This is a genomic window from Vibrio sp. 10N.261.46.E11 (assembly GCF_041472735.1).
Taxonomy (GTDB): Bacteria; Pseudomonadota; Gammaproteobacteria; order Enterobacterales; family Vibrionaceae; genus Vibrio.
The window spans coordinates 1-57,671 of the sequence record NZ_JBFRQW010000042.1 but is presented as its reverse complement, the minus strand read 5'-3'; the positions used below and the strand labels follow the sequence as shown (position 1 = coordinate 57,671).

Below are 57,671 nucleotides of genomic sequence, written 5' to 3'. Positions count from 1 at the left end.
CATGCACATGTGATATGGGTTGAGACCTAAGATCCAATCTAGGCTGTTTTGTGAAAGCTGGATTAAGCGCTTTTGAAGACCGGCATCTTGAATGTGTGGTTGAACTAAGTACGCCATGGTCGCAATTGAGCCAAGACGCGCGTTTTCACCTTGCCACCAGTAGCCAGTTTCGTTTTGTTGAGCGACGAAGAAGGCATCGTGCTTATCACCATCAACATTTTTAACGTACTGTCTTGGGTAGCCAAATGGGTTGATGACTTTGTCGGTAATATTGATTTCGAACTGACAAGCTTGCTCAACAACCACACGTGCTTGTTCTTGCAACTCAGTGTCAGTTTCATTATCGATGTACTCGCATAGAGCAATTACAGGAAGGCCAGCTTCAGCTGCATGGAAATAGGGGCGAGAGCCATCAGCATTAGCTGACCAAAAGTGCTCAAATGAATCATCAGATTGCTGACGTGCGATCAAGCGGCTCGCCCAAGCTCTTGCTTCTGATAGGTATTGCTCGTCCTCTGTTACTCGGTACAGTTCATTGGCAGCGAGTAGGGCACAATATTCATCGATGATGTTTTCTTCGCCATCGTTTAGGTACTGCAGGTTATGTTCTTTTAGGTGCCAATAACCGCTAACGGCAGCTTCAAGATAAGTTTGGCTCGAGTAACTGCCCGAGGTTTCAAGTTCAGATGCAGCAGCTAATGCGGCGATAGCAACGCCCGCACCTTGTCGGTAGCCCGCTTGCAAGTCCGTTGATTTGTTACCTTCTTGAGTGGCGTATGCGCAGATGTCACGTTGATTGATGTCTTTACTCCACTTGTCGAATACCGTCATGTAAAAGTATCCGTCAGCGTCTTGCATACGCACTAAGAAATCGGCACCGAATAGGGCTTCTTCCACTAAACGAGTCATAGAGAATTTAGGAAAGTCTGGGTTATTGCTAGTCAAGCGCACGCTTTTGAGCATGTTCCAAACAACCATCGGAATTTGTTGTGGGTTGAGATAATTGCCATAAGATAGGTGGCTAAAGTACTTACTTACATCACCCGATGCGTCGTACCAACCACCATGCACATCAACGTATCTGTCGGTGCCGAGAATTTGTGCTTGTCGATCTTTCTTGTCAAAAGTGCCACCACAACGTTGAGACTTGAAGTAATGAAGCACATCAGAAAATGTGTTGTTCATTAGTAGGTTGTTGCCAATCTCAAACACTTCTGAACGCAGGTTATCAAAGCGTAGGTAGTAGCGACCGGATTCGGTAAATGAACTGAAATCGATTGTGAAGAATTGTCCTTGATGCCAGTTTGCTACGCGGCCTTGTTTTACAATATCAAAGTTGCCCACAGTAATATGGTTGTCGGCACACACCAAAAGTGCAGTTGTACTCGATAAACGAGCCTTTTTAGTTTGTAATATCGCCTGCTTGGGAGCCGAAGATTCGTAGCCAATATGGTTGGTCAATAACAGCATCAATGTTCTCCAAAGGTCCTAGTTTCTTTTGGCTAGGTACTTGAATTGGTTTGGATATGAATAGTTAGGGTCCGCAGACCCTAACTCAGTCTTAATGTTTAGCTTTCGTGTAGGTAACAACGCACAAAGTGGTTATCGGCTAATTGGGTCACACCCGGTAGTTGCTCTTTACACTTGTCCATTGCGTGAGTACAACGGCCTGCAAAAGGGCAGCCTGCGGATACTGGAGTCCAAAGTGGAATTTCACCTTTGTTACCTGCCAATTGTTCGTGTATCGATTTCTTAGGATCTGGAACAGCAGAAACCAGTAGTTGAGTGTATGGGTGTTGAGGGTTAGCAATAACGTCATCGGTATCGCCCCATTCCACCATATGGCCTACGTACATCACTGAAAGGTCTTCTGCAATATAACGAGCAGTTGCGATGTCGTGAGTGATGTAAAGCAGAGACATTTGCTTCTCAAACTTCATCTCTTCCATTAGGTTCAAAACACCAGCTCGAATTGACACGTCTAGCATTGAAGTTGGCTCATCCGCTAGAACAACCTCAGCACCAACCGCGATGTTACGGGCTAGGTTGACACGTTGACGCTGACCACCAGAGAGTTGGTGAGGGTACTTCTCTGCCGTTGCTTGTGGTGGTACTAAGCCCACTTGCTCTAGAAGATCGTACACACGTTCCTGTAACTCTTTCTTGTTGCCCGGAGATACTTTTTTGTGGATCAACAATGGTCGAGCAATGTGATGGAAGATGTTATGTGTTGGGTTCAGGGAACCAAACGGGTCTTGCCATACCATCTGCACGCCTTCACGGTACTGCATAAGATCGTTTCTGCTTGAGATCTCTTGAATATCACGACCTTTGTATTCGATCGTACCGCCCGAAGGCGCGTACATTTTTGCGATCATTTTTGCTGTTGTTGATTTGCCTGAACCAGACTCGCCAACTACAGCTAGACCGCGGCTTTTGTACATCTTGAATGACACGTCGTTAATTGCACGCATCATTGGGGTTTGAATTGTGGTACTGCTTATTGGGAAGTCTTTTACGACATTCTTGCCTTCTACCAATAATTGACCGAAATCTTTGCTCATAATTGTCTCCAGAATCCTTATTCGCTTTGCTTGTTTTTAGGCGGTCGATCCGCCTGTTTAGTTATTCACGCCAAAAAGCGTGCAAGCTATAGCTTCCTTTGTACTATTGGGTCACCGTACAGGTGGCAGTTAGACAAATGTCCCGGGTCGATAGAACGCAGCTTGGTTGGTACCTTGGTACACGTTTCATGTACACGGTCACAACGAGCTTGGAAACGACACCCTTCAGGAATCTCTAACAAGTTCAGAGGGTTGCCAGGAATACCCGCTAGTTTTGTCTTTGGCCCTGTTAGTGGAGGGAAAGAACTTCCCAGCCCTTTGGTGTAAGGGTGGTAAGGGTTTTCTAGAATATCTTGAGCATTGGCAACCTCGATAAGTTCACCTGAGTACATGATGCCGATACGGTCAGAGAACTCGACCATCAATGACAAGTCATGGGTGATGAACAGAATCGAGAAGCCAAACTCTTCTTTTAGTGCATAGATCTTTTGTAGGATTTCGCGTTGAACAACCACATCAAGTGCGGTCGTTGGCTCATCCATAATGATCAGCTTTGGATTCAATGCTAGAGCGATAGCAATAACCAAACGTTGACGCATACCACCAGAGAATTGGTGAGGGTAGTCACTCAATCGGCTTGGGTGAATATCGACGATCTCAAGTAGACCTTCAGCGCGTTTTTTTGCTTGCTCACGAGTCATGTTGGTGTGACGCATGATTACGTCACAGAACTGCTCTTCCATTGGTAATACAGGGTTGAGAGCGTTCATCGCACTCTGGAATACCATCGACATCTCGCTCCAACGGAACGCTTGCATACGGTCATCACTGTATTCAAGGATGTTCTCACCATTGAAGATAACCTCACCACCACTGATGTAAGCGGGCGGCTTATGCAGACGCATAAGAGAGAAAGCAACAGTTGATTTACCACAGCCAGATTCACCAGCTAGGCCGAATACTTCACCTGGAGCAATGTCGAAACTTACGTTGTTACACGCACGAACATCGCCAGACTCTGTGATGTAATCCACGCATAAGTTGCGGATAGAAATTAGTGGTTCAGACATGATTATTTATCTCCGCTCCAAAGTGCATTTTGTGGTGGTAGTTCTGGTTCACGTTCTTCTTTGTCTTGAGCTGCTAGTTTCTTCCAACGCTTCATGCCTTTGTGAGAACGCAGTTGCGGGTTAGCAATTTCATCGACAGCGAAGTTAAGTAGAGCAAGACCAGTTACAAGTAGTGTCAATGCGATACAAGGAGCCAATAGTTCCCACCAAGCGCCAATCAGCATTGATGAAGAGGTTTGAACGTTGTAAAGCATGATGCCCCAGCTGATTGTGTTCGGGTCACCAAGACCTAGGAACGAAATCGTTGCTTCCATCATGATTGCGTACATCACCGAACCGATAAAGCTCGCGCCAACAATAGAGATAAGGTTTGGAAGAATCTCTACGAAGATAATACGGAATGAAGATTCACCCAGAACTTCAGCGGCTTTTACAAACTCTTTTTCACGCAGTGCTAAGGTCTGGGAACGAACAACACGCGCGCCCCAAGCCCAGGACATAAAGCCGATAACCAAGGTTATGGTGAGTGGCCCTGCCTCACCGATAAAGGCTGCAACTACGAACAGTAATGGGTATTGAGGAATAACCAGCATGATGTTCATTGCGGCGGTTAGAACGTCATCGACACGTCCACCGAAGTAGCCTGCAGAAACACCGATAACCGTTGCGAGTAGACATACGGTAAGACCCGCACCAAAACCTACAGCAAGAGATACGCGTGCGCCGTATACCACTTGAGACCAAACGTCACGACCCATACGAGTTGTGCCCAGTACATGGTCTGCCTTCTTAGACATTATCAATGTACGACGATCGTCTGCTAGGTTTTGAGCAACCCAGCCATCAGGGTTAGTTTGTGCAGACTTAACCACGAAGCCAGGGTATTCGTGTGGATTACCTGTACGCTTGTCTGGCACATGTTTTGTGATCAATGGAGCCGCAATAGCACCAAGAATAAAAATGCTTAGGATGATGACGCCAGTTAGAGCCATCGGATTACGCCAAATGAGTTTTAGAATATCTTTCATGATTATTTACCACCCTTACGAAGACGAGGGTCAAGAACAACGTAAAGCATGTCTGCAACTAGATTAAAGAACAGCATGAATAGCGTCATGATAAGCAGTTGGCCTTGCAGTACTTGGTAATCACGAGCGTTAATTGCGTTGAAAAGTACGCTACCAAGACCCGGGTAGTTAAAGATGATTTCGATAATTAACTGACCGCCGATCGCCATACCTAGAGACATCGAAAGCGCCGTCACACTTGGCAGCATCGCGTTACGAGCTGCATAGTTGAATACCACTCGGTTTTCACTCAGGCCTTTACCTTTCGCCATCGTGATGTAGTCTTCTGCTAGTAGGTTGATCATGTTGTTACGCATGTTTACTAGGAAGCCACCAATTTGAACAACAGAAGCACAAAACAGCGGTAAGAAGGCGTGGTAAGCGACATCTTTAATGAATGCCCAGCTTGTCCAATCTGGTACTGTACCTGCGGTGTAGGCATAACCTGTTGGGAACCACTTTAAGCCGATTGCGAAAGTAAACAGTGCAATCATCGCAATAACAACTTGAGGAACGGCTTGCAGAATTAGCATCCCAGGTGTTACGAAGGCATCGTATTTGCTGCCGCGTTTCCACGCTGCGAAAATACCTAGGATTGAACCAATCGAGAAAGAAAGAATAACTGCGGTGCCAGCTAAGAAAAGCGACCAACCGAATGCTCCACCCAACAGTGTGTTTACAGAAAGTGGGTAGAATTGAATTGATGTACCAAGTTCCCAGCTAAGAATGTTCTTCATGTACGCTGCGTATTGAACCAGTAAGCCACCATCAACGAAGCCTAATAGCTCTTTCATTGCAGCAATACGCTCTGGAGTAACTTGTACTGAAGCGTTCGCAAACATCATGGTAACTGGGTCACCAGGCATTGCTCTTGGAATAATAAAGTTTAACGTCGCAGCAACTAATAGCGCGACAAAATAAAATGACAAACGTCTTAAAAAATAACCCATAACTCACACCTTACTCACCCAGATTGTTTCCCTGTTTCTGGATTCAGGTCGCTCCTAGCGAAATTTGGAACGAAAAATCCCCTGACGACTAGCGCCATACTTTCAATTGAGAGTGTGGGGATTTTTATAAGCGGCGTAAGAAGTTACGCCGCAAAGATTGAACGATTACTTATTTAACTGGTTTTAGGTCCAGTACATGAAGTAGACGCTCTGGAATACCAGCCCAAATGTTTGGACGGCCTTTTGGATTTTCTTCGTTCCACCAACCAGTGAAGCGAGTTGTGTTGTATTGGTACATGTAAGCACCAGACATCACAGGGATTGTCACTTGGTCTGCAGCGATGATTTGCTGAATACCGTGTGCAATATCTAGCTGTTCGTTCTTATCAGCTGTTTTGTAGAAGCTGTTTAGAAGACCATCTAGTTTCTCGTTTTTGTAGAAGTGCATAGCGAAACGAGGCATACCCTCACCAGATTGTAGTGATGAGTTATAAGCACTGTTCCAGTACGTGTATGGATCCGCACCGTGGAAGTAGTTTGTGTATGCTACGTCGTATGTACCTTCAAGCATTGCTTGGTTGTACACAGAGAAATCTGGCGTACGGGCTTTCGCTTTAATACCGATTTCGTTTAGCTGTTCTACCGCTAGTTGAACTGTGTTGTTGAAATCAGTCCAGCCGTTTGGCGATTGGATCATTAGTTCGAAAGACTTACCTGATGGAGTGTCAACAAAACCATCTTTGTTTACATCTTTGAAGCCAGCGTCAGCAAGAAGCTTTTTCGCACCTTCAGCGTTGTAAGTGTTGAAGCCTTTGTACTTGTTGTGAGTCTTTTCATCAGACCAAGCTTCGAATGCGTAACCAAGACCCGATGCGAAATCGTTCACAGTACCGCCGCCGTAGAATGCGATGTCGATGATAGTTTGACGGTCAAGAGCCATAGAGAAAGCACGACGGAAATCAACGTTGTTTAATGCTTCATGCTTCGCAGCATCAGGGTGCTTGAAGTTAACGATGAATGCCTGTGTACCTGATGGCGGATACCAGTAGTGGTGTTTCGGGCTTGCCGCTGCGTATGTACGGTCAATATCTGGAACGAAAGAAGACGTCCAGTCCATTTCACTGTTTACAACTTTACCTAAGAACTGGTCGTTGTTCGCAATTTGTGGAACACGTAGACAGTCAACATCTAGGTTGTCTGCATCCCAGTAGTTCGGGTTTGCACACTGGATGTATAGTTGCGCTGTAAACGTATCGATTTCTGTAAATGGACCAGAACCTACCGGGTTCTCATTGGTAAACGTTGATGGATCTTTAACGTCTTTCCAGATGTGCTTAGGTACTACAGGTACTTTAGCAATCTCATAAGGTACGTTTGAGTTTGCTTCGGTTAGGCTGAATTTAACTTGGTAGTCGTTCAGTTTCTCTACAGAAGCCACCCAAGAGTTGATACCAGATTGGTCAAGCTCTGTTTTCTCTTTTACAAGATTGAAAGAAAAAACAACATCATCAGCAGAGAAAGTTTCTCCATCAGACCATTTCACACCCTTACGAATATCAAAAACTACGCTCATCAGATCATCTGACATAGTGAAGTTTTCAGCTAGACGGAACACTGGAGTGTTACCGTGCATTTCGTTAAATACAACTAAAGGCTCGTATAGGAAGTCCCAGGTTGTATGTAAATGAGTTGCGCCTAGGTACGGGTTAAAGTTACGTACGAAGGTTGTGAACTCTTTAGGGTGAATCGTCAACTCACTGCGTTCTGCAGCTGTTGCTACTGATGCAAAACCTGCTGTAGCAGTTGCAATAATTGCTGTTGCTATTGCTGTTTTTTTTATATTGGCAAGCATAGCTGTTCCTTACTATTTGCTTTCATTTCACTAATGGATTGAATGTTATCTGTCGCTAAATGCTTTAGTAGATACACACTCTAGTTAAAGGCCTACCTCTTCTTCGTTGCTCCAGATTCATCGTTGATTCTGGGAAGTGGTAAGAGTGGCCTGTAGGCCTTTGGCAGGAGTAAGAAAACACCTTATCGATGAATTAATCAAACTCGTTTCCCGTTAAAAACGTTAAAAACATACAACCCTACGTTATTAACGTCAAAATAAGGTGGTTTGATGGTTTTTTGCACGCAATTGTTAGGGTGATGTGACTCGCAATTGAATTTGTGTTGGTAATTGAATGTTAGTGCTTACTTACTTTTTGTTCTTTTAATTATATAGCCTTGTTCTGTTTTAATGTAATTGTAGATCTTGGTCACTTGCTCGTTTTACGTTAAATTTCCCTAGAAAATTAAATCTGCCGTTCTGTTGTGACTCGCTTCTCAAACTGCAACAAATAGTCAGCTAATGGTTAAGAATGGTGAAGAAAAGGGCAAGTAACCGTAAACTTTAACAGTGCTGTTTGCGCTCAAGTAACGTGATATTTTGCTTGTTTAATGATGTGAAAAAAGTGGTTTCAAGGAGGCGTTATTGTGTCTGTTACTGAAATGCCATGCACAAAAAAGCCCACACGAGGTGGGCTTCATTATTCGAAGTATCGTGATGTTAGTTCAGGATTAACTGGTCAGTAATTTCTGTAGCTTGTCCCTGAGCATCTCAATATGTGTTCTTTCCGGTGTCTGCTCTTTACAGTGTTCGAGTATGAATTCGATAGAGCTCAATACCGTTCTCCAGCGAGGTGTTTTCGGTAGCGTTTCTACGCGTAGGTATTTGTCCAACGTTCGCGTTTGAAGCGTGCTGCGGTCTAAGTAGACGCGCCACAAGCCACTCTTCTCTGCGAAGGCAAACTTGGTTTCCCCTGTAACAGACTCCCAGTAGATGATGGCATTTGTCATGACATCGACCAGAACTTCACGCATCAACTCTTGTTTGTTTTTACCTTCACCGGTTGCTTTATCTGCAAGGCGAGTAAACTCACCGCCAAGCTCCTTCAGTTGTTGAAGTTTATCTTTGTCACCCTCAAAGGCGTAGCTTGAAAGTGCCTCAACTGCTGTTTCAAGGTTATTGACTCGGTTTGAGTTTACCCCACCACCAACATTAAAGATATACATGGTGTCGAGCCCTGAGCCTTCAGGTAGCTTAAGGATATCACTTGGTATGCGCTGACGAGTGTCGTTTATATAGATGTCAATATCACCACAGTAGTGAGCTTGTTCCACCTTAAGGTATTTAGGCGCAATGATCTCATCGGCCATCGAGCGTTTAAGCTGCTCTTGCCCGCGCCTAAATAGTTTTGCTGCAGCTTCGTTGGCAAATCGAATTCTTTGGTCATCACGAATACAGATGATGGCCTCAGGGGCTGATTCTAGCTGCTCTAGCAAGCGCCCTTGAGTTTCTAGCAGGTTTGCTTCAACCATCGCTCTGTGTTTAAGCTCCAGTTGCAATTGATCATTCTCAAGACGCCTTTGCTCAGCTTTACTTGCTGATAAGTGAGCCGTAATTCGCGCCGCCAGCTCTTGTTTGTTGAACGGTTTAGACAAGTAATCGTTGGCACCAGCTTCAAAGCCACGAACACGGTCTTCTGCTTGATTGAGAGCTGTGAGCATGATGATTGGCAACTGTGCATGATCGTATTGCTTACGCAGTGCTTCACACACCTGATAGCCACTCATACCTGGCATCATAATATCGAGAAGAAGTAACTCTGGCTTCTCTTTCTCAATCAGTTCAATGGTTTCTGGGCCGTCACATGCGGTGCGCACTCGATAACCTTCCAATTTCAAGAAACTGTCTAGCACGCGTAAGTTTACTGGTTCATCGTCGGCGATAACCAGTAACGGACCGTCTGGATCTTCACTGATAACACTATTTTCTTGTTGGCTGTTATCAATTAAATCTGGCGCTTGGAAGTGCGAATAGCTTCCTGAATCACTGTAGTTATCCAATTCTTGTTGGGTAGCTAAAGGTAATGTGAAGCTGAAGGTAGTCCCAAGCATAGGCTGGCTACTTACATACAATGAGCCACCCATTAGCTCGATCAGCTGACGACTAATGGACAACCCAAGCCCTGCACCTTGGCGATAGTTACTGGAGTCTTGTCCTGCTTGAATCAGTGGTTCAAAGATGTGTTCTAAGTATTCAGCAGGTATGCCTTGGCCTGTATCAACAACTTGTACACGAATGTTGTCGTCGATAACGCTTGCTGAGATAACAATTTTACCTTCTGATGTGTACTTGATGGCATTGCCGACCAAGTTATACATCACTTGTTCTAATCGTTGAGGATCGGACGAAACCAACCCTAAGTCACTGGGTACTTGGTTAATAATTCGAATTGGCTTATTGCCCAACAGATGATGAGATAACTCAAGCACCAAGCTGGTGGCTGCCGACAGATCAACCGCAGATTTCTTAATATCTAAGCTGCCGTAACGCATCTTGTGGTAATCAAGCAAGTCATCAACCAGCGTAGCTAATCGCTGGCCACTATTGATGATGATATCCAACTGGTACTTCTGATTGGCAGGAATAGGGCCGTTTGCGCCAGATATTAGCGCTTCAGCAATACCTACCATGCCATGTAATGGCGTTCTTAATTCGTGTGATGTTGTTGCTAAGAATTCATCTTTAAGTTTGTTAGCCAGCTGCAACTCTTCATTTTGTTTTTGAATGGTCTTAAGGTTGTCCTCAAGCTCATCATTTTGGCTCTTAATGAGTAGCATCTTTTCACGAATCGAACGCTGCATTCTTTCGAAGCTTACCGCGAGACGGCCTATCTCATCTTTTCGTTCGGTATTAATCATGGTTTCATCAAGGTCACCCGCAGAGACTTTCTCTGCTGCCCATGTGAGCTTGAGTAACGGTGATGTGATGAAGTTAGACAGATAATGGGATGCGACAAATACAAGAATAATCGCCGTCAACATCACGATCACAAAGATCTTTTCTAACTGATGAATACGGGCAAACGCTTCTTTCTCTGGAAGCTCGACAACCAGTGCCCAAGTCGCATATTTGAGCTCTATTGGAGTATATGCAGCGATGATCGCTTGATCCTGAGCGTTGTCGAAGGTGCCAACGGCCGTTTCTCCTGCCAGAGCTTTATCAACAACATCTAAACTCAGATTAATCGACTCTTGCGAATGGGCAAGGCTACGTGGCAGATGATCATCGCCGACAAGCAAGGTTTGAATATTCGAACTCTTGTTGAGATCGGCAATAAGCTTAGTAATACCATTGATGGGCAGTCTAAACATGGCGTAACTGTGTAGGTAGCCCTGTTGAACGATAGGTGCGCCTAACCATGCGGTCTGTTTACCATTTTCGTCTTTAAAATCAGAAACGATAACCGGCGTGTAGTCTTCGTTGGATTTGCGTTTGTCTTTTACGTCCTTTTCCAGGCGTTGAAAGGTTTTGCCAAGGTTTGCATCTTTGTACTTACCTGTCAGCAAGTTGGTGCCGTAGTCATCGCGCTTAAAAACTGAATAAGCGATGTTACCGTTAATGTCGACCAATAAAATGTCGTCAAAATCTGAACGCTTAAGCAGCTCTAAATAAGAGTTGTGGTAGCGTTTGTGAAGTAGACGATAGCGCTCGCTGCCTATGTAGCTGCTGGATTCAGGAAGAATCGATGTTTTGATTTGATCGCCAGAGCCTTGAATATAGCGCTGCTGCGCATTAGCGCGTGCTTCGTCAATGTCTAACCCTAGGCGTTGGAAGGCATTGATCAAACCATAGAATCGCCCGCCACTGGCATTAGCAAGCTCTGAGCGCACAAAACCCATCACTTGGGATTCTTGAGCTTGTAGGTAATCGACAATTTGTTGCTGTTTAGTATCACGGACGGAAACAAGGTGCGAAGTACTTTGTTCCTGAAGATCCTGACTGTGCGATTGGAGGAAAAATATCGCGATGAGTGTTACTGGGGTAATACTAAGGACAAGAAATGCCAGCATTAGGGTATTTTGAAGGCGCTTAAACTTCTGCTTACGATAGAATCTAAACATAAATTGGGTACTACTTTCCTTTGATGTACTGCTTGAAAGGGATGAAAACAAGTACAGAGAATAGAATTAACGGGTTCCAATTTAACGAAATTAACGAGTTTTTTTACTTTGACAAGTAAGTGGTATTTAAAGCGTGTGCAAAAGCTCATTTTTATGGGCTTTTGATAGAAATATAAACAGACAGCGCAGATATTGACCCTGCGCTGTGTTAGGTAGGCTATTTGCTTGCGTGATAGATCGCGAATTTGGTGGTCTTATTTAGAGTCGCGCATTTTCCAAAAGCTTGCTCAATAATTGGAATGTATTTTAAAAAACTGTTCGCAACAATAATCATCTCACCAGAACGCTTCATGTGGTTAGGAGCCTGAGCAAGTAAGGTTTCAGTCGCACTGTAGCTTGTATCCAAACCAGAATGGAATGGTGGGTTACTGATGATGAATTGGTAATCTTTTGATGTGTCAGAGTAGACATCTGAGGCGAAGACATTACCTGTTAAACCATTCGCTTCTAGCGTTGCTTGGCTAGACGCCACGGCAAATGCACTGATGTCGCACATTTCCAGTTCGATATCAGGGTGACGAGATGCCATTACCGCGCCCAATACGCCTGCACCACAACCGAAATCCAGTACTTTACCTTTTAGTTTTGGCAGGGTATCCAACAGAAGTTGGCTACCAACATCGAATTGACCGTGGCTAAACACGCCTGGAAGGCTTTTTACAGTCAGTGATTGCTCACCAATGTTAACCGTGTAGGTTTTAAACCAGTCTTGTAGGTTGAAGGCTGGTGGCTGCTCGAAGCATTGACCCCAGTAGAAAGAACAACGACGCGCTGAATCGTATTTCACGACTTTGCCGTAAGGCGCGAACATCTTCTCGATACTTTTAACACCAGAACGATTTTCGCCAACTACGACAATCTCGGTATCTTTACCTAGCTTGGCAAATAACATCGCCAACAGAAATTCCGCTTCCGCTTTGGCTTTTGGCCAGTACAGCATCACTAAGTCAGCTTCGGTCTCTTCGTTAAACTCCGCACCATAAAAACGCTGGATGGTGTTGCAGCCTTCTAATTGACGGTAGTAGCTGTAATTAGAAGTAAACACGGTGACTGATTCACAATGTTTCGCTAATTCAACAGGGAATAAGTCTTCAGCCTCACCGGCAACTAAAACATGTTTGCCTTCAAAGTAGGCAAGTTGGCGCTCAGCAATTTGGCTTGGGGCAATATAAGCTGACATAGGACACTCTATTGAATCGTTAGCAAAAAATGAGGGCGGATTTTCGCATAATCCGCCCAAAGCTTGAAGTGTTTAATACGGGTTCGGCAACCAAGTTGCTGAACAGTTGATCAACTATTGTCTTGCTGGTTTAAAAAGTCTTTAAACTCTTCATCGTAAATATTGAAAAGAACGATAGTAATAGCAAAGATCAGTGGGCCGTAGATAAGACCAATTAGGCCAAAAAGTTGAATACCACCCAACAGTGAGAAGAAGATCATTAGCGTATTCATGCCTGCACTGCCTTGCATCAGCAGCGGGCGCAGTAGGTTGTCAATTGAGCCAACAATCGCGACACAGTAAACCGTCAGGAAAATTGCCCACGTGGTATCGCCTGTTAGGAATAAGTAGGTTGCGGCTGGGATCCAGATTAGAGCAGTACCGACCACTGGGATGAAAGAGGCAAAGCCCATCATGGTGCCCCAGAACAACCCAGGGAAACCTGCAATCCACATACCTAAACCGCCTGCAATACCTTGTGCAATCGCCGTTAAGAATGACCCCATCACTGCAGACTTAGAAACTTGCTCAATCTCAGTGAGGAGCTTGTCTTCTTGGCTACGAGATAGCGGAAGAATATGACGAACCACACTGATGATTTTGTCGTGATCTCTTAATAAAAAGAACAGAACAAACAGCATCAAGAAGAAATCCATTAAGAAGTTGGTCGCATCACCAAGGATTTTCGCACTGATACCAACCAGTTTAGAACCAAAACTTGTCGCGAATTCTCCGACTTTCTGTGCGATGGCTTGGGGCTCAATGTTGTCGAAAGGCAGGTAGTTATTCACAAACGACAGCGCTTTGACCACAAGTGGGTGTGCAAACAGAGTCTGAATACCGCCGTGTGTCACCCATTGGTAGGTGTTCTGAGAGAACAGGGAGCCTTGCTGCACGATGGCTGCAAATACTGCCAATAAAGGGATAACAATAATGAAAGTCAGGATCACACAAGAAAGTAGAGAGACTACGTTCTCTTTATTCGGTATCTTCTTTTCAAGCCATTCGTGAATTGGAAACATCAGCAACGAGATGATGAATGCCATTACTATGGAATTTACATAAGGCTCGATAAGCAAGTAACAAGCATAAGCCGCCGCAAGCAGGGCAACGATGATCACCCAGTGGCTGGTATTGATTTTGAGTTTTTCTGACACGTTAATGGTCTCTATATTTGCGTTCTGAGTTTATAATGGCTGCAAAACAGAGAGTTAGCAATGAGGAGTTTTGATAATGGGGTGCTGTAATAAAGATAAGAAATGCCAAGACGAAGAACAGCAAATAAAAAAAGAGATCCCTTGGTTCAGAATGTTCCTAGGTACGCTGATGCTGTTGGTTTTCCTTTTCTGGGAACGTTAGACGTTTTTCGTTAGGTTTTCGAATAAATTGACGGGTAATCTAGCGGAAGTGTTCGAGGCTGATTAACTTAGCACATTAAAAAGGGCTGCGTTAATGCAGCCCCAAATTCAATCGGTTAGCGACTAATAAAGTGCTTTCGATTATTTGCTTTCAGCAGCAATGATCGCAAGAGAGCGGTCAGCAGCTTCTAGTGTTGCATCCAGTTCTTTTGAACCATGAGCAAGAGAAGTAAAGCTTGCTTCGAATGCTGAAGGTGCAAGGTAAACACCGTGATCTAACATTAAATGGAAGAAGCGCTTGAAGCGTTCTACATCACACTTAGTTACATCTTCGTAGCACGTTACCGTTTCTTGGTCTGTGAAGAAGAAACCAAACATACCACCAACTTGGTGAACTAGCATAGGGATACCATGCTTGTCAGCAAGTTGCTTGAAGCCATTTGCCAACTGCTTAGTTTTAGACGCTAGACGCTTTTCGTTGCCTTCTTCTCTCAGAAGATTCAAGCATGCGTAGCCAGCAGCCATTGCAACAGGGTTACCAGAAAGCGTACCTGCTTGGTAAACAGGCCCCGTTGGTGCGATGTATTGCATCACGTCTTTACGACCACCAAAAGCACCCACAGGCATGCCGCCGCCGATCACTTTACCAAGACACGTTAAGTCTGGCTTGATGTTGTAGTAAGCCTGAGCACAACCTTCAGCAACGCGGAAACCTGTCATTACTTCATCAAAGATTAGCAACGCACCTTCTTGGTCGCAGATTTCACGTAGACCTTCGTGGAAGCCTTCTACTGGTGGGATACAGTTCATGTTGCCCGCTACAGGCTCAACGATGATACACGCGATCTCACCTTTGTTTGCTGCGAAGATTTCACGCACTGAATCTAGATTATTGAAGGTTGCAGTTAGCGTTAGTTTCGCAAAATCAGCCGGTACGCCAGGTGAGCTTGGTTGACCTAAAGTCAGCGCGCCAGAACCTGCTTTTACCAGCAGGCTGTCTGCGTGGCCGTGGTAGCAGCCTTCAAACTTAAGAATTTTGTCACGACCAGTGAAGCCACGAGCAAGACGAATCGCGCTCATTGTTGCTTCTGTACCTGAACTCACCATGCGTAGCTGTTCCATTGAAGGAACCATCTCTGAGACAAGTTCAGCCATTTTAATTTCAGTCTCGGTTGGAGCTCCAAAGCTAAGGCCGCGTTGAGCTGCTGCAATGACAGCGTCGCGAATAACAACGTGGTTGTGACCAAGGATCATTGGACCCCAAGAGCCAACGTAGTCGATATACGCTTTACCATCAGCATCAAAAATAAGTGGGCCGTCAGCGCGTTCAACGAAGATTGGAGAACCACCTACGCCATTGAATGCACGAACTGGAGAGTTTACGCCACCAGGAATAGTTTGCTGTGCTTTTTCGTATAGCTCTGCTGATTTGGTCATTGATATATCCTCTTTTGACTGTCGGACCAATTGGCACGCATTGTACCTATCCACAATCCAAGTAGGAATGCTTTCACCCAGATAATCACCCGAATCTGGTTGTTTTGTGTGGTTACACGTTTAAATGGTTAGATATTGGCGAGTTTACAGCACTAAAAGGAACGATCCGGTGGTGAATACTTGAACGTTTCAGTCAGGTATTAGATAATCACCAGAATATAAGAAAATACTCAACAACTATGGTCTCGAATTAGATTTGTATCATGTTGTTTTTGACACAGGTAAGAGAGGTTGTCGTGAGCGAAGTAAATATCCCATTGTCTTTTTCTGATGCAGCAGCTACCCGCGTACAAACGCTAATTGCTGAAGAAGAAAACCCAGAGCTAAAACTGCGTGTATACATTACAGGCGGCGGTTGTAGTGGCTTCCAATACGGCTTCACATTTGATGAAAAAGTAAATGATGGCGACACTACCATTGTAAACAGCGGTGTGACGCTGGTTGTTGACCCAATGAGCCTACAGTACTTAATGGGCGGCATGGTTGATTACACTGAGGGCCTAGAAGGCGCGCGTTTCTTTGTGAACAACCCGAACGCGACAACAACATGTGGTTGTGGCGCTTCATTTAGCGTTTAACCTGCATTGAAAGGTAGTTTGAACGGAAAGCTACATTAGAAAAATTTTAAATGCCGAGCGAATGCTCGGTGTTTTTGTTTGTAAAAAATACACCACACAAAACAGACAGTAAGTCGACTTATTCTAGGCATGTACGCCAAGGTTATTTTAGGTGGTTATATTTAAGTTCTACTTTATTCATTCGGTTTATAGTAGACGCCATGTTTTTTAAACTGTCGATAGCGTCCAACTTCGTTGGGTGTGGGTCTGTTAAGGTTACCTCTGTGCATCAGGATGTTGCATATGACGGTGTTAAGCTAATTAGCGCGCCTGAATCACATCGGACAAAAGGATTTGCTATGCTCACTCTATTTTCTAACTCTCCATTTTTTCAGAAACTGAAGCAACCGTGGTTGGTTTCTCTGGTTCTCGTTGTGCTGTTGTCGATTTGGCTTGGTTTAGGAGTGGGGCAAGCGGAAGAGTCGCCAGCAAAAAAAATGACAGAAATTCCGTTGGCTAAGGTTTCCTTTCAAACATTCACTTCATCCCCCACCTTTAAAACCATAGATCTTTATGGTCGCACAGCACCCGATAGGCATGCTCGATTGGGGGCGGAAGTCGCGGGCAAGATTGTTAGGTTGAACGTTGTGAAAGGCGATACCGTTAAAGTTGGGCAGGCCATTGCCCAGATAGATAAAGGTGACTTAGAGATTCAGCTAGAGCGAGCTTCGGCTTTATATCGTTTGAAGCAGAAAGAATTTAAGGCGGCGCAGTCGCTGAAAAAAAGAGGGCTGCAAGGCGAGATAGCCTACACCACAGCTGAGGCTTCGTTAACTGAAGCGAAGGCTATGAAGCGTAATGCGGAACTGGCTCTAAAAAATACAGTCATCACATCGCCTTTCTCCGGTGTGGTTCAAGACTTGATGGTTGAGCTTGGAGATTTCGTAGGCGTCGGCGATCCGGTTGCTGGTGTGATTGATCTTGACCCTCTGGTCATCGAAGCCGATGTCAGTGAACGTCATATCCAGCATTTGTTAGTCAATCAACCTGCCTTGGTTCGTCTGTTAGGGCGAGAAGAAGCGGAAGGTCGTCTGCGCTATGTTTCTCGAATCTCTTCTGCTTCTACTAATACCTTCCCAATAGAGATTGAAATCGATAACTCCAAAGGCTTATTACCAGCAGGTGTCAGTGCTGAAGTAACACTCAACCTAGAAACAAGTGATGCTATCAAGATAACACCTGCGATGCTGGCACTGGATGAGGCCGGAAATCTTGGGGTCAAAACTTTGGTTTCAGTCGATGACTCACCAACCGTGAAATTTATAGGTATTCAGCTAGTAAAGGCAGAACAAGATGGAGTTTGGCTCACAGGATTAGGTCAGCGAGTTGATATCATCACAGTAGGCCAAGGGTTTGTGCGTGATGGTGATTCTGTGATTGCTGTTGAGCAAGGTGCTGAACTCTCTAACGTAACAACTGAGTAGGAGATAACTGATGTATTCAATTATTGATGCAGCTTTGTCTCGTGCTCGAACAATGCTCTCTCTTTTAGCTCTCATATTGGTCGCAGGTGTCGTTACCTATATCACGATCCCCAAAGAATCGAGCCCCGACATTACCATCCCGATTATCTACGTCTCTGTTGGTCACCAGGGTATTTCGCCAACCGACGCCGAACGTTTATTGGTTAGGCCTATAGAGCAAGAGCTGAGGTCGATTGAGGGCGTAAAGGAGATGACGGCAACCGCAGCAGAAGGCCACGCCTCTGTGGTGTTGGAGTTTAATGTTGGAGTCGATCTCACTAAAGCAATGGCGGATGTTCGTGACGCCGTTGATCTCGCCAAACCAAAGTTACCAGAAGACAGTGATGAACCGACCGTAAATGAGGTGACACTCGCTTCTGAGCAGCCAGTACTTTCTGTCGTGTTATTCGGCACTGTTCCTGAACGTACTATCGTACAAATTGCCCGAGAAGTAGGAGATAAACTCGAAAGCTATCGCCAGATATTAGAGGTCGATATTGCGGGCGATCGCGATGATATCGTCGAGATCATTGTCGATCCGCTGTTGATGGAGAGCTACAGCCTAGATCAAGCGGATATCTATAACCTGATCGCTCTGAACAATCGAGTGGTCGCCGCTGGTTTTGTTGATACTGGCTACGGACGTTTCTCAGTCAAAGTTCCTTCGGTATTTAACTCTTTAAAAGACGTACTTGAGTTGCCTATCAAAGTGGATGGTAAACAGGTTGTAACCTTTGGTGATGTGGCCACGGTTCGTCGAGCGTTTCGAGATCCTGAAAGCTTTGCCCGTTTAGATGGTAAATCTGCGGTGGTCTTGGATATCAAGAAGCGTGCGGGTGAAAATATCATCGAAACCGTAGAGTTAGTTAAAGCGGTCATGGCTGGCGCTCAGCAGCAAGCGGAATGGCCAAATAACCTGTTGGTTAAATACACCTGGGATGAATCTAAAGATGTGAAGATCATGCTCAACGATCTTCAAAACAATATCTTATCCGCCATCATTTTAGTGGTGATCGTTATCATCGCCATTCTTGGTGTTCGAACCGCGTTATTGGTCGGAATTTCAATTCCTGGGTCATTCCTCACTGGGTTGTTGGTGCTGTCTGTGTTTGGTTTAACCGTCAACATCGTGGTGCTGTTCTCGTTGATCATGGCCGTTGGTATGTTGGTTGATGGTGCGATTGTGGTTACCGAGTTTGCCGACAGGCGAATGCAAGAAGGTGAAGGACGTAAAGCGGCTTACCGAGATGCCGCTAAGCGGATGGCATGGCCGATAACAGCGTCTACTGCGACAACGTTGGCGGCATTTGCTCCACTGCTGTTCTGGCCTGATGTAACAGGCGAATTCATGAAGTTCCTGCCACTGACACTTATCGCGACTTTGACGGCTTCATTGATTATGGCGCTGTTATTTGTGCCCGTATTAGGCGGCTTGATTGGCAAACCGCAATACGTATCACCCCAAAGCCAAGCGAGAATGGTGGCATTGCACAATGGTGATTTCTCACAGGCTACTGGTTTAACCAAGGCTTATTACCACACGCTTTCGATTGCGATTAAACACCCATTTAAGATTCTCTTCAGTGCGATATTACTCGCGGTTGCGGTTGGTTTTACTTATTCAAAAGCGGGTCTAGGTGCAGAGTTCTTTCCAGAAGTTGATCCGCCATTCTTTAACGTCAAAGTTCGTTCTCATGGTGATCTATCCATCCAAGAGAAAGATGTCATCATGCGTGATATTGAACAGATGATGCTGAATCATGACGAGTTCGATACCGTTTATACGCGTACTGGTGGTGATGATCAGATTGGTTTGATCTCGATTACCCCGGTTGATTGGCAATACCGCCGCAGTGTTAAGGCGATCATTGAAGAATTAAAGGTGCACACTGATCAATACGCAGGGGTCGAGATTGAATATAAGTTTCCAGATGCAGGGCCTCCGGTTGAAAATGACTTAGTGATTGAGCTGTCGGCAAGAACACCAGAGCAGCTGAATCAGGCTGCAAAAATTGTAAGGAACTGGGCGGATGGCAATCAGGCGCTGACCAATATAAGTGATACCGCGAGTAAAGATGGTATCGATTGGAAAGTGGATATTCGCAGAGATGATGCTGCGCGTTTTTCGGCTGATGCGACCTTGGTGGGTAATACGGTTCAATTCGTCACTAACGGGCTAAAGATTGGCGATTATCTCCCAGATGATTCTTCCGAAGAAGTCGACATCTTGGTGCGTTATCCAAGCGATAAAAGAGATATCGGGCGCTTTGACCAACTAAGAGTCAAAACACCAGCGGGCTTGGTGCCGATCACTAACTTTGCTCAGATAGTGCCAGACCACAAGCAGGACACGATAAAGCGCCTTGATGGTAAGCGTGTCGTGAACATCATGGCGGATATGGAAGAGGGTTATAACCTTGCCCTCGAACTGCCAAAGATTGAGCAAGCGTTAAGTGAGTTAGGCTTACCAAGTAGTGTCGAGTTTCGTATTCGTGGTCAAAATGAAGAACAAGAAAACTCGTCAGCCTTCTTACAAAGCGCATTCATGGTTGCACTGGCGGTAATGGCGTTGATTTTGATTACTCAGTTTAATAGCTTCTATCAAGCGTTCCTGATTCTAAGTGCCGTGTTGTTCTCAACCGTTGGTGTGTTTGTAGGTTTGCTTATCTTCCAGCGCCCGTTTGGCATCGTGATGTCTGGTATTGGGGTGATTGCGTTGGCTGGTATAGTGGTGAATAACAACATCGTGCTGATCGATACCTATAACCAATTGATTAAAAGAGGTTTGGACAAGCGAGATGCAATTCTCAGGACGGGTGTTCAGCGTTTAAGACCAGTAATGCTGACTACGGTTACCACCATTTTAGGCTTGATGCCGATGGTACTAGAGATGAACATCGACCTGATTAATCAAAAGATAGAGTTTGGTGCGCCGAGTACACAATGGTGGTCACAGCTTGCGACTGCTATTGCTGGAGGCTTAGCATTCGCCACGGTATTGACCTTGGTACTGACTCCTTGTTTATTAATGTTAGGGCGAGATAAGAAGCCGGAAAAATAGTAGATACAGTGGTTCGATGAACATAAAAAAGAGCGCCTTGGTGGGCGCTCTTTTAGTTGGTTTATATGGCTATCAACCTAATTGGTTGCGAGTAACTGACCGTATCGCTCAAGGTTATTTAGTCGAATCTCTGAGTTCGCAATAAATGTTGCTTTTGCTTTACCCGTTAACGACTTTGATTGAGGCAACTTCACGGTTCGCGCATTTTTATGTACGCCATTGACCAAGAATTCATAGTGTAAGTGCGGTCCAGTAACACGACCTGTACCGCCCAAAGTACCGATGGTTTGGCCTTGTTTTACGCGCTGACCTGTTTTCACCATGCGTCGCTTCATATGCAGGTACTTAGTGATGTAGGTGTTACTGTGGCGAATGAACACATAGTTACCGTTGAATTGGTTGTAACCCGACTTCTGAACGATACCGTCACCGGCTGCCCAGATAGGCGTGCCAACAGGGGCTGCGTAGTCAGTACCACGGTGAGCACGAACCTTACCAGTTACTGGGTGCTTTCTGCGTGGGTTAAAGTTCGATGTCACACGACGGAAATCAATCGGAGAGCGCAGGAAGGCCTTCTTCATTGCTCGACCATTTTCATCGAAGTAGTTGCCGCTCTTGTCATCCAATACCGCGGTAAATGAATCACCTTGGTTTTTGAACACCGCTGCCATGATCTTACCGCGACCAATCACTTCACCTTCAACGACTTTCTCTTGATACAAGATCTTGAAGCTGTCGTTCTTACGAATATCCAACGCAAAGTCGATATCCCAACCGAAAATACCCGCCAGTTCCATGATTTGGTTTGCAGTTAGGCCTGCACTAACACCGGCATTCCAGAAGTTAGACGTGATGTTGGCTTCGGCATAGTTGTATTGGTAGGCCACTTCTTTTTTGTCGAAGCTAGAGGAGAATGAATCGCCAGACTTGGTGATCTTGAAGCTTTCAAACGCACTAAGTTGTCGCTTCAACTGAATAAGGTCGTTGTTTTCATCAAAGCCGAATTGTAATACGTCGCCAGGTCTTAGGTTGGACAGCTGTTTTTTAATATCGTTGTTGGTATTGAGTAGAGTGATCAGCAAACGGTATGAAAGGCCAATACGTTCAAATAAAACAGAGGTGCTTTCGCCAGAGCGAACGGTGTATTTTTCCCATTTGAGTACTGCCGTCGGTGGTGCGTCACTTGAGCTAACAAGTGCTGATGCACTGATCGTCAGTGGGTAGTGTTTCCCCACCACTAAAGCTCCCGTATCGTCACGTAAGCTGTTGACGTCGGGGAGTAAGAAAATAGCGATAAAAATTACGGCACTAAAAAATGCGATAAATGCCCGGTGCAAAATGGGAAGGCGTGCAAAAATAGACAACATGTTCCGGTTCGTTCTGTAAATATCATGAAAATCGACGACGGAATAGTGTAACTGGTTTCAAAATACATCGCTATTCAAGTAAGATGTCTAACTATTATATTTTTGCCAAATCTGTGGGAGTGAACAAGAATGGCGAGTATTGAAGCTGCACTAGCCGAGATCAAACGTGGCGTAGAAGAACTGATTCCAGAAGACGAACTGATTGCTAAATTAAAAGAAGGTCGTCCTTTACGCATTAAATTGGGTGCAGATCCAACTGCTCCAGATATCCACCTGGGCCATACGGTAATCTTTAACAAGCTTCGTGCTTTCCAAGAGCTTGGTCACGAAGTGACATTCCTAATTGGTGATTTCACTGCAATGGTTGGTGACCCATCAGGTAAGAATTCAACACGTCCACCACTAAGCCGTGAAGACGTATTGAAGAATGCTGAAACTTATAAAGAGCAAGTATTCAAAATTCTAGATCCTGCGAAAACGCAAATTCGCTTCAACTCTGAGTGGCTATCTGACCTTGGTGCTGAAGGCATGATTCGTCTTGCTTCTAACCAAACTGTTGCTCGTATGCTTGAGCGTGATGACTTTAAAAAGCGTTACGCTGGTGGTCAACCGATCGCAATCCACGAATTCATGTACCCACTTCTACAAGGTCACGACTCTGTTGCACTAGAGAGCGACGTTGAGCTTGGCGGTACTGACCAGAAGTTTAACCTTCTAATGGGTCGTGAACTGCAAAAAGCTGCAGGTCAAAAACCACAAGCGGTACTGATGATGCCACTACTTGTTGGTTTAGACGGCGTTAAGAAGATGTCTAAGTCTGCGCACAACTACATCGGTATCAGCGAAGCACCAAGCGAGATGTTTGGTAAGATCATGTCTATCTCTGACGATCTAATGTGGAGCTACTACGAGCTACTGTCTTTCCGTCCTCTTGAAGAAGTTGCGGAACTGAAAGCTGGCGTTGAGGCGGGCAAAAACCCTCGTGACGTGAAAGTACTTCTTGCTAAAGAGATCATTGCTCGTTTCCACAGCGAAGCCGATGCTGAAGCGGCTGAACAAGAGTTCGTTAACCGTTTTGCTAAGAACCAAGTTCCTGATGAAATGCCTGAATTTGAATTCGAAGCAGGCCTGCCAATTGCGAACGTTCTAAAGGAAGCAGGTCTTGTAAACTCGACTTCTGATGCGATGCGTATGATCAAGCAAGGCGCAGCTAAGCTTGAAGGCGAGAAGATTGAAGACAGCAAATTCGTACCTGAAGCAGGTACTGCAGTTTACCAAGTTGGTAAGCGTAAGTTTGCTCGTATTACTATCAAGTAATATTAAATCTCAATGATTTATAGAAAAGGCATCTTCGGATGCCTTTTTTATTGACAGAAAGTTGACGAAGAATTTTTTACAGGATTGCTACACTATGCGCGCTGTCGAGCTGACAGTAATTTTGGAGATTTTTATGAACAATACCGACCATCCTCCTAGTTTGAATGGAGAAGAGTAACCTGTCTCGGTATTGATCTATTATCCTTCCGTTCAGGTAGGGTATCTTTGTTCCCCCCCCCTCATTCTTTTCCACACTCTAGATTCTAACAAGTAGAAACATCAGTGCTTTAAGCTCTTGGTGTACACCGCTTTATACTCTCGGGGTACTCTCTATAGGCTACTTGTTTTGATGGTCGTTACCTTTGCCAATCGGGAGATTCGCCATGACGGTAATGAACAACACTTTTTTATCTATTGAAGCTCTGTACTCAGAGCAAGACATCCAAGCTGTATCGAATGCCTTTCAACAGTACGGACGTGAGCAACAAATTAACCTTTTGAACCGCATGCCACTTGAAGATGCGGTGTTAGTGCTTGGGCAATGCTCTCTGAGTACGATTCAGACTTTACTTAGTGAGCTAGAAGAGCAGGGCTTTGAGAAGCGCTCTCGACATCTAGCTCACCAACTAGGGCTGATCTACTCAGAGGTTGAACCTCAACAAGGTTACCTTTCAACTGGAGTGCTTAGCCATGTTAGGCAGCGTATCGGTTGGATTATTGCCTTAGCACTGCTGGGCATTGTCTCTGGGCTTATCATTGCTCAGTATGAAGACATTCTTAGTCAGCTAGTACTTCTGGCGATTTATATGCCGGTAATCGCTGCCGCGGGTGGCAACACAGGAACACAAGCTGCGACTTTGGTCATTAGGGCCTTAGCCACAGGGGAATTGAAGAAACGCCAGTGGGCCAACGTTCTATGGAAAGAGCTTAGAGTTGCTATCTGTTTAGCTCTTGCGATCGCCTTAGTGATGGTTGGCCGAATCTTATTGTTCAGTGACAACCAGTCAACGGGGGGTTACGACATTAATATGATTGCTTACGCGATTGCTGTTGCTCTGTTTATTCAAGTGACCATATCAACTGTACTCGGCGGCGGGTTACCGATAGTCGCTCGATTCTTCAAACTTGATCCTGCTGTGTTAGTGAGCCCTGTACTGGCTTCGATAGTGGATATCTCTGGAATGTGGATCTACTTCACTGTGGTTAATTCATTCTTAGGGATCGCTTAGCTCCTATAAAAATAGGTACCTATAAAAATAGCTAAAAACACCTTAGAGACAAAAATGGCGCTGAAGATTCAAGATCTTCAGCGCCATTTTTATTGCTTAAGTAGAAGCTTAAACAGAGTTGAACATTACTTAGGTTTGCTCTGTGTTTGACTGAATTCAACTACATCTGTGTAGAAAGCTCGTTCAAACTGGGTAATGGGTGCTTCTACTGGTTTTTCTGGATCTGGTGTGTCAGGAAAGTAATCACGGACAAACTGTACAAATAGAGAGTTTGGTTTTCCCGCTTTATCTAAACCAAAGCCTGCCATGTTATAGCTCCCATACAAAGAACCACTTTTGGCAATAATGTTACCTTGGATTGGTGCTTTTCTCATGCTTGGACGGTACTTGAGCGTTCCATTTACACCTGATGTTGGCATCACTTCAATTAGATTTAGTTTTTGGTCGTTTTCCCAGATATAGCGAAGCACCTGCGCCATGGTCTGCGAGCTCATTCGGTTATTTCTAGATAGCCCTGAACCATCAGCTAGCTGCGCTTTACTGAGGTCGATGTTCGCCTTAGTTAGTAGTATCTGCTTTATAGCTTCAGTGCCGTTATTGAAGCTACCCGGTTGAACATAAAATGTCGCTCCCAGTGTTTTGGTAAGATTATCTGCGATAAGGTTATCCGACTTCTTGAGCATGATATCGAGCAGCTCTGGAAGTTTAGCTGAGTGATGGCTAGCCACTAACGTGGTTTTGTCTGCTTTCTCTTTTTTACCAACAATCACATCGCCTTTAACCTGGATCTTCAATTCTTTAAGTAGTGAGTGAACCACTTGAGAGGTGTAAAGTTCTGGATTTTGAATTGCAAACTTGAGAGGGAGTGGCTTTTTACGTTCAACTAAGCAACCAGAGAGCTTATAAGCGTTATCTGGTGTGGTGATGAGCTCTAAGTCGCATTGTGTTGCCTTCTGTCCGGAGCGAGTTACCGTGGCTGCTGAGGTTGTCACGTCTATTGGGTAGTGAGCTGGGATATATACGCGTGTTGTACCGTTATCTTTTGTATAAATAGAGGCTTGTGCGCAGTTACTGTCTAAGGTCATTGCACTAGAGGGAGCGCTGTAACAAACGCCTAAAATGTCCCAAGGCCAACCAACCGCTCGTTGATAGCCAGTAAAAGCTGAGTTATCGAGGTATAAGTTGCCCTTGATGGTTTTAGATTGCGATTTAGCATATTGATCTAAAAGGTTTTTTAGATGCTCTCTTTGTAGTGTAGGGTCACCACTGAATGCGATCACGACATCTTTATTAGAACGCGCAATTCTGGTCGTGTAGTTAAAATTATCTCCTAACTCCAATTTGGCTGCCAAAGCGGTGACTAGCTTTAACGTACTGGCGGGTGGGTAAAAGCCATCGCTATTGGTGTTCAACTCACTCGAATCATCACTCAATGACTTCAATATCAAGCTTGTGCTACTGCCATCGGGCAGTTTATCTAGAGGGATGTATTCGAAAGCATTAATTGAATAGCTACACAGTGACAAACCACATAGGAGTAAGCTGGATAGAAGGCGCATAGAAGGTTTTCTTGGATGGCTGATGTTTTCAGTATACAGATATAAAAAACGCCCGCTATAGAGCGGGCGTTTTGATTCCAAATTAACTAATTAATCAATTAGATAATCAGAATTAGAAGTCGTAACGTAGGCCTAGTGCTAGCTCGTCTTCAGCTTGTGCAGAAGTTGCGACACCGTTTGAAGCTAGGTCTGTAGTACCGATCTTATCACCCGCAGAGATTAGGTTGAAGTTGTACGATACGTAGCCACGGAAGTTAGGCTTGAAGTAGTACGTTGCGTCGATAGCGATATTGTCAGCAGACGTTTCGCTATCAGTTTCTGCGTTGTTGTACGTAGTTGAGAATACAGTTTGGCCTAGAGTATAAGCCGCTGCTAGCTCGTAACCTGTGTAATCAACAGCTTTATTTTTGATTGTGCCTGTAGTTTGCTTTTCACCGTCAGTGAAAACACCAGCGAAGTACAGGTCAGAGATAGCGTAAGAAGCAGAAAGCATGTACTCGTTAGATTTATCTTGGTCTGCGTAACCAGCACCTAACTTAGCGCCAGTCTCGCCGATTGCGTAGATAGCAGATAGAGAGTAACCATCTTTACCGTTGTCAGTGAACTCGCCACCTTTAGTTTCTTCACGATCTGCGAAGCGGTAGCTTGCTTTTAGACCTAGGTCTTGGAATTGACCTTTGTAAGAAAGCATGTTGTCAGCACGGTCTGCTGCATTGATTTTATCTGCTGCAGAGTTACCGTGGTAAGCCATGATATCGGTAAAGTCAGTGATTACGCCTAGAGCGCCGTCGTTTTTACCGAAAGTTACTTCACCGAATGTACCGCCAAGTCCAGCGTAAGCGTAACGGTTAGTTAGGCTGTCGCTGTTTTTGTCAGTGCCTTCGCCGTTTTCAGCCGTTGTGAATTCGCCTTCGTAGAAACCAACACCGTATAGGCCATCTTGGATTTCAACTTGACCTAGAAAGTTAAGACGGATTCGAGAATTGTCTTGAGCGTTACCATCTTTCATAGATAGACGAGCTTCCGCACGGCCACCCATTTCTAGAGAAGTACCGTCTTGGTTGTATAGTTCTGAAGCGTTAGCACCAGTAGCAAGAGCTGCAGCAGATACAGCAAGCGCGATCATAGTCTTGTTCATGTTATTAATTCCTAATTACTGTCCATAAAGGTATTTATCAAGGATTTGAATCCTTTTTGTGTATTGCTCGTATTAATCAAGCTTCATAATCATGCTTAGAACAAAAGCGTGAAACTTGCCAGAACAATCCGTGGGGTACTTTTTAACCCTAAAGTTCCACCATCAGGTAGTAAAATGATATCAATAAAAATTATGCACACTGTTTTATTGGGTTTTGCCATGTTTAAATTATTGATTTAATGTGGTTTTTAGAAAAGTGTGATCTGTGTTTATTTGGTTTATTTTTGTTTTTTTTAGATTTTTTACCGCCAACTTATTGATGGTGAGGTTATTATTCATTTTTGTGATGTCTGTAATTTAGACCTAGATAAAGCTTTTATAACGCAAAGTGGAATAAAGGTGATTTAGCCATAAAGTTTGTTTACACTAAGCCAAATTGTTTTGTTTCTATCACCCAATAAGTATGTTGGGTGGATTTATGTTGGCCAAAGAAAGCTTTGGCATAGAGGTAAAAAATGGAAAAGGTTCCAATGACAGTACGTGGCGCTCAGCAGCTACGTGACGAATTAGATCGCCTACTTAAGCTACGTCCTATTATTTCAGCAGCTATTGGTGAAGCTCGTGAACTCGGTGACTTGAAAGAGAATGCTGAATACCACGCAGCTCGTGAAGAGCAGGGTATCTGTGAAGCTCAAATTCGAGATATTGAATATAAGCTATCACTGGCTCAGATCATCGATGTAACGCAGATGGAAAACACAGGTAAGATTATCTTTGGTACGACAGTGACTTTGATTGACGTAGATACGGATGAAGAATTCCGCTACCAAATCGTTTCTGAAGATGAAGCCGATATCAAAACGGGGCGCATTTCTGTGAAATCCCCAATTGCACGTGGTCTTATCGGTAAGATGGAAGGCGATGAAGTACTGATCTCTACCCCTGGTGGTGATAAAGACTTCGAAATCGACAAAGTAGAATATATCTAATTGAATTTTCTTTGTTTCTGATAAGTAAAAAAGGTCGCTAATGCGACCTTTTTCGTTTCTCACGCTACACTAAAAGCTAAGCGCAGTGGCTTTCTTTTAATGAAGTTAGCTTATATTAAGCTCGCTTACTTGCGTGGAATCTCGATTTTACGTGCTTCAGACTGACGGAACAGTACAAGAACTTTACCGATAGTTTGTACTTTTTCAGCTTTAGTTTCACGTACAATTGCATCGATAATTAGTTGCTTAGTCTCACGGTCTTCTGATGCAACTTTAATCTTGATCAGTTCGTGGTGGTCTAGAGCTAATTCGATTTCCGCTAGAACAGCTTCAGTAAGTCCATTTGCGCCCATTAGCACAACAGGTTTTAAACTGTGAGCTAGGCCCTTTAGATGCTGCTTTTGTTTGGTACTTAGGTTCATTACGCGGCCAATTTTATTTAGTATTAGGGTTGAAAAAACCTATTTTAACGCCATCTAAAGCTGAAGACTATAATTTATTCAGCAATTAGTACTTTCCTCCAATTTAGGTATCCAATGAGCAAACAGAAACACTCGGCCAGTTCGGGCCGTTGGTTGAAGGAACACTTCGACGACAAGTACGCAAATGAAGCCAGAAAAAAAGGCTATCGTTCGCGTGCTTATTTCAAAATGGAAGAGATTCAAACGAAAGATAAATTGCTGACTCCAGGGATGACCATTGTGGATTTGGGTGCAGCGCCTGGCGGTTGGTCTCAATATGCTGCTAAGATTATCGGAGACAACGGTCAAATCATTGCGTGTGACTTGTTACCAATGGATCCGATTGCTGGTGTGAGCTTTTTACAAGGCGATTTCCGCGAAGAAGCTGTTCTAGATGCCTTGCTGGAACGTATACAACCCAACATGGTTGATGTCGTGATGTCTGATATGGCGCCTAATATAGCAGGCAACAATTCTGTGGATCAGCCAAGAGCTATGTATTTAGTTGAATTAGCTTTGGATATGTGTCGACAAGTTCTAGCTACCAATGGTAGTTTTGTTGTAAAAGTATTCCAAGGCGAAGGGTTTGACCAATATGTTAAGGACGTCCGTGAGATGTTTAAAACAGTCAAAGTTAGAAAACCCGACTCTTCTCGAGCTCGCTCTCGTGAAGTGTTTATCGTAGCAACTGGTTACAAAGGTTAACGATTCTCTTCCAAGAGTGAGAGTTAACAACATGGCTACAGGTTACAAACTGTAGTACCCTACCTTTAATTACAATTAGTTATCGAGAGGCTTACACCTTGAGTGACATGGCAAAAAATTTAATTCTGTGGCTTGTTATCGCGGTAGTGTTGATGTCGGTATTCCAGAGCTTCGGCCCTGGGGAAAGTAACGGCAGAGCAGTAGATTACACCACGTTTGTACAGGAAGTTGGCCAAGGCCAGATTCAAGACGCACAGTTCAATAACAGCGAAATCACTTTCACACGTCGTGGTGGTGGCTCTAAGTATGTAACTTACATGCCTGTTTATGATCAAAAGCTACTTGATGACTTAATTAATCAAAACGTAAAAGTTCAGGGTACACCACCTGAAGAGCAGAGCCTGCTTGGCACTATCTTCATTTCATGGTTCCCAATGATCTTACTGATTGGTGTGTGGATTTTCTTCATGCGTCAAATGCAAGGCGGCGGCGGCGGTAAAGGCGCAATGTCTTTTGGTAAGAGCAAAGCTCGAATGATGAGCGAAGAACAAATCAAAACGATGTTTGCTGATGTTGCTGGTTGTGACGAAGCAAAAGAAGACGTGAAAGAGCTTGTGGATTACCTTCGTGACCCAAGCCGCTTCCAAAAGCTTGGTGGTAAGATCCCGACAGGTATCCTGTTGGTAGGTCCTCCTGGTACGGGTAAGACATTGCTTGCAAAAGCGATTGCTGGTGAAGCGAAAGTACCGTTCTTTACTATCTCTGGTTCTGACTTCGTTGAAATGTTTGTTGGTGTTGGTGCATCTCGTGTGCGTGACATGTTCGAACAAGCGAAGAAAGCAGCGCCTTGTATCATCTTTATCGATGAAATCGATGCGGTAGGTCGTCAACGTGGCGCTGGTGTTGGTGGTGGTCACGATGAACGTGAGCAAACACTTAACCAAATGCTGGTTGAGATGGATGGTTTCGAAGGTAACGAAGGTATTATTGTTATCGCTGCGACTAACCGTCCAGACGTACTAGACCCTGCATTACTTCGTCCTGGTCGTTTTGACCGTCAAGTTGTGGTTGGTCTACCTGATGTACGTGGTCGTGAACAGATTCTTAAAGTACACATGCGTAAAGTGCCACTGTCAGGTGATGTTGAACCATCTCTGATTGCTCGTGGTACTCCAGGTTTCTCTGGTGCAGACCTTGCGAACCTTGTTAACGAAGCGGCTCTATTTGCTGCTCGCGGAAACAAACGCAATGTCTCTATGGTTGAGTTTGAACTTGCGAAAGATAAGATCATGATGGGTGCAGAGCGCCGCTCAATGGTTATGTCTGAAGAAGTGAAAGAATCAACGGCTTATCACGAAGCGGGTCACGCAATTGTTGGCCGTTTGGTACCTGAACACGATCCAGTGTACAAAGTATCAATCATCCCACGTGGTCGTGCGCTTGGTGTAACTATGTACTTACCTGAGCAAGATCGCGTGAGCATGTCTCGCCAACACCTAGAGTCTATGATTTCTAGCTTGTACGGTGGTCGTCTTGCTGAAGAACTTATCTACGGTAAAGACAAAGTTTCGACCGGTGCGTCTAACGATATCGAACGTGCAACAGATATTGCTCGTAAGATGGTTACGCAGTGGGGCTTCTCTGAAAAACTAGGTCCTCTTCTTTATGCTGAAGAAGAAGGCGAAGTTTTCCTAGGTCGCGGTATGAGCCAAGCTAAGCATGTTTCTGACGATACAACTAAGCTGATCGATGAAGAAATTCGTATTCTAATCGACCGTAACTACGCTCGTGCGAAGCAAATTCTTGAAGAGAACATGGATATCATGCACTCGATGAAAGATGCGCTAATGAAGTTTGAAACGATCGATGCAGGTCAAATTGATGACTTGATGGAACGTAAAGACGACATTCGTGAGCCTGCTGGTTGGGGCGATCAGGCGAAAGCAGAACCTGCAAAGGAAGAAGTTAAACCTGAAGCTAAATCAGAAGAGGCTGCAGCCGAACCAAAAGCTGAAGAGTCGAAAGTTGAAGAAGTTAAATCTGAAACAGATGATGCTCAAAACAAAGATTCTTAATCGTTAAGCTTTAAATTAAAACCCTGAGTACGCTCAGGGTTTTTCTTTTTATAGGCCAAGATGTTTTTTACCTTTAAGACCTACCTTTCATGATATTAAAAGCACACGATAAAACGCTCGTTTTAGACCGTCCACATGTGATGGGGATTCTAAATGTTACACCTGACTCTTTCTCTGATGGTGGGAAATTCAACTCTTTAGATAATGCCTTACTGCAAGCTGAGCGTATGATTCAAGCTGGCGTGAGCATTATTGATATTGGTGGTGAATCGACTCGTCCGGGTGCTCCAGAGGTGTCCTTAGAGGAAGAGTTAGCTCGAGTTATCCCTGCGATTAAAGCGATTCGCGCCAAGTTTGATGTTTGGATCTCGATTGATACCAGCAAAGCTGAGGTGATGCGCCAAGCTGTTGAAGCAGGGGCTGATTTGATCAATGATGTACGCGCACTGCAAGAGCCCGGAGCTCTAGAAGTGGCCGCAGAGGCTAATGTACCTATTTGCTTGATGCACATGAAAGGCCAGCCAAGAACCATGCAAGCTAACCCTAGCTATGACGATGTTTTCACGGATGTTGAAGACTTTTTAAAAGAAAGGGTCGAAGCTTGTGAGGCGGTCGGTATCTCAAAAGAGCAGCTGATTCTTGACCCAGGTTTTGGTTTTGGTAAAACCATCGAACACAATTACCATTTATTAGCGCACCTTGAAAAATTTCATACGCTTGGCTTGCCAATCTTAGCGGGTATCTCGAGAAAATCGATGATCTTTAAGCTTCTAGATAAAGCACCAGCAGATTGCATGGTAGGAAGTGTTACTTGCGCCACCATTGCAGCGATGAAAGGTGCTCAAATTATTCGCGTTCACGATGTTGAAGATACATTGGAAGCGATGAAGATAATCGAAGTGATGAATAACAATCACTAATCATAATTAAGGAAAATCAATATGTCTGATAAAAGACGTTACTTCGGCACAGATGGTGTGCGTGGCAAAGTTGGCCAGTACCCAATTACGCCTGATTTTGTTTTGAAGCTTGGCTGGGCTGCGGGTCGTGTTTTAGCAAAGCAGGGCACAAAGAAAGTGATCATTGGTAAAGATACTCGTATTTCTGGTTACATGCTGGAGTCTGCTTTAGAAGCTGGCTTAGCTGCTGCGGGTCTTCAGGCTACGTTTACGGGGCCAATGCCGACACCGGCTGTTGCTTACCTAACACAAACTTTCCGTGCTGAGGCGGGGATTGTTATCTCTGCTTCGCACAACCCATATTACGATAACGGCATCAAGTTCTTCTCTTCTGAAGGTACAAAACTTCCAGACGATATCGAGTTAGCGATTGAAGCTGAACTTGATAAAGACATTGAGTGTGTTGATTCTTCTGAACTGGGTAAAGCTGTACGTTTAAACGATGCGGCAGGTCGTTACATCGAATTCTGTAAGAGCACGTTCCCAAATCAGATGACACTTGCAGGAATGAAGATTGTTGTCGATTGTGCACACGGTGCAACTTACCATATCGCTCCTGCGGTATTTAAAGAGTTGGGTGCTGAAGTCATTGCAATGGGCGTTGAGCCTAATGGCACTAACATCAATCACGAAGTAGGTGCGACAGATGTGCGTGCTCTACAAGCTAAAGTGGTTGAAGAGAAAGCAGCATTAGGCCTTGGCTTTGATGGCGACGGTGATCGCATCATCATGGTTGATGAGCTAGGCAATAAGGTTGATGGCGATCAAATCGCTTACATCATTGCTCGTGACGCGCTACGTCGTGGTGAACTAAAAGGCGGTGTTGTCGGTACACTAATGACCAACCTGGGTATGGAAAACGGCCTTAAGCAGTTAGGCATTCCATTTGTGCGTGCCGCTGTTGGTGACCGTTACGTGATGGAGCAACTTCTAGCTAAAGGTTGGAAGATCGGTGCTGAAAACTCGGGTCACGTTATCCTATTAGATAAAGTGACAACCGGTGATGCTATCGTTGCTGCTCTGCAAGTATTGGCTTCAGTTGTCGATAGTGAAATGACACTGAATGAACTGTCTCAAGGCATGACGCTATACCCTCAAGTACTAGAAAACGTTCGTTTCAGTGGTGATTCAAACCCACTAGAAGCAGAAGCTGTGAAAGCGGCTGTTATTGAAGTTGAGACCGAACTTGGCGAGAAAGGTCGTGTGCTATTACGCAAATCGGGTACTGAGCCACTACTGCGCGTAATGGTCGAAGGTGAAGATGCTGAACTTGTTCAGAGTTCTGCACTGAAAATTGCTGATGCAGTAAAAGCGAATTGCTAATAAAACGTTTGCCGTAACAGGCGAAGCCGGTCTCACTTGTGGGGGCCGGGTTTTAGTTATGTGATGATTTAAAAGGGGCGCAAATGAGTTTTGTGTCCCTTTTGCCCTTTTTTTGACCACTTGCTTGGTAAAGGCTTATTTTTTAGTAAATTCCCCTTGTCAGTCATCGTCGCATTCGCTAGTATTGCTCGGCCTTCAGTTAGGAGGTCGCTAGCCTTGTTCTTGAAAATAGTTTTTTGAACGGCGCTGGCTCAACAATTAGGAACATAGGTGGAAAAATGTTTACAGTTCTACTTGTGATTTACCTGTTGGCAGCGCTTGGTGTAATTGGCCTAGTGTTGATTCAACAAGGTAAAGGCGCAGATATGGGAGCCTCTTTCGGTGCTGGCGCTTCAAACACTGTGTTTGGTGCTGGTGGCTCAGGAAATTTCCTTACCCGAATGACTGCAATTTTTGCAACTACATTTTTTATCCTTAGCTTAGTGCTTGGTAATATGTCTACACATAAAACTGAGTCACAATGGATTGACCCGACCCAAGGTCAGGTAATTCAGCAAGCTGAAGATGCAGTGAGTGAAGTTCCATCGCAAGGCGACGAAATTCCACAATAATCTGTAAAGATTTGATGCCGAGATGGTGAAATTGGTAGACACGCTAGCATGAGGTGCTAGTGCCTTAGGGTGTGAGGGTTCGAGTCCCTCTCTCGGCACCATGTTTACAAACTTGTAAAACATCTTGTTGGGCGTATAATGCTCACAAGTCGGACGCGGGATGGAGCAGTTTGGTAGCTCGTCGGGCTCATAACCCGAAGGTCGTCGGTTCAAATCCGGCTCCCGCAACCAATTTCAATGCTATTATATAGCTTGTATTGGTAGCAAGTTTGCACAGTGTGAACCTCACTGTGAGTTAAGTGTAATATCAAATATGATGACACTTAACATATAAGGGTCCAGCAACAAAAACCCCGGCTTATACGGGGTTTTTTGTTATCTAAGCATTTATAAATTCTTAGATGATAATGTTTGCTTGGAATTTAAATTGGGCTTTGAGCCCTTTTTTTGTTTCTGGAGTGGTTAAATGACTGGTTTAGAAAGACAACTTACTGAAATGCTTGACGCTCCAGTAGCAGCATCAGGTTATGAGTTAGTTGGATTAGAATTTATTCGTGCTGGTGAGCACTCAACGCTACGCATTTACATCGATTCACCAAATGGTATCAATGTAGATGATTGCTCTGAAGTTAGTCACCAAGTAAGTGCCGTAATGGACGTTGAAGATCCAATTTCAGTGGCTTATAACCTTGAAGTGTCTTCACCAGGTTTAGAGAGACCACTGTTCAAAGCTGAGCATTACCAACAATTTATTGGTCACGAGGTAAGCATCGTTTTGAAAATGGCTGTCGGCAACCGTCGTAAATGGAAAGGTGATATCCAATCTATCGAAGGCGAGACAGTGAAAGTATTGGTTGAAGGACAAGAAGAAGAATTCGTCCTGAGCAATATTGCGAAAGCTAACCTGATCCCTAAATTTTAGTTCTCCTAGAGAGAAGAGCTTAAGAGGCTAGATTAATGAACAAAGAAATTTTGGCGGTAGTAGAAGCTGTTTCTAATGAGAAAGCAGTTCCTCGTGAGCGTATTTTTGAAGCGCTTGAAATCGCGCTTGCAACGGCAACAAAAAAGAAAAGCGAACTAGAAATCGAAGTTCGTGTTGAGATTGACCGTAAAACGGGTGATTTCGAAACTTTCCGTCGTTGGGAAGCTGTTGAGGAAGTTGAATTCCCAACAAAAGAAATCTCTATTGAAGCTGCAAAGTACGATGATCCAGAGATCGAACTTGGCGGTTTCATCGAAGATGATATCGAATCAGTAACGTTTGACCGTATTACGACTCAAACAGCTAAGCAAGTTATCGTACAGAAAGTACGTGAAGCTGAACGTGCTCAAATCGTTGAACAGTTTATTGATAACGAAGGCGAGCTAGTCACTGGCGCAGTTAAGAAAGTTAACCGTGACACAGTGATTCTAGATCTAGGTAACAACGCTGAAGCGGTAATCCTTCGTGATGACCAACTTCCTCGTGAAAACTTCCGTCCAGGTGACCGTGTTCGTGGTCTTCTATACGCAGTTAAGCCAGAAGCTCGCGGCTTCCAGCTGTTTGTTACTCGTTCTAAGCCAGAAATGCTAGCTGAACTATTCCGTGTTGAAGTGCCTGAGATTGGTGAAGAGCTAATTGAACTTAAAGGTGCTGCACGTGACGCTGGTTCTCGTGCTAAAATCGCCGTTAAAACAAACGACAAACGTATTGACCCTGTTGGTGCGTGTGTTGGTATGCGTGGCGCACGTGTCCAAGCTGTATCTAACGACCTTGGCGGTGAGCGTATCGATATCGTGCTTTGGGATGATAACCCAGCGCAATTCGTTATCAATGCAATGGCTCCTGCTGATGTTGCTTCTATCATCGTTGATGAAGATACGCACTCAATGGACATCGCGGTTGAAGCTGACAACCTAGCACAAGCTATCGGTCGTAGCGGTCAAAACGTACGTCTAGCGTCTCAACTAACGGGTTGGGAACTGAACGTAATGACGGTTGCTGATCTAGAGAAGAAGCACCAAGAAGAAGCTGTTGCTTCTATTGAAAACTTCATGAAGCACCTAGATATCGAAGAAGACTTTGCTCAAATGCTTGTTGAAGAAGGCTTCTCTACGCTTGAAGAAGTAGCCTACGTTCCTGTGAACGAGCTTCTTGAAGTAGATGGTCTAGATGAAGGTATCGTTGAAGAGTTGCGTAACCGCGCGAAAGACGCACTGACAACTCTAGCGCTAGCGAAAGAAGAAATTTTCGATGGTGTTGAGCCAGCTGAAGACCTACTTGCACTTGAAGGTCTTGAGCGTGAAATGGCTTACAAGCTAGCAGCAAAAGGCGTTGCGACATTGGAAGACCTAGCTGACCAAGGCGTTGATGAACTAGAAGGCATCGAAGACCTAACTGCAGAGCGTGCAGGCGAGCTAATTATGGCTGCGCGTAACATCTGTTGGTTCGGCGACGAAGAATAATTCAGCAAGGAGAGAGAGCGGTATGACACAATTAACAGTTAAAGCACTGAGTGAAGAGATTGGTACGCCAGTTGACCGCTTAATTGAACAACTTGCTGATGCAGGCATGAAGAAAGCAGGGTCGGACCAAGTGACTGATTCAGAGAAGCAAACATTGCTAACGCACCTTAAAAAGGAGCACGGCGATACTTCTGGTGAAACAGAACCGACTCGTTTAACTCTTCAACGCAAGACCCGCAGCACGCTAAGTGTTGCCGCTGGAGGCGGTAAGAGTAAGGATGTTCAAGTTGAGGTACGTAAAAAGCGTACTTACGTGAAGCGCAGCACTATTGAAGATGAAGCGAAACGTGAAGCTGAGGAAGTAGCTAATCGTGAAGCGGAAGAGAAAGCACAACGCGATGCTCAAGAGCAAGCGAAACGTGATGCTGCAGAGAAAGCACAGCGCGAAGCCGAAGCAAAAGTAACACGTGAAGCGGATGCAAAACGTGAAGCTGAAGAGAAGGCTCAACGCGCACAAGCTGAAAAGGCTAAAAAAGACATGAATTCAAAAAATGCAGACGCTAACGCACAAGCGAAAAAAGAAGCGGATGAACTTAAAGCTCGTCAAGAGCTAGAAGCAACTCGTAAAGCAGAAGCTGAAGCAGCTAAGCTTGTTGAAGAAGCTCGTAAGTTAGCAGAAGAGAACCAAGAACGTTGGTCTGAAGAAGAGAAGAAGAAGAAAGAGCAAGAGAAATCTGCGGATTACCATGTGACTACTTCTACTTACGCTCGTGAGGCTGAAGATGCGGCAGATAAGAAAGATGAGAAAGCACCTCGTCGTCGTAAGAAGAAAGCAGCTCCTGCTAACCAACCTGCAAACAACCGTGGTGGTCGTAACCAACGTGGTCGTGGCGGTAAAGGTAAGCTTGCTAAACCAACTTCAATGCAGCAAGGCTTCGATAAGTCAGCGACTGTTGCTAAATCTGACGTTGCTATCGGCGAAACTATCGTTGTTTCTGAACTGGCGAGCAAAATGTCAGTTAAAGCAACTGAAGTTATCAAAGTAATGATGAAGATGGGCGCTATGGCGACTATCAACCAAGTGATCGACCAAGAAACAGCACAACTTGTTGCTGAAGAAATGGGTCACAAGGTAATCCTGCGTAAAGAAAACGAACTTGAAGAAGCAGTACTAGCTGACCGTGATAGCGATGCTATCGCTGAAGGTCGTGCTCCTGTTGTTACTATCATGGGTCACGTTGACCACGGTAAAACTTCAACACTTGATTACATTCGTAAAGCACACGTTGCTTCTGGCGAAGCTGGCGGTATCACGCAGCACATTGGTGCTTACCACGTAGATACTGACAACGGCATGATCACTTTCCTTGATACTCCTGGACACGCGGCGTTTACCGCTATGCGTGCTCGTGGTGCTCAAGCGACAGATATCGTTGTACTTGTAGTTGCAGCAGACGATGGCGTAATGCCACAAACAATCGAAGCAATCCAGCACGCGAAAGCGGCAGGCGTTCCTCTGATTGTTGCTGTGAACAAGATCGATAAAGAAGGTGCAAACCCAGACAACGTTAAGAATGAGCTAGCTCAATACGACGTTATCCCTGAAGAGTGGGGCGGTGAGAACATCTTCGTTCACATCTCTGCAAAACAGGGTACAAACATCGATGGTCTTCTAGAAGCAATCCTTCTTCAGTCTGAAGTTCTTGAGCTTACAGCGGTTAAAGAAGGCATGGCGTCTGGTGTTGTTGTTGAATCTCGTCTTGATAAAGGTCGCGGTCCAGTTGCAACAGTACTAGTACAGTCTGGTACTCTAAACAAAGGCGACATCGTTCTTTGTGGTCAAGAGTACGGCCGTGTTCGTGCAATGCGCGATGAGAACGGTAGAGACATCGAAACTGCAGGTCCATCTATCCCTGTAGAAATTCTAGGTCTTTCTGGCGTACCTGCGTCAGGTGACGAAGCGACTGTTGTACGTGATGAGCGTAAAGCACGTGAAGTTGCTAACTACCGTCAAGGTAAATTCCGTGATGTTAAACTAGCTCGCCAACAAAAAGCGAAACTAGAGAACATGTTCGCGAACATGACGGCGGGTGAAGTTGCTGAACTTAACGTTGTACTTAAAGCTGACGTTCAAGGTTCTGTAGAAGCGATTGCTGACTCTCTACTGAAACTATCAACTGACGAAGTTAAAGTGAACATCGTAGGTTCTGGTGTTGGTGGTATTACTGAAACTGATGCAACGCTTGCAGCAGCTTCTAACGCTATCATCCTTGGTTTCAACGTTCGTGCTGACGCAACTGCGCGTAACACGGTTCAGAACGAAAACCTAGATCTACGTTACTACTCAATCATCTACCAACTGATTGACGAAGTTAAACAGGCAATGGGCGGTATGCTTGCTCCTGAATTCCGTCAAGAGATCATTGGTCTTGCACAAGTTCGTGACGTATTTAAGTCGCCTAAACTTGGTGCAATCGCTGGTTGTATCGTTACTGAAGGTACGATTAAGCGTAGCAACCCAATCCGTGTACTTCGTGAAAACGTTGTTATCTACGAAGGTGAACTAGAGTCACTTCGTCGCTTTAAAGATGACGTTCAAGAAGTTAAGAACGGTTACGAATGTGGTGTCGGCGTTAAGAACTACAACGACGTTCGCGTTGGTGACCAGATCGAAGTATTCGAAATCGTTGAGGTTAAACGTACTCTAGACTAATCAGTCTGTACGACTCGACATATTGACTAAGGTTACTAACATTACTAATAAAGGTAATAAGTAATCGGTTGTTGAATACACCATGGGGGGCTGGTAATTACCAAGCCCCCCATCTTTCTAAGTGAGAAAAGAAAATGTCAAAAGAATTTAGCCGCACACAACGTGTGTCTCAGCAGCTTCAAAAAGAACTTGCTCTTATCCTCCAACGTGAAGTTCGTGACTCACGTATTGGTATGGTAACTATCTCAGATGTAGAAGTGTCTCGTGACCTTGCTTACGCAAAAGTGTTCGTTACTTTCCTATGTATCGGTGAGCAAACACCTGAATCATGTCTTGCTGCTCTTAAAGAACATGAAGTGCCAGTTCGTATGGCTCTTGGTAAGCGTATTCGTCACCGTCTAACACCTGAAGTGCGTTTTACTTACGACAACACACTAGTAGAAGGCATGCGTATGTCTAACTTAGTAAGTGAAGTTTTAAACGACGATAAGCGTAAGCAAGAAGAGTCTGGCCGCACTGACGAAACTCAGCCTAAGGGCGAAGAGTAATGGCTCGCCGTCGTAAAGGTCGCCCTATCAACGGGGTAATTCTGTTAGATAAGCCAACGGGCATTTCGTCTAATGATGCGCTGCAAAAAGTAAAACGTATTTACTTTGCAGAGAAGGCAGGGCACACCGGTGCTCTTGATCCTCTTGCGACTGGCATGCTGCCAATTTGTCTTGGTGAAGCAACGAAGTTTTCTCAGTTTCTATTAGATTCTGACAAGCGCTACGTAGTAATCGCTAAGCTTGGTGAGCGTACCAATACCTCTGACTCTGATGGTGAAGTGGTAGAGACACGAGATGTTAACGTGACTCAAGAGCAACTTGAACGCTGCATTGCAAGCTTCAAAGGGGAAACCGACCAGATTCCATCAATGTTCTCAGCATTGAAGTATCAAGGTAAGCCTTTGTATGAATACGCACGTGCAGGTATCGAGGTGCCTCGTGAATCTCGTAAGATCACTGTTTACTCTATTGAACTGCTTCGCTTTGAAGGTGATGAAGTTGAGATGGAAGTGCATTGTTCAAAAGGCACTTACATCCGCACAATTACCGACGATCTTGGTGAAATGCTAGGTTGTGGTGCCCACGTGACCATGCTTCGCCGTACTGGTGTCGCTAAGTATCCGTACGATCGTATGGTGACTTTGGAGCAGTTGAACGAGATCCTAGAGCAAGCGCAGGCGCAAGAAATTGCACCCAAAGAGCTGCTTGATCCACTATTAATGCCAATGGACACAGCCGTTGAAGACTTACCAGAAGTTAACTTAAACGCGGAACTGACTGATCTAGTTCAGCACGGTATGCCCGTTCAGGTTTCTGGTGCGCCAACTGAAGGTACGGTTCGCATGACAAGTGGTGAAGAGAAACTGTTTGTTGGTGTTGCTCAGATTGCTGAAGATGGCCGAGTTGCACCGAAGCGTTTGGTTGTTTTCAGAGATGAAGAGCCACAAGCATAACGCTGAAACCTAGTTAGGTATTGGCGCTTAGCCTGGAAAAGCGAATCAATAATATAGAAAGCGAGCCCTTAATTTTAATGGTTCGCTTTTTTCGTTTTTAATGGGTTCGATTGTTATTGCACCAACTGACAAACTTCCCTATAATCCTCGGCTCGCGTAGCGGCTGAATCAGAGATTGGCTGCTACAAATATAAACTTACTCTTATCAGGAGAGAATTATGTCTCTGAATGCAGAAACTAAAGCAGCAATCGTTGCAGAATACGCACAATCTGAAGGCGACACAGGTTCACCAGAAGTACAAGTAGCACTACTTACTGCTTCTATCAACCACCTACAAGGTCACTTCAAAGCGCACAAACACGATCACCACAGCCGTCGTGGTCTACTACGTATGGTTTCTAGCCGTCGTAAACTTCTTGATTACTTGAAAGGCAAAAACCTTGCTCGTTACCAAGACCTAATCAAGCGTCTAGGCCTACGTCGCTAATAGCGATGTCTGCAAAGACAGTTTGAAGAAAAGGAGCATTTATGCTCCTTTTTTTGTGCCTGTAAGAAAATGCTAGGCCGGATGCTCAGAATATCATCTGGCTTTTTCTGATAGGAAATATATCTCCTAATAAAAATAGTTTATACTACGCCCGCCTATAGCGTTTTCAGCGTTTGGCAATCAACCTCTCAAGAGATTACAGTCACAGATGTCGGCCAATAGGTCGCGACTATTCAAAGGCGGATTTGGTCTTAATTCGGCGTATGAACTCATACAAAGAGTCACCATCCTAAGTCCCTTTTCACTAGTCGCGATTGGTAATATCTTGAGTCATTATTCACTTAATCTAAAGTTTGACTTTAGAGCTAAGGATATACAATGTTTGAAAAACCAGTTGTAAAATCGTTCCAGTACGGTAACCACACCGTTACTCTAGAAACGGGCGTAATTGCACGTCAAGCTACCGCTGCTGTAATGGCGACTATGGATGATACATCAGTATTCGTTTCTGTTGTTGCTAAGAAAGAAGCTGTTGCAGGTCAAGACTTCTTCCCTCTAACAGTTAACTACCAAGAGCGTACATACGCTGCGGGTAAAATCCCTGGTGGCTTCTTCAAGCGTGAAGGTCGTCCATCTGAAGGCGAAACACTAACAGCTCGTCTGATTGACCGTCCAATTCGTCCACTTTTCCCAAGTGCGTTTAAAAACGAAGTTCAAGTTATCGCTACGGTTGTTTCTATCAACCCTGACGTAAACCCAGACATGATCACTATGATCGCAACGTCTGCTGCACTTGCTATCTCTGGTGCTCCATTCAATGGTCCTATCGGTGCTGCACGTGTTGGTCACATCGACGGCGAACTTGTTCTTAACCCATCAAATACTGAGCTTGAAAACTCTAAACTAGACCTAGTTGTGTCTGGTACAGAAGGCGCAGTACTTATGGTTGAATCTGAAGCAGATAACCTATCTGAAGAAGAAATGCTTTCAGCTGTTGTTTACGGTCACGACCAACAACAAGTTGTAATCAAAGCAATCAACGAGTTTGCTGCTGAAGTTGCAACTCCATCTTGGAACTGGGAAGCACCAGCAGTTAACACAGAGCTTAAAGCTCAAGTTGCTGAACTTGCTGAAACACGTCTATCTGACGCGTACCAGATCACTGAAAAAATGGCTCGTTACGAGCAAGTTGGCGCAATCAAGAACGACGTTGTTGAAGCTCTAATCGCACAAGACGAAAACCTAGATGAGCGCGAAATCCGCGGCATGCTTGGTTCTCTAGAGAAAAACGTAGTACGTAGCCGCATCATCGCTGGCAACCCACGTATCGATGGCCGTGAAAAAGACATGGTTCGTGCGCTAGACGTACGTACTGGTGTTCTTCCACGTACACACGGTTCTTCTCTATTCACTCGTGGTGAAACTCAAGCACTTGTTACTGCAACGCTTGGCACACAACGTGATGCTCAAATCATCGATAGCCTAATGGGTGAGAAGAAAGACAACTTCCTTCTACACTACAACTTCCCTCCATACTGTGTAGGTGAAACTGGTTTCGTTGGTTCTCCTAAGCGTCGTGAAATTGGTCACGGTAAGCTTGCTAAACGTGGTATCCAAGCAGTAATGCCTTCTGTTGAAGAATTCCCATACACAGTTCGTGTTGTATCGGAAATCACAGAATCTAACGGTTCTTCTTCAATGGCTTCTGTATGTGGTACATCTCTAGCGCTTATGGATGCTGGTGTTCCAATCAAAGCTTCTGTTGCGGGTATCGCAATGGGTCTTGTTAAAGAAGGCGACGATTTCGTTGTTCTTTCTGATATCCTTGGCGACGAAGATCACCTAGGTGACATGGACTTTAAAGTAGCAGGTACTAACGCTGGTATCACTGCACTTCAAATGGACATCAAGATCGAAGGTATCACTAAAGAGATCATGCAAATTGCACTTAACCAAGCGCAAGGTGCACGTAAGCACATCCTTTCTGTAATGGATGAAGCTATCTCTGGTGCTCGTGAAGATATCTCTGAATTCGCTCCACGTATCCACACAATGAAAATCAGCTCTGATAAGATCAAAGATGTTATCGGTAAAGGCGGCGCAGTTATCCGTGCTCTTTGTGAAGAAACTGGTACTACAATCGAAATCGAAGACGATGGCACAATCAAGATTGCTGCTACTGAAGGCGCAGCTGCTAAAGAAGCTATCCGTCGTATCGAAGAGATCACAGCTGAAGTTGAAGTTGGCCGCATTTACCAAGGTAAAGTTGCTCGTCTAGCTGACTTCGGTGCATTCGTTACTATCCTTCCAGGTAAAGATGGTCTAGTACACATCTCTCAAATCGCTGATAAGCGCGTTGAGAAAGTGTCTGACTACCTAACTGAAGGTCAAGAAGTACCAGTTAAGGTTCTTGAAATTGACCGTCAAGGCCGTGTACGTCTAAGCATGAAAGAAGCAGTTGAAACACCAGCTGAAGGCGAAGCACCTGCTGCTGAGTAATTCTTAGCCTATTAATGGGACTATCGCTTTTTAGTGATTTCTAACCCATTGGTAAAAAAGCATGTTATAAAGGGGAGCATATCGCTCCCCTTTTTTATTGCGGTCATAACAGGAGTAATTATTTGTGAAATGGTTTCAAACCGCGAGTATGTGTTTACTGCTTGTACTAACTGGTTGTGCGACAACATCAGATAACACCTCACGTTGGGTTTATCCACCAATGGCTGTGCCACTGCAACCAAGCGTTCAGCAAGAAGTTCAAATTGCACGTCTTAGTCAATTATTACAGCGCCCAGACTTGAACGATGAAGTTCGATCTAAGATGCTGTTTGAACGTGGTAACTACTACGACAGTGTTGGCCTGCGTGATTTAGCACGTCTTGATTTCAATCAGTCTCTTTCATTGAACCCCGCTCAACCTGATATCTTCAACCTTTTAGGTGTTTACTTTACGCAAGTAGGGGAGTTTGATGCCGCTTATGAATCTTTTGATTCTACGTTAGAGCTTGATCCTGCAAACTCTTACGCAGAAAGAAATCGCTCTATCGCACTCTACTACGGCGAACGTTATGATTTAGCCAATGAAGAGATGACGAAGCATTATACCGATGATCCAAGTGATCCATTCCGTGCGCTTTGGTTGTATATCATTCAGCACGAACTTACGCCAGAGCAAGCCAAGCTTGATTTGCAAAAACGTTACGAGAGCCGTGATGAGCAGTGGGGTTGGGTATTAGTCGCGATTATGCTTGATGACATTACTGAAGAGCAGGCATTCAAAGCGATTCTAACTGGGACTCGTGACAACACGTTACTTGCGCAGCGTCTAACTGAGACATATTTCTACCTTGCTAAGCGTTACCACATGAATGGGGACTACGCGAATGCGATCTCTCTGTACAAGTTGTCAGTGTCTTTCAATGTGTATGAATATGTAGAGCATCGTTACTCTTTCTTAGAGCTAAGCCGTATATTTACTACTCTTAAAGCCGAGCACTTAGCAAAAGTTAAGTTGGCTGAGGCCGAAGAAGCAGCTAACGCTAAGTAAGCGATACATTTTTATTCTGAAGAACCGCTGCCTGTCAGCGGTTTTTTTATGCTCCTTTTTTATACTCCTTTTTTATAAACAAGGGAGGGGGGAGGGCTCGTTTTTGATTGCTTTTTATTTAAACAACACTAAAATAGTTAGCCTTGCTAACTAAATGCTATTCTTGATTAGGTGAGTATGCTGAACCAGAATTTAGAAAAGATTGAGCGCTTCGCCTCTAAGATATGGCGAACTCAGGTAAATGAAGATCCTATTTGCCAATTGAGCTTTAACGAGTATGACTATTTGAAGGTCATTCAATCCTCTCCTGAACCGATCCGATTGACCGATCTTGCGATTGAGATGCAGGTGACCAAGCCTTCAGCAACCACTATGGTTCAAAGACTAGAGAGAAAAGGTCTTGTTGAGCGTAAAGCTTCGCTCGAAGATGCGAGGTCTAAGTTGGTCGTATTGACCAGCAAAGCTGAAGTCGGCTTAGAAGAAGAAAGTAAGATCTATCAGGTCATGGCAGAGGTACTGGAAAGTCGTTTATCTGAGCAAGAATCCCAACTGTTGAATCAACTGTTAGATAAAGCGTTGAAGTAATAAGTTTAAATATTTAGTTAGCCTTGTTAACTAATTTTTAGAGTCGTATCTCATTTTAGTGCGGCTCAATAGATGAAGAAAGTAGAGTAAGAAATGAGTAACTCAATTAGTCGTCAATTTTGGCGATACACAATTCCTACCGTAGCGGCTATGTTGGTTAATGGCCTGTACCAAGTGGTGGATGGCATCTTCATTGGCCGCTATGTGGGGGCTGATGGACTTGCAGGTATCAATGTTGCGTGGCCTGTGATTGGTTCGATTCTCGGTATTGGTATGTTGGTGGGTGTAGGTACAGGTGCGCTTGTCTCGATCCGCCAAGGTGAAAAAGATACTCAAGGCGCTAAACAGATCTTAGCAACGGGCTTAACCTTGTTGTTAGCGATAACGCCTATTGTCTCTGCATTGCTGTTTTTGTTTGCTGATAACTTCTTGCTTTGGCAGGGCGCTGAAGGGCGAGTTTATGAACTTGGCCTGCAGTACTTACACATTCTGATTGGTGCGAGTGTGTTCACGTTAGGTTCGATTGCGATGCCGTTTTTACTGCGTAACGATGACAGCCCGAACTTAGCCACCATACTGATGATTGTCGGTGCGGTGATCAATATAGCTCTGGATTATCTGTTTATTGCTCAGTTTGGCTGGGAGTTGAAGGGGGCTGCACTGGCAACCGCGATTGCTCAGTGTGTGGTAACGGCTCTCGGCTTGGCTTATTTCTTCTCATGTCGAGCGAACTTACGTTTGCGTTGGAATGAGTTGAGACTGAAGCTAGATGTGATTCCACAAATTTTCGCCATTGGAACATCAAGCTTCTTTATGTACGCTTACGGTTCGATGATGGTTGCGCTGCACAATGCGCTGTTCTCTCAATATGGCGATCAATTGATGATTGGTGCTTACGCGATTTTGGGCTACATAGTGACGGTCTATTATCTCACGGCTGAAGGTATCGCCAACGGCATGCAACCATTGGTGAGTTATAACCATGGTGCGCGTAATCAGGCGAATATCCGTAAGTTACTGAAGATTGCGATACTGAGTTCAGTATTGATTGGTGTAGCGTTTGTGTTGCTTCTAAACGCATTCCCACGTGAGTTTGTATCAGTTTTCAATTCAGACGAACCACAGCTAGTAGAGTACACAGTGTTGGGTATTCGACTACACATGTTTGCATTGGCGCTTGATGGTTTCTTAGTGGTAGCGGGTGCTTACTATCAAGCGGTGAGCAAGGGCAGTAAGGCGATGTTTGTCATGCTAGGCAATATGCTTATCCAGTTACCTTTCTTGTACATTATGCCTAAGTTGTACGGTGTGCCGGGGATCTGGGTTGCGTACCCACTGTCTAATATTGCGCTAAGCGTAGTAGTGATGGTGATGCTCTACAAAGATGTAAAGAAGCTCGATGTCTCACCGATGGAAACCGCAACGGCATAGGTCGTATTTCTTAAGTAGAATTAAAAAGGTCTAGCGAATGCTAGACCTTTTGTCTCTGTGGCTGATGGGTTTAACTCTAGAAACTAGATGTTTTTAACGTCTAAACCCGCAAGCTGATGCCAGTAGCCATTGCACTGGCGGCTTTCAATCTTCATTGGTTTTTGACCTTGCTCATTGGCTCTGAAGTTATTGATTTCAGAGAAAGTGTCGATACCCAATGGACTCAGGCGAACGACATCGACCAAGTCATGCATGCTCGGCAGATCATTGACTAGGTTGTAGCAGTAACCTGATTGCGTCTGGATACCATTAAGGTTAAATACTGATTGACCTTCTTGGCTTTCTACTTGTAGCCCTGTTGGATACTTGATACAGCAGGTTTCACAATCGTCTTTAGCTTTGTTTTCCGCGCGGGCGGTAAAGCAGCGTGCCGAGTAAGCAAGCGGTAGGTAGCCGTGGCTAAATACTTCTACTTCGAACTTATTACGAATATTAAGCTCTTCGCACTGTGTCATTACGTTGCTTAGCCACTCGCGAGAAAGCTCAACGGGCATACACCAACGCGTCATACCTTGTTTCAAGAACAGGTTCAGAGTGCGTGCATTGTAGGTGTTCACCGCAGGGCCAACAACAAAAGGCACCTTACTTTCACTTGCCAGTTGAATTGCAGACACATCATTGGCTTCGATAGCAAAGTCACCATTATCGATGTACTTCTTCATGATGTTGACTTCGCTTGGTGCTTCGAGCAATGCCATGGTTGAAAGTACCACTTGCTTACCTGAATCAGACAGCTCTTTGGCAATATCCATCCAGTGTTTTGCTTTCATCTCACGACGCTTTGAACACACGGCTTCACCGAGATAGATGATATCAGCAGAGCTTGATTGCGCTTGCTCATAGAAGCTTTCAACATCTTGTTTTGGCCAAAAATAAAGTAGAGGGCCTAATGCGTATTTCATTGAGTTCTCCATTTGGCTCTATTGCCATTTACGGTGATAAGCGCCAAGCGTGGTTTGTGTACCTTCAGATACATTCGCCAACGTCGCATTCCAAGCTTGTTCTACTTGGTATTGTTCAGGGTTTGCTAAGTAGCGATCAATAGCAGCGCGCCACGTACGAGTAACTTGCTCTACATAAGCAGGGCTACGCTGACGACCTTCAATCTTCACTGAAGCAACATTCGCAGCGAACAACTCAGGAAGCATTGATAGTGTGTTAAGGCTAGTCGGCTCTTCAAGTGCGTGGTAACGCTTACGCTCACCATCGATCTCAGCTTCAAAGCGACCTTTACACAGCGTTGGGTAGCCAGCGTTCTCACCCGCTTCATACTTATCTATCAGGATCTCATTCAAGCGAGATTCTAGGCCAGTTTCAGTCTCTTGCCAGCGAACGTATTTCGCAGGGGAGCAAGCGCCAACCGTGTTTGGAGATTCACCAGTCATGTATGAAGAGAGGTAGCAACGACCTTCTGCCATGATACACAAGCTACCGAAAGCGAATACTTCAAGGTCAACGTCAGAAGTGATATTACGAGAAAGCTGTTTGACCTGATGAATCGACAATACGCGCGGCAGTACGACTCGCTTAACATTGAAATTTTTATGATAGAAGTCGATAGCGGCTGCATTGGTCGCAGATGCTTGGACTGATAAGTGCAGCTCTAGTTCTGGGTATTTGTTTGCAGCGTACTCGAGCACCGCAATGTCAGCGATGATCAGTGCATCAACGCCTAGTGCGGCGGCGTTATCTACAGCATTAGTCCAGCGTTCGAAGCCGTTTGGGTGAGCAAAAGTATTTAAGGCAACGTGAATTTTCTTGTTTCGGTCATGTACATACTGCACAGCACGATCGAGCTTTTTACCCGCAAAGTTAAGGCCTGCGAAGTGTCGAGCATTCGTATCGTCTTTGAATCCGATATAGACAGCATCCGCACCGCAATCAATAGCGGTTTTCAAAGCAGGTAAGTTACCCGCAGGGCATAAGAGTTCCATTTGCTCACTACCAATAGAATAAAATTGAAGCGAGTATTTTATGAAGAATTATGAATGACAGAATTGATGTAAGGCAGGTTTAGATGGATAAATCTGCTTTTACCCCATTTGAGGTACTGACGAATGGCGAATTTACGCTTTAGCTTGGTGCTGGAAGGCGTGTTTACTAATTCTTGTGACGACGGTTTTGGGCGAATAATTCTTCAACCTCTTGTTTCGGTTGAGGGCGATAGAAGTGGAAGCCTTGAATTGAACTGCAGTTGAGATTAGACAAAAGGGTTGCTTGCTCACTGGTTTCGACACCCTCTGCAACCACGGTTAAATCGAGAGATTTCCCAAGGTTGATGATGTTTTCAATCACGGTAATTTGCTTTGGTAAGGTATCGATATCGGCGATAAAGGCCCGGTCAATTTTAAGCTCATCAATTGGAAAGCGAGCAAGGTAAGATAGAGAAGAGTAACCCGTACCAAAGTCATCAATGGATAACGCAAAGCCAAGTCTCTTAATCGCGTTCAGCATTTGAAGCGTGTGCTCACTATCACTCATTACGGCACTTTCTGTAAGCTCAAAGGTAATCGCACTAGGGTCTAGCTCGGTAGAACGCAGCAACTTCTCCATGAAATCAATCAATTTTGGATTACCAAACTGCTCTGGTGAAAGGTTGATCGCGACGCGACCAGGTAAAATACCTTGCATCTTCCACCGTTTCACCGTGGCAAATACTTCGCGCATTACCACTCGACCAAGTTGTTCAATAAGGCCTGCTCGTTCCGCTACTGGAATAAATGCAGCAGGACTAATATAACCTTCTACAGGGTGCTTCCAACGTACCAGAGCTTCTGCTCCGTTAATGGTGAAGTCACGCGCATTTACTTTTGGTTGGTACCAAACCTCAAGCCCGTTCTGTTGCAGTGCTTTTTGCAGTTCTATCTCAAGCCACAATCGCATTCGCGCTTCTTTGTTCATCTGTTCGTTGAACTTAATCAGGCGGTTGCGCCCACGATCCTTAGCTTCATACATTGCGGTGTCAGCATTTTGCAGCAAGATACGCGCGTCGCTGCCATCGTGAGGAAAACTGACACTACCAATTGAGCAGGCCAAGCGCTTGCTAAAATGGTGGAGATCGAAGGGTTGATTGATCAGTGATATGATCTTCTCAGAGAGTATTTCAGGCGTTCTCGGGTGTTCAGGCTCAGGTAGAATAATACCGAATTCATCACCGCCTAAATGGCCAATAACAGCTTGACGAGGCAGTTGTCGTTTTAAGCGAGATGCGACCTCTTTAATCACTTTATCGCCGATATGATGGCCAAGTGAGTCATTGATATTTTTGAAGTTATCGATGTCTAAGTAGAGCATTACAACAGGGGTGTTGTTGTGAATGAACTGCTCAAGGCTCTTGGTAAACCCAAGTCGGTTGTAGAGCTTAGTCAGTGTGTCGATGTAGGCATCTTCACTGTTAGCGGGTGAGTATTGCTTTGTCGTTTCTTGTGCGTCTTGAATCAGTACGAGCTGGGTACTGCTCCCAAGAATGACTGTCGAGTCGATATTTAATTGAACCTTACGTTCAAAGCCACATCGAGCACCCGTTAAACAAACCAAACCAGACTCAGAAATAATGGAACTGAGGTTATTATTAAAGACTGTTTTGGTTTGTTCATCGATAAATAATCGGCCTAACTCTTCGCCAATTAATTCTGTAGTTGAGTTGAAACCAAGTAAGCGCGCAGCAGCAGGGTTCGAAGACAGAATGTAGTCGTTTTCAACTAACAGTAACCCGTCTGGGAGCAGGTGAGATAGCTTGTGGAATTTCGCCTCAGACTCTTCTAAAGAACGGACAAGTACTTGGTTTTCTGATGTATCAAAGGCGTGAAAAATGATGTATTCAGTCTTGTTGCCATTGGTAAGCGGAGATAAGCTGAAATGAAGGCTAGTGTCTAGCGCGGTTTCGTTTAAGGTGATTTCCGCCTCAATCGTTTCGCCATTGAATGCGCGCTCATAGTAAGGTTTAAGGTGTTGATAGAATTGCTCACCTAAAGTTTGGCGGTCATTCATACCTACAAGTTCTGTTTTACTTAAACCAGCAATATCACAGTAACGCTCATTCACCATAAAATAGTTATGCTGAGCATCAAGTACTGCAAAAAAGAATGGGCTGTTTGCAGTAAGCTGTGTAAACCAATGTTGTAGTTGCTGGGGAGGCATCAAAGTACTACCAATTCTCCAAGAGCTTAAATATTCACTACGGTTAAATGTTGATTGCTTTTTGTTCAGCTATCGATATTTACTTGTGAGCGCAGCTATTCGCTGTAACTTTTCATGACCGAGTTACTATAACTGCGATTATCAATATATTAAAGGTCGAGTTTCAAACTGAATTAATTTGATACATAACAGTAACTGAGGTCTCAACATCATTTATGATGCATTCTATATTATTGACAACGTTACGGATAAGTCACGTGATAAACAAGATACGCACTCAACTAGTTCAAAATGCCGCATCAATTTTGCGATCTCCAGTCCAGTTATTACCAAAATCAGTACAAAAAAAAGCCTTATTGGAGGGGCTTAAGAACGTATTCAAGGAAGCGTTAGAAGACGGTGATTTTGAATTCTTAGAAAATAAATGGCTTAAAGTATCAATAAAGGATATGGGGTTAAGTTGGTGTATTAGCTACAAAAATGAGCAACTAGTTGTAGCTGATAAAGAGGTGGCTGAACATGTAAGCTTTAGTGGCAATCTAAATGATCTCGTGTTGATTGCGGGGAGAAAAGAAGACCCAGATACGCTTTTTTTCCAACGTCGATTGTCTATTGAGGGCGATACCGAGCTAGGCTTGGAAGTGAAAAATTTGATGGATAGCGTCGATTTAGACCTATTGCCGCCGCCTATGAAAACTTTGTTAAATCAATTAGCTGATTTTGTGCAGAAGGGAGTACAATCCCCAGATACACAAAGTGAGGTAATGAATGCTTATTCGAACTGAAGCACCGGCAGATATACTTGTCATTGATCGTCTATTGAAATCTGTTTTTGAAACGGATGCAGAAGCTAATTTGGTTATGAGCTTACGTGAGAATAGTCATTTAACCTTGTCGCTGGTGGCTTGTTCAGATGACGGCGAGGTGGTTGGTCACCTGATGTTCAGCCCTCTGACGCTTGCTGGCGAAGATCACAACTGGCAGGGGCTTGCGCCTCTCGCGGTAAAAGCAGAGTACAGAAACCAAGGCATCGCAAAATCGCTGGTTGAAGACGCATTTTCTACTCTGGTTGACTTCGGTTACCCAGCCTGTGTTGTGCTCGGTGATCCTGCCTATTACGGCCGCTTTGGTTTCAAGGCTGCGAGTGAGTTTGGTTTGAGTTGTGCTTGGGATGTGCCAGAGGGAGCCTTCCAAGTTATCGAATTGGTTGAAGGTGCGCTTGCTGGGCATTCTGGTGAGATTGCCTACAGCCCAGAGTTTAACGACTTATAAGCCTGTTTTCCACGCAATATGATGCAAACTGATTTAGTCTAAAATAAAGGAGCTTGATGCTCCTTTATTTTTTGTTAGTATCAGCCCCAATGAGCACCTTTAAGTTCGCTCGAAGAATATTAATACCAACAAACCAAAGGTTACGACCGCTAGATATGTCACAAACACACGCGCAATATCTACAAGAGATGGGCATTAGCCAATGGGAGTTAAGTCACCCAGAGCGTTTGGCTGGTTATGAATCTGAATTGACTCTGTTATCGAATAATTGCAAGTTACTGTTGGTTTCACCAGAAAAACCTCAGGATGATCTCGCCGTGATGTTTGAGCGAGTACTCAAAAGTATCAAGCTCGACTTATCTCAGGCGTTGTATATTCAACCTCAGCATCTATCTTCTGTGGATTTAGGGGCGGTTGAGTGGGTATGGTTTGCTGGTTGTGAATCTGCTCATGAACTGAAGGTTAAAACACTTCAATCTCCATTACTGTCTGACATTAATGGTAATAACCAACATCGCCGCGACCTATGGCAACAAATTTGTGCTTATGACTAATCAATTATTACCGACTTCACAACAACACCTCGACGCTATTTGGCAGATTGAGCAGGCCGCACATTCTCATCCATGGTCTGAAACCATGATCCGAGATCTTGAGAGTCGAGGCGCTTGTCATCGGGTTCTTGAAGTTGATGGGCAAGTGGTCGGGTACTTCTTTGCGCAAAACATCGTTGGCGAAGTCACGTTGCTTAATATCGCGGTAGACCCAAGCCAGCAAGGTAAAGGTTATGGTAAAGCATTAACTGAACATTTCCTTGATATATGCGAACAAGCTGAAGCGGAAAGCGCTTGGCTAGAGGTTCGCGAAAGTAATGTGAATGCGTTTAATCTTTACGAAAAAGTGGGCTTTAATGAAGTCGATCGTCGTCGTAACTATTACCCAACTAAGCAAGGCAACGAAGATGCGATCATTATGAGCTATCTTTTTATGTCTTTTAGCTAAGCAGAGAATACGCGAAAAATAGGGTGTAAACTGACCCTTTAGAAAGTGACAAGCTTTCTGTATAATCCGCACACAGAATTCAAGGGCAAGTATTATCTACTTGCCCTTTTTACGCTTTAGATCAGCAAAGGGCGACTATGTCTTTCCAACAAGAAGTGAGCAAACGTAGAACGTTTGCGATTATCTCTCACCCGGATGCGGGTAAAACCACGATTACTGAAAAAGTTCTTTTATTTGGAAACGCGATTCAAAAAGCGGGTACCGTAAAAGGCCGTGGCTCTAACCAGCACGCTAAATCTGACTGGATGGAGATGGAAAAAGAACGTGGTATCTCGGTAACTACGTCGGTAATGCAATTCCCATACAATGATTGCCTAGTAAACCTACTCGATACTCCAGGACACGAAGATTTCTCGGAAGATACGTACCGTACGCTAACAGCGGTTGACTCTTGTTTGATGGTTATCGATGCTGCGAAAGGTGTCGAGGATCGTACTCGTAAACTAATGGAAGTAACACGTCTACGTGATACGCCAATCGTAACGTTTATGAACAAACTTGACCGTGACGTTCGTGACCCAATGGAAGTGCTTGATGAAGTTGAGAGCGAGCTAGGTATGGCTTGTGCTCCTATCTCATGGCCAATTGGTTGTGGTAAAGAGTTTAAAGGTGTTTACCACATTCACCGTGATGAAACGATCTTGTACGAATCTGGCCATGGCCATGAGATCCAAGAAGTTCGCATCATCAAAGGTCTAGATAACCCAGAGCTAGATGAAGCGGTAGGCTCTGATCTTGCGGAAAGCGTACGTGAAGAGCTAGAGCTTGTTATCGGTGCTTGCCCTGAGTTTGACCACGAACTGTTCCTTGCTGGTGAACTAACGCCGGTTTACTTCGGTACCGCATTAGGTAACTTCGGTGTTGACCACATGCTTGATGGTCTAACGAAATGGGCACCTGCTCCTCAAACGCGTCAAGCGAACGAGCGTGATGTTGAAGCGACAGAAGAGAAGTTCTCTGGCTTCGTCTTTAAGATCCAAGCAAACATGGACCCTAAACACCGCGACCGTATCGCATTCATGCGTATCGTATCAGGAACTTACAACCAAGGTATGAAGATGAATCATGTTCGTACTGGCAAGAACGTAAGTATCTCTGATGCGGTAACCTTCATGGCGGGTGACCGTGCACGTGCTGAAAAAGCATACGCGGGTGATATTATCGGCTTGCATAACCACGGCACTATCCAGATTGGTGATACCTTCACTCAAGGTGAGAGCCTTAAGTTCGCTGGTATTCCTAACTTCGCGCCTGAGCTATTCCGTCGTATTCGCCTACGTGATCCACTGAAGCAGAAGCAGCTTCTAAAAGGCTTAGTTCAGCTTTCAGAAGAGGGTGCTGTGCAAGTATTCCGTCCTATGCAAAACAATGATTTGATCGTTGGTGCGGTTGGTGTACTTCAGTTCGACGTGGTTGTAGCGCGCTTGAAAGCGGAATATAACGTAGAAGCTATTTACGAAGGCGTTAACGTTGCAACAGCTCGCTGGGTTGAGTGTGATGACGCTAAGAAACTAGAAGAATTCAAACGTAAGAACCAATCTAACCTCGCGTTAGATGGCGGTGACAACCTGTCTTACATTGCACCGACTATGGTGAACTTGAACCTAGCTTCTGAACGTTTCCCTGAAGTTCAGTTCCGAGCGACGCGCGAGCACTAATAACAGCAGTTCTACATAACACTGTTGGATAATATTAAAGCCGAATTGCTTCTAGCATTCGGTTTTTTGTTACACTAAGAGTATACCGTTTTGATGGAGTCAGCGTGTTCGATCTTAATTTAGTAAAACCATTTCTCTCCGTATACCAACAAAAATCGATAACTAAAGCTGCTGAATCGTTAGAGTTAACCCAACCTGCGGTCAGTGCCGCAATCAAACGATTTGAAGCGGTCGTAGGCTATGCTTTGTTTGTGAGGGTAGGGCGATCAATAGAACCTACTTCAGTGGCTCATAAACTGGCTGGTCAATTGTCTGATGCTTTGGAGTTGATGGAAGGTGCTGTATCTAGAAAGCGTGATTTCATCGTTTATATGCCTGCTAACTTATTACATAACATGCCAATGCTTAATGGTGTTCAATTAGTTGAATCACCGGTCTCTGTTGAGTGTATTGTTGAAGATATCCGGCTAAATCGAGTCGATTTAGTGGTTGATTCCGGTTTACCGAAACAAGTGATTTTAGCTTCTGAGTTTGCAACAACAGACAGACTCTTATTGATGAGTGATCCGGAGGTAAGTAACTTTGGTGAGCAGATTTCCATGGATGAGTTTCTCGCAGCGCGGCACGTAACCTTGAAGCTACTTCGACAAGATACTCAAATAGTCGACTTTCTCTCCGAAAAGAGCTTCACTCGTGACGTAGCTATTGAAGTTAGAAATCCAACTAACTTGATCTTAGCAGTAAAAGGTACTGACTATATTGCTGCGGTTTCGGTAAGTATGGTTCATTTAGCTAAAACCATCGGTTTACAAATCCATGAACCTCCATTTTCAATGCGCCCTGTTGAATTTGAGCTTTTCTATCACAAGAAGTATCAAACCAATGGGCATCACCGAGAGTTGCGAGAGAAAATAAAACATCTATTGAACAATTAGAAGTCGAAGGCTAGGCCGAATTCAACGTAATTGTCCTCTTCAGGTCTGATGGTGTAAGTGACGGAGGGCTTTATATATTTTAGGTTTATGAATGTAGCGACTTCATAGTAGTGGGAGTTTTTTCTTGAACTCAATCTATCGATGTCACTATCTTTCCAGTACCACTCATCGTCTCTAATGCCTATTTCTTGATTGTACTTAACAAGAAAATCAGCATAGCGAATAGGGCTCCACAGAAAACCAGCGCTATAGTCTATAGAATCTGCAGCTATTTTTTCTACGCATACATTTGACTTACAAAACTCTTTATCAAAAGCGTAGTTGTAATTGATATCTCCGATTAAAGTCCAATCATCATGGATTAGCTTTGCTGCGAAAATACCTGTGGTAGTCTCATACTCACTGACTTTTACCGTATTTTCAGTGTAGTACGTATCGCCTTGCCAGAAAGAGTAGCCAACACCAGCTTGCCAGTATTCTTGAGTATCAACCTCTCCAAAAACACGCAATTTATCATTGATTTGATAGTTTATGTCAAGAGTTGCAACTGTTTTTTCGTTGTCTGGATTTTGAGATAAGCTGACGGAAAAAATATCCGTAAAACGCTCAATAGATTCAACAAGGGGGTCATTTGCAGACGAGTAAAAAGGAAAGGTGGAAGCAAGTATTAGTAGAAGGCGTTTCATATTTAAATTCCGAATCGCTTTCCTTAGCTAGTGAGTAAAAACACCCGATAATAGGAGTAACTATTATCGGGTGAGCTGGTTTAACCTAGGCTAGTTATTAGCCACGTAAACGCTGTTGAATCGCTGATTTCGCTTTCTGAAGCTTAGCTGGATCAATTGATTGGACTCTATCTTTTACGTTGTTTTTTACCGCGGGAGGAAGTGTCACATCACCTCGGTCATTTACGACAATGCCGTTCCCAAAAGTGACTGTTCCATTTACTCCATCTATGTAGCCTTCACCCACAATATTTCCATGACGATCTTTGATGTGAACGACACCACGGTCATCAGCTTCAGCTGTATAGTCAGTCGTTTGAGATTTACCATTTACCGTTACAACAATGTTGTCACCTTCTAAACCAGCAGAAATAGTTGGCTTCGCAGGGGCGTCGATTTCAGGTCTATCACCACCAAACTCAGGAGCATTGCCAATTGGCTTATCGATAATCGGACGAATGAGGTCTTTTGAAATTCGAATAGGCTCACCACCAATAG

At 44.4% G+C, this 57,671-nt stretch carries 47 protein-coding genes and 2 tRNA genes (1 of these 49 running past the window's edge); 30 read left to right on the top strand and 19 right to left on the bottom strand.

The window, feature by feature from the left end; genetic code table 11:
- The 9 genes from AB4407_RS14135 to AB4407_RS14095 form a co-directional block, all read right to left on the bottom strand.
- A protein-coding gene (locus tag AB4407_RS14135; protein ID WP_372121015.1) for a glycoside hydrolase family 9 protein crosses the window boundary here: on the bottom strand, positions 1 to 1,470 show its 5' portion. 252 nt of this gene lie to the left of the window's left edge; 1,470 of the gene's 1,722 nt are visible here — the first part of the coding sequence; it begins with the start codon at positions 1,468 to 1,470; its stop codon lies beyond the left edge, outside the window.
- Between the two features lie 98 nt (positions 1,471 to 1,568).
- Complete coding sequence (locus AB4407_RS14130) at positions 1,569 to 2,564, bottom strand: ABC transporter ATP-binding protein (protein WP_372121014.1); 996 nt, start codon at positions 2,562 to 2,564, stop codon at positions 1,569 to 1,571.
- 86 nt (positions 2,565 to 2,650) lie between these two features.
- Complete coding sequence (locus AB4407_RS14125; RefSeq protein ID WP_372121013.1) at positions 2,651 to 3,634, bottom strand: ABC transporter ATP-binding protein; 984 nt, start codon at positions 3,632 to 3,634, stop codon at positions 2,651 to 2,653.
- 2 nt (positions 3,635 to 3,636) lie between these two features.
- Positions 3,637 to 4,662: an ABC transporter permease gene (locus AB4407_RS14120; protein ID WP_009847563.1), complete on the bottom strand. Its 1,026-nt coding sequence runs from the start codon at positions 4,660 to 4,662 to the stop codon at positions 3,637 to 3,639.
- Between the two features lie 2 nt (positions 4,663 to 4,664).
- Positions 4,665 to 5,651, bottom strand: coding sequence for an ABC transporter permease (locus AB4407_RS14115; protein WP_171731579.1), 987 nt, complete (start codon positions 5,649 to 5,651; stop codon positions 4,665 to 4,667).
- Positions 5,652 to 5,820: 169 nt separating this feature from the next.
- A complete protein-coding gene (locus AB4407_RS14110; protein WP_171731580.1) occupies positions 5,821 to 7,503 on the bottom strand; it encodes an ABC transporter substrate-binding protein in 1,683 nt (560 codons plus the stop codon).
- Positions 7,504 to 8,213: 710 nt separating this feature from the next.
- A complete protein-coding gene (locus AB4407_RS14105) occupies positions 8,214 to 11,603 on the bottom strand; it encodes a response regulator (RefSeq protein ID WP_372121012.1) in 3,390 nt (1,129 codons plus the stop codon).
- Between the two features lie 217 nt (positions 11,604 to 11,820).
- Entirely contained in the window at positions 11,821 to 12,843 is a 1,023-nt protein-coding gene (gene rsmC, locus AB4407_RS14100; RefSeq protein WP_372121011.1) for a 16S rRNA (guanine(1207)-N(2))-methyltransferase RsmC, read from the bottom strand.
- A 110-nt stretch (positions 12,844 to 12,953) separates the two neighbouring features.
- Complete coding sequence (locus AB4407_RS14095) at positions 12,954 to 14,039, bottom strand: AI-2E family transporter (protein ID WP_372121010.1); 1,086 nt, start codon at positions 14,037 to 14,039, stop codon at positions 12,954 to 12,956.
- Between the two features lie 76 nt (positions 14,040 to 14,115).
- On the opposite strand from AB4407_RS14095, the gene AB4407_RS14090 reads away from it, so the two are divergent.
- The gene (locus AB4407_RS14090) at positions 14,116 to 14,241 is read left to right on the top strand and encodes a hypothetical protein (RefSeq protein WP_009847557.1); all 126 of its coding nucleotides are present in this window, start codon (positions 14,116 to 14,118) and stop codon (positions 14,239 to 14,241) included.
- Between the two features lie 140 nt (positions 14,242 to 14,381).
- On the opposite strand, the gene hemL is transcribed toward AB4407_RS14090, so the two are convergent.
- Positions 14,382 to 15,677, bottom strand: a complete 1,296-nt coding sequence (gene hemL, locus AB4407_RS14085) for a glutamate-1-semialdehyde 2,1-aminomutase (protein WP_012604713.1) — start codon at positions 15,675 to 15,677, stop codon at positions 14,382 to 14,384.
- 296 nt (positions 15,678 to 15,973) lie between these two features.
- On the opposite strand from hemL, the gene erpA reads away from it, so the two are divergent.
- The 3 genes from erpA (at position 15,974) to AB4407_RS14070 (ending at position 20,878) form a co-directional block, all read left to right on the top strand.
- Complete coding sequence (erpA, locus tag AB4407_RS14080) at positions 15,974 to 16,315, top strand: iron-sulfur cluster insertion protein ErpA (protein WP_004734539.1); 342 nt, start codon at positions 15,974 to 15,976, stop codon at positions 16,313 to 16,315.
- Positions 16,316 to 16,653: 338 nt separating this feature from the next.
- Complete coding sequence (locus tag AB4407_RS14075; RefSeq protein WP_372121009.1) at positions 16,654 to 17,778, top strand: efflux RND transporter periplasmic adaptor subunit; 1,125 nt, start codon at positions 16,654 to 16,656, stop codon at positions 17,776 to 17,778.
- A gap of 10 nt (positions 17,779 to 17,788) precedes the next feature.
- Positions 17,789 to 20,878 (top strand): efflux RND transporter permease subunit, encoded by a 3,090-nt coding sequence (locus AB4407_RS14070; protein ID WP_372121008.1) that lies wholly within the window; start codon positions 17,789 to 17,791, stop codon positions 20,876 to 20,878.
- A gap of 77 nt (positions 20,879 to 20,955) precedes the next feature.
- On the opposite strand, the gene AB4407_RS14065 is transcribed toward AB4407_RS14070, so the two are convergent.
- Positions 20,956 to 22,245 carry a peptidoglycan DD-metalloendopeptidase family protein gene (locus tag AB4407_RS14065; RefSeq protein ID WP_372121007.1) on the bottom strand — a complete coding sequence of 430 codons (1,290 nt, stop codon included), beginning with the start codon at positions 22,243 to 22,245 and terminating at the stop codon, positions 20,956 to 20,958.
- 129 nt (positions 22,246 to 22,374) lie between these two features.
- Here AB4407_RS14065 and tyrS point away from each other — a divergent pair, with 129 nt between their 5' ends.
- Both tyrS and AB4407_RS14055 read left to right on the top strand, forming a co-directional pair.
- Positions 22,375 to 23,562 carry a tyrosine--tRNA ligase gene (tyrS, locus tag AB4407_RS14060; RefSeq protein ID WP_372121006.1) on the top strand — a complete coding sequence of 396 codons (1,188 nt, stop codon included), beginning with the start codon at positions 22,375 to 22,377 and terminating at the stop codon, positions 23,560 to 23,562.
- A gap of 383 nt (positions 23,563 to 23,945) precedes the next feature.
- Positions 23,946 to 24,791, top strand: a complete 846-nt coding sequence (locus AB4407_RS14055; RefSeq protein WP_029225591.1) for a magnesium transporter — start codon at positions 23,946 to 23,948, stop codon at positions 24,789 to 24,791.
- A 125-nt stretch (positions 24,792 to 24,916) separates the two neighbouring features.
- Here AB4407_RS14055 and dacB read toward each other — a convergent pair whose 3' ends face one another.
- Complete coding sequence (gene dacB, locus AB4407_RS14050; RefSeq protein ID WP_372121005.1) at positions 24,917 to 26,350, bottom strand: serine-type D-Ala-D-Ala carboxypeptidase; 1,434 nt, start codon at positions 26,348 to 26,350, stop codon at positions 24,917 to 24,919.
- A gap of 112 nt (positions 26,351 to 26,462) precedes the next feature.
- Positions 26,463 to 27,488, bottom strand: coding sequence for a porin (locus tag AB4407_RS14045; protein WP_372121004.1), 1,026 nt, complete (start codon positions 27,486 to 27,488; stop codon positions 26,463 to 26,465).
- Between the two features lie 515 nt (positions 27,489 to 28,003).
- Between AB4407_RS14045 and greA the strand changes: the two genes are divergently transcribed.
- Complete coding sequence (greA, locus tag AB4407_RS14040) at positions 28,004 to 28,477, top strand: transcription elongation factor GreA (RefSeq protein WP_372121003.1); 474 nt, start codon at positions 28,004 to 28,006, stop codon at positions 28,475 to 28,477.
- A gap of 125 nt (positions 28,478 to 28,602) precedes the next feature.
- On the opposite strand, the gene yhbY is transcribed toward greA, so the two are convergent.
- A complete protein-coding gene (gene yhbY / locus AB4407_RS14035; RefSeq protein WP_004738252.1) occupies positions 28,603 to 28,899 on the bottom strand; it encodes a ribosome assembly RNA-binding protein YhbY in 297 nt (98 codons plus the stop codon).
- A 114-nt stretch (positions 28,900 to 29,013) separates the two neighbouring features.
- Between yhbY and rlmE the strand changes: the two genes are divergently transcribed.
- The 17 genes from rlmE (at position 29,014) to AB4407_RS13950 (ending at position 47,321) form a co-directional block, all read left to right on the top strand.
- The gene (gene rlmE / locus AB4407_RS14030; RefSeq protein ID WP_009847548.1) at positions 29,014 to 29,643 is read left to right on the top strand and encodes a 23S rRNA (uridine(2552)-2'-O)-methyltransferase RlmE; all 630 of its coding nucleotides are present in this window, start codon (positions 29,014 to 29,016) and stop codon (positions 29,641 to 29,643) included.
- A 107-nt stretch (positions 29,644 to 29,750) separates the two neighbouring features.
- Positions 29,751 to 31,718, top strand: coding sequence for an ATP-dependent zinc metalloprotease FtsH (gene ftsH / locus AB4407_RS14025; RefSeq protein WP_372121002.1), 1,968 nt, complete (start codon positions 29,751 to 29,753; stop codon positions 31,716 to 31,718).
- An 89-nt stretch (positions 31,719 to 31,807) separates the two neighbouring features.
- On the top strand, positions 31,808 to 32,638 hold the full coding sequence (gene folP / locus AB4407_RS14020) for a dihydropteroate synthase (protein ID WP_372121001.1): 831 nt from the start codon (positions 31,808 to 31,810) through the stop codon (positions 32,636 to 32,638).
- A gap of 21 nt (positions 32,639 to 32,659) precedes the next feature.
- Positions 32,660 to 34,000 carry a phosphoglucosamine mutase gene (gene glmM / locus AB4407_RS14015; protein ID WP_372121000.1) on the top strand — a complete coding sequence of 447 codons (1,341 nt, stop codon included), beginning with the start codon at positions 32,660 to 32,662 and terminating at the stop codon, positions 33,998 to 34,000.
- A 278-nt stretch (positions 34,001 to 34,278) separates the two neighbouring features.
- Positions 34,279 to 34,611 carry a preprotein translocase subunit SecG gene (secG, locus tag AB4407_RS14010; RefSeq protein ID WP_372120999.1) on the top strand — a complete coding sequence of 111 codons (333 nt, stop codon included), beginning with the start codon at positions 34,279 to 34,281 and terminating at the stop codon, positions 34,609 to 34,611.
- Between the two features lie 16 nt (positions 34,612 to 34,627).
- Positions 34,628 to 34,712 (top strand) — tRNA-Leu (locus AB4407_RS14005).
- Positions 34,713 to 34,765: 53 nt separating this feature from the next.
- Positions 34,766 to 34,842 (top strand) — tRNA-Met (locus AB4407_RS14000).
- A 235-nt stretch (positions 34,843 to 35,077) separates the two neighbouring features.
- Positions 35,078 to 35,533, top strand: a complete 456-nt coding sequence (rimP, locus tag AB4407_RS13995; protein ID WP_004734501.1) for a ribosome maturation factor RimP — start codon at positions 35,078 to 35,080, stop codon at positions 35,531 to 35,533.
- Positions 35,534 to 35,568: 35 nt separating this feature from the next.
- The gene (gene nusA, locus AB4407_RS13990; protein WP_372120998.1) at positions 35,569 to 37,056 is read left to right on the top strand and encodes a transcription termination factor NusA; all 1,488 of its coding nucleotides are present in this window, start codon (positions 35,569 to 35,571) and stop codon (positions 37,054 to 37,056) included.
- Between the two features lie 22 nt (positions 37,057 to 37,078).
- Positions 37,079 to 39,769, top strand: coding sequence for a translation initiation factor IF-2 (gene infB / locus AB4407_RS13985; RefSeq protein WP_372120997.1), 2,691 nt, complete (start codon positions 37,079 to 37,081; stop codon positions 39,767 to 39,769).
- A 134-nt stretch (positions 39,770 to 39,903) separates the two neighbouring features.
- Positions 39,904 to 40,317 (top strand): 30S ribosome-binding factor RbfA, encoded by a 414-nt coding sequence (gene rbfA, locus AB4407_RS13980; protein WP_372120996.1) that lies wholly within the window; start codon positions 39,904 to 39,906, stop codon positions 40,315 to 40,317.
- Entirely contained in the window at positions 40,317 to 41,270 is a 954-nt protein-coding gene (truB, locus tag AB4407_RS13975; RefSeq protein ID WP_012604702.1) for a tRNA pseudouridine(55) synthase TruB, read from the top strand. The genes rbfA and truB overlap by 1 nt, the downstream gene beginning before the upstream one ends.
- 218 nt (positions 41,271 to 41,488) lie before the next feature.
- Entirely contained in the window at positions 41,489 to 41,758 is a 270-nt protein-coding gene (gene rpsO / locus AB4407_RS13970; RefSeq protein WP_010436144.1) for a 30S ribosomal protein S15, read from the top strand.
- A 378-nt stretch (positions 41,759 to 42,136) separates the two neighbouring features.
- The gene (gene pnp, locus AB4407_RS13965; RefSeq protein WP_019819855.1) at positions 42,137 to 44,257 is read left to right on the top strand and encodes a polyribonucleotide nucleotidyltransferase; all 2,121 of its coding nucleotides are present in this window, start codon (positions 42,137 to 42,139) and stop codon (positions 44,255 to 44,257) included.
- Positions 44,258 to 44,381: 124 nt separating this feature from the next.
- Positions 44,382 to 45,305 (top strand): lipoprotein NlpI, encoded by a 924-nt coding sequence (gene nlpI, locus AB4407_RS13960; protein ID WP_372120995.1) that lies wholly within the window; start codon positions 44,382 to 44,384, stop codon positions 45,303 to 45,305.
- Between the two features lie 177 nt (positions 45,306 to 45,482).
- Complete coding sequence (locus tag AB4407_RS13955) at positions 45,483 to 45,890, top strand: MarR family winged helix-turn-helix transcriptional regulator (RefSeq protein WP_372120994.1); 408 nt, start codon at positions 45,483 to 45,485, stop codon at positions 45,888 to 45,890.
- A gap of 93 nt (positions 45,891 to 45,983) precedes the next feature.
- Entirely contained in the window at positions 45,984 to 47,321 is a 1,338-nt protein-coding gene (locus AB4407_RS13950; protein ID WP_372120993.1) for an MATE family efflux transporter, read from the top strand.
- Between the two features lie 83 nt (positions 47,322 to 47,404).
- On the opposite strand, the gene AB4407_RS13945 is transcribed toward AB4407_RS13950, so the two are convergent.
- The 3 genes from AB4407_RS13945 to AB4407_RS13935 form a co-directional block, all read right to left on the bottom strand.
- Complete coding sequence (locus AB4407_RS13945; RefSeq protein ID WP_372120992.1) at positions 47,405 to 48,283, bottom strand: U32 family peptidase; 879 nt, start codon at positions 48,281 to 48,283, stop codon at positions 47,405 to 47,407.
- A gap of 18 nt (positions 48,284 to 48,301) precedes the next feature.
- Complete coding sequence (locus AB4407_RS13940) at positions 48,302 to 49,315, bottom strand: peptidase U32 family protein (RefSeq protein WP_102572198.1); 1,014 nt, start codon at positions 49,313 to 49,315, stop codon at positions 48,302 to 48,304.
- Positions 49,316 to 49,481: 166 nt separating this feature from the next.
- Positions 49,482 to 51,521: an EAL domain-containing protein gene (locus AB4407_RS13935; protein ID WP_372120991.1), complete on the bottom strand. Its 2,040-nt coding sequence runs from the start codon at positions 51,519 to 51,521 to the stop codon at positions 49,482 to 49,484.
- A gap of 257 nt (positions 51,522 to 51,778) precedes the next feature.
- Here AB4407_RS13935 and AB4407_RS13930 point away from each other — a divergent pair, with 257 nt between their 5' ends.
- The 6 genes from AB4407_RS13930 (at position 51,779) to AB4407_RS13905 (ending at position 56,448) form a co-directional block, all read left to right on the top strand.
- On the top strand, positions 51,779 to 52,306 hold the full coding sequence (locus tag AB4407_RS13930) for an SCP2 domain-containing protein (protein ID WP_372120990.1): 528 nt from the start codon (positions 51,779 to 51,781) through the stop codon (positions 52,304 to 52,306).
- Positions 52,290 to 52,793, top strand: coding sequence for a GNAT family N-acetyltransferase (locus AB4407_RS13925; protein WP_372120989.1), 504 nt, complete (start codon positions 52,290 to 52,292; stop codon positions 52,791 to 52,793). Before AB4407_RS13930 ends, AB4407_RS13925 begins: the two co-directional genes overlap by 17 nt.
- 155 nt (positions 52,794 to 52,948) lie before the next feature.
- Positions 52,949 to 53,347, top strand: a complete 399-nt coding sequence (locus AB4407_RS13920; protein WP_372120988.1) for a DNA polymerase III subunit psi — start codon at positions 52,949 to 52,951, stop codon at positions 53,345 to 53,347.
- A complete protein-coding gene (gene rimI, locus AB4407_RS13915) occupies positions 53,340 to 53,795 on the top strand; it encodes a ribosomal protein S18-alanine N-acetyltransferase (protein ID WP_372120987.1) in 456 nt (151 codons plus the stop codon). The genes AB4407_RS13920 and rimI overlap by 8 nt, the downstream gene beginning before the upstream one ends.
- A 137-nt stretch (positions 53,796 to 53,932) precedes the next feature.
- A complete protein-coding gene (prfC, locus tag AB4407_RS13910) occupies positions 53,933 to 55,513 on the top strand; it encodes a peptide chain release factor 3 (RefSeq protein ID WP_048658149.1) in 1,581 nt (526 codons plus the stop codon).
- A 104-nt stretch (positions 55,514 to 55,617) separates the two neighbouring features.
- Positions 55,618 to 56,448 carry a LysR family transcriptional regulator gene (locus tag AB4407_RS13905; RefSeq protein WP_372120986.1) on the top strand — a complete coding sequence of 277 codons (831 nt, stop codon included), beginning with the start codon at positions 55,618 to 55,620 and terminating at the stop codon, positions 56,446 to 56,448.
- Here the strand turns inward: AB4407_RS13905 and AB4407_RS13900 are convergent.
- Entirely contained in the window at positions 56,445 to 57,134 is a 690-nt protein-coding gene (locus AB4407_RS13900) for a hypothetical protein (protein ID WP_372120984.1), read from the bottom strand. The genes AB4407_RS13905 and AB4407_RS13900 overlap by 4 nt on opposite strands.
- 97 nt (positions 57,135 to 57,231) lie before the next feature.
- A partial coding sequence (locus AB4407_RS13895) for a hypothetical protein (protein ID WP_372120983.1) occupies positions 57,232 to 57,671 on the bottom strand: 440 nt, incomplete at its 5' end.

What these genes read in the sequence shown, in the direction of transcription:
- AB4407_RS14130 (WP_372121014.1), bottom strand. Translation starts at nt 2,564, where the DNA reads ATGAGCAAAGATTTCGGTCAATTATTGGTAGAAGGCAAGAATGTCGTA.
- AB4407_RS14125 (WP_372121013.1), bottom strand. Translation starts at nt 3,634, where the DNA reads ATGTCTGAACCACTAATTTCTATCCGCAACTTATGCGTGGATTACATC.
- AB4407_RS14120 (WP_009847563.1), bottom strand. Translation starts at nt 4,662, where the DNA reads ATGAAAGATATTCTAAAACTCATTTGGCGTAATCCGATGGCTCTAACT.
- AB4407_RS14115 (WP_171731579.1), bottom strand. Translation starts at nt 5,651, where the DNA reads ATGGGTTATTTTTTAAGACGTTTGTCATTTTATTTTGTCGCGCTATTA.
- AB4407_RS14110 (WP_171731580.1), bottom strand. Translation starts at nt 7,503, where the DNA reads ATGCTTGCCAATATAAAAAAAACAGCAATAGCAACAGCAATTATTGCA.
- AB4407_RS14105 (WP_372121012.1), bottom strand. Translation starts at nt 11,603, where the DNA reads ATGTTTAGATTCTATCGTAAGCAGAAGTTTAAGCGCCTTCAAAATACC.
- rsmC (WP_372121011.1), bottom strand. Translation starts at nt 12,843, where the DNA reads ATGTCAGCTTATATTGCCCCAAGCCAAATTGCTGAGCGCCAACTTGCC.
- AB4407_RS14090 (WP_009847557.1), top strand. Translation starts at nt 14,116, where the DNA reads ATGGGGTGCTGTAATAAAGATAAGAAATGCCAAGACGAAGAACAGCAA.
- hemL (WP_012604713.1), bottom strand. Translation starts at nt 15,677, where the DNA reads ATGACCAAATCAGCAGAGCTATACGAAAAAGCACAGCAAACTATTCCT.
- AB4407_RS14075 (WP_372121009.1), top strand. Translation starts at nt 16,654, where the DNA reads ATGCTCACTCTATTTTCTAACTCTCCATTTTTTCAGAAACTGAAGCAA.
- AB4407_RS14070 (WP_372121008.1), top strand. Translation starts at nt 17,789, where the DNA reads ATGTATTCAATTATTGATGCAGCTTTGTCTCGTGCTCGAACAATGCTC.
- AB4407_RS14065 (WP_372121007.1), bottom strand. Translation starts at nt 22,245, where the DNA reads ATGTTGTCTATTTTTGCACGCCTTCCCATTTTGCACCGGGCATTTATC.
- tyrS (WP_372121006.1), top strand. Translation starts at nt 22,375, where the DNA reads ATGGCGAGTATTGAAGCTGCACTAGCCGAGATCAAACGTGGCGTAGAA.
- AB4407_RS14055 (WP_029225591.1), top strand. Translation starts at nt 23,946, where the DNA reads ATGACGGTAATGAACAACACTTTTTTATCTATTGAAGCTCTGTACTCA.
- dacB (WP_372121005.1), bottom strand. Translation starts at nt 26,350, where the DNA reads ATGCGCCTTCTATCCAGCTTACTCCTATGTGGTTTGTCACTGTGTAGC.
- AB4407_RS14045 (WP_372121004.1), bottom strand. Translation starts at nt 27,488, where the DNA reads ATGAACAAGACTATGATCGCGCTTGCTGTATCTGCTGCAGCTCTTGCT.
- greA (WP_372121003.1), top strand. Translation starts at nt 28,004, where the DNA reads ATGGAAAAGGTTCCAATGACAGTACGTGGCGCTCAGCAGCTACGTGAC.
- yhbY (WP_004738252.1), bottom strand. Translation starts at nt 28,899, where the DNA reads ATGAACCTAAGTACCAAACAAAAGCAGCATCTAAAGGGCCTAGCTCAC.
- rlmE (WP_009847548.1), top strand. Translation starts at nt 29,014, where the DNA reads ATGAGCAAACAGAAACACTCGGCCAGTTCGGGCCGTTGGTTGAAGGAA.
- ftsH (WP_372121002.1), top strand. Translation starts at nt 29,751, where the DNA reads ATGGCAAAAAATTTAATTCTGTGGCTTGTTATCGCGGTAGTGTTGATG.
- folP (WP_372121001.1), top strand. Translation starts at nt 31,808, where the DNA reads ATGATATTAAAAGCACACGATAAAACGCTCGTTTTAGACCGTCCACAT.
- glmM (WP_372121000.1), top strand. Translation starts at nt 32,660, where the DNA reads ATGTCTGATAAAAGACGTTACTTCGGCACAGATGGTGTGCGTGGCAAA.
- secG (WP_372120999.1), top strand. Translation starts at nt 34,279, where the DNA reads ATGTTTACAGTTCTACTTGTGATTTACCTGTTGGCAGCGCTTGGTGTA.
- rimP (WP_004734501.1), top strand. Translation starts at nt 35,078, where the DNA reads ATGACTGGTTTAGAAAGACAACTTACTGAAATGCTTGACGCTCCAGTA.
- nusA (WP_372120998.1), top strand. Translation starts at nt 35,569, where the DNA reads ATGAACAAAGAAATTTTGGCGGTAGTAGAAGCTGTTTCTAATGAGAAA.
- infB (WP_372120997.1), top strand. Translation starts at nt 37,079, where the DNA reads ATGACACAATTAACAGTTAAAGCACTGAGTGAAGAGATTGGTACGCCA.
- rbfA (WP_372120996.1), top strand. Translation starts at nt 39,904, where the DNA reads ATGTCAAAAGAATTTAGCCGCACACAACGTGTGTCTCAGCAGCTTCAA.
- truB (WP_012604702.1), top strand. Translation starts at nt 40,317, where the DNA reads ATGGCTCGCCGTCGTAAAGGTCGCCCTATCAACGGGGTAATTCTGTTA.
- rpsO (WP_010436144.1), top strand. Translation starts at nt 41,489, where the DNA reads ATGTCTCTGAATGCAGAAACTAAAGCAGCAATCGTTGCAGAATACGCA.
- pnp (WP_019819855.1), top strand. Translation starts at nt 42,137, where the DNA reads ATGTTTGAAAAACCAGTTGTAAAATCGTTCCAGTACGGTAACCACACC.
- AB4407_RS13955 (WP_372120994.1), top strand. Translation starts at nt 45,483, where the DNA reads ATGCTGAACCAGAATTTAGAAAAGATTGAGCGCTTCGCCTCTAAGATA.
- AB4407_RS13950 (WP_372120993.1), top strand. Translation starts at nt 45,984, where the DNA reads ATGAGTAACTCAATTAGTCGTCAATTTTGGCGATACACAATTCCTACC.
- AB4407_RS13945 (WP_372120992.1), bottom strand. Translation starts at nt 48,283, where the DNA reads ATGAAATACGCATTAGGCCCTCTACTTTATTTTTGGCCAAAACAAGAT.
- AB4407_RS13940 (WP_102572198.1), bottom strand. Translation starts at nt 49,315, where the DNA reads ATGGAACTCTTATGCCCTGCGGGTAACTTACCTGCTTTGAAAACCGCT.
- AB4407_RS13935 (WP_372120991.1), bottom strand. Translation starts at nt 51,521, where the DNA reads ATGCCTCCCCAGCAACTACAACATTGGTTTACACAGCTTACTGCAAAC.
- AB4407_RS13925 (WP_372120989.1), top strand. Translation starts at nt 52,290, where the DNA reads ATGCTTATTCGAACTGAAGCACCGGCAGATATACTTGTCATTGATCGT.
- AB4407_RS13920 (WP_372120988.1), top strand. Translation starts at nt 52,949, where the DNA reads ATGTCACAAACACACGCGCAATATCTACAAGAGATGGGCATTAGCCAA.
- rimI (WP_372120987.1), top strand. Translation starts at nt 53,340, where the DNA reads ATGACTAATCAATTATTACCGACTTCACAACAACACCTCGACGCTATT.
- prfC (WP_048658149.1), top strand. Translation starts at nt 53,933, where the DNA reads ATGTCTTTCCAACAAGAAGTGAGCAAACGTAGAACGTTTGCGATTATC.
- AB4407_RS13900 (WP_372120984.1), bottom strand. Translation starts at nt 57,134, where the DNA reads ATGAAACGCCTTCTACTAATACTTGCTTCCACCTTTCCTTTTTACTCG.